Source organism: Sinomicrobium pectinilyticum, from assembly GCF_003725735.1.
Lineage (GTDB): Bacteria > Bacteroidota > Bacteroidia > Flavobacteriales > Flavobacteriaceae > Sinomicrobium > Sinomicrobium pectinilyticum.
Map to the genome: position 1 here is coordinate 1 of NZ_RJTM01000085.1, position 57671 is coordinate 57671.

Annotated in this window: 47 protein-coding genes and 1 tRNA gene (1 of these 48 running past the window's edge); 25 read left to right on the forward strand and 23 right to left on the reverse strand. The window is 44.0% G+C overall.

Translation table 11 applies throughout. The features are described 5' to 3' along the window. Window positions 1-213 precede the first annotated feature (213 nt). Window positions 214-2550, reverse strand: a complete 2337-nt coding sequence (locus ED312_RS11630) for a TonB-dependent receptor (protein WP_123216190.1) — start codon at window positions 2548-2550, stop codon at window positions 214-216. 175 nt (window positions 2551-2725) lie between these two features. On the opposite strand from ED312_RS11630, the gene ED312_RS11635 reads away from it, so the two are divergent. Both ED312_RS11635 and ED312_RS11640 read left to right on the forward strand, forming a co-directional pair. Further along, window positions 2726-3379 (forward strand): metal-dependent transcriptional regulator, encoded by a 654-nt coding sequence (locus ED312_RS11635; RefSeq protein ID WP_123216191.1) that lies wholly within the window; start codon window positions 2726-2728, stop codon window positions 3377-3379. Window positions 3380-3382: 3 nt separating this feature from the next. Further along, window positions 3383-4207 carry a ZIP family metal transporter gene (locus tag ED312_RS11640; protein WP_123216192.1) on the forward strand — a complete coding sequence of 275 codons (825 nt, stop codon included), beginning with the start codon at window positions 3383-3385 and terminating at the stop codon, window positions 4205-4207. Window positions 4208-4460: 253 nt separating this feature from the next. Here the strand turns inward: ED312_RS11640 and feoB are convergent, their stop codons facing one another. From feoB to ED312_RS11660, 3 genes are all read right to left on the reverse strand, one after another. Further along, window positions 4461-6575, reverse strand: coding sequence for a ferrous iron transport protein B (feoB, locus tag ED312_RS11650; RefSeq protein WP_123216194.1), 2115 nt, complete (start codon window positions 6573-6575; stop codon window positions 4461-4463). Next, entirely contained in the window at window positions 6572-6817 is a 246-nt protein-coding gene (locus tag ED312_RS11655) for a FeoA family protein (protein ID WP_123216195.1), read from the reverse strand. Before ED312_RS11655 ends, feoB begins: the two co-directional genes overlap by 4 nt. Window positions 6818-7136: 319 nt before the next feature. Further along, entirely contained in the window at window positions 7137-7487 is a 351-nt protein-coding gene (locus ED312_RS11660) for a winged helix-turn-helix transcriptional regulator (RefSeq protein ID WP_123216196.1), read from the reverse strand. A 134-nt stretch (window positions 7488-7621) separates the two neighbouring features. Here ED312_RS11660 and ED312_RS11665 point away from each other — a divergent pair, with 134 nt between their 5' ends. After that, window positions 7622-8617 (forward strand): MBL fold metallo-hydrolase, encoded by a 996-nt coding sequence (locus tag ED312_RS11665; protein ID WP_170164502.1) that lies wholly within the window; start codon window positions 7622-7624, stop codon window positions 8615-8617. Between the two features lie 43 nt (window positions 8618-8660). On the opposite strand, the gene ED312_RS11670 is transcribed toward ED312_RS11665, so the two are convergent. From ED312_RS11670 to ED312_RS11690, 5 genes are all read right to left on the reverse strand, one after another. After that, window positions 8661-9326: an SCO family protein gene (locus ED312_RS11670; RefSeq protein ID WP_123216198.1), complete on the reverse strand. Its 666-nt coding sequence runs from the start codon at window positions 9324-9326 to the stop codon at window positions 8661-8663. A 140-nt stretch (window positions 9327-9466) separates the two neighbouring features. Then, window positions 9467-10822 (reverse strand): NupC/NupG family nucleoside CNT transporter, encoded by a 1356-nt coding sequence (locus ED312_RS11675; protein WP_123216199.1) that lies wholly within the window; start codon window positions 10820-10822, stop codon window positions 9467-9469. 9 nt (window positions 10823-10831) lie between these two features. After that, window positions 10832-11455: a bifunctional nuclease family protein gene (locus ED312_RS11680; protein WP_123216200.1), complete on the reverse strand. Its 624-nt coding sequence runs from the start codon at window positions 11453-11455 to the stop codon at window positions 10832-10834. Between the two features lie 258 nt (window positions 11456-11713). Then, window positions 11714-12682 carry an electron transfer flavoprotein subunit alpha/FixB family protein gene (locus ED312_RS11685; protein WP_123216201.1) on the reverse strand — a complete coding sequence of 323 codons (969 nt, stop codon included), beginning with the start codon at window positions 12680-12682 and terminating at the stop codon, window positions 11714-11716. Between the two features lie 53 nt (window positions 12683-12735). Further along, entirely contained in the window at window positions 12736-13482 is a 747-nt protein-coding gene (locus ED312_RS11690) for an electron transfer flavoprotein subunit beta/FixA family protein (protein ID WP_123216202.1), read from the reverse strand. Window positions 13483-13827: 345 nt separating this feature from the next. Between ED312_RS11690 and ED312_RS11695 the strand changes: the two genes are divergently transcribed. The 3 genes from ED312_RS11695 (at window position 13828) to ED312_RS11705 (ending at window position 18127) form a co-directional block, all read left to right on the forward strand. Continuing rightward, a complete protein-coding gene (locus ED312_RS11695; protein WP_123216203.1) occupies window positions 13828-14805 on the forward strand; it encodes a pyruvate dehydrogenase complex E1 component subunit beta in 978 nt (325 codons plus the stop codon). A 154-nt stretch (window positions 14806-14959) separates the two neighbouring features. Next, window positions 14960-17452: a DUF5686 family protein gene (locus ED312_RS11700; protein ID WP_123216204.1), complete on the forward strand. Its 2493-nt coding sequence runs from the start codon at window positions 14960-14962 to the stop codon at window positions 17450-17452. Between the two features lie 144 nt (window positions 17453-17596). After that, window positions 17597-18127, forward strand: coding sequence for an inorganic diphosphatase (locus ED312_RS11705; RefSeq protein ID WP_123216205.1), 531 nt, complete (start codon window positions 17597-17599; stop codon window positions 18125-18127). A 63-nt stretch (window positions 18128-18190) separates the two neighbouring features. Here the strand turns inward: ED312_RS11705 and ED312_RS11710 are convergent, their stop codons facing one another. Together ED312_RS11710 and ED312_RS11715 are read right to left on the reverse strand one after the other, a co-directional pair. Next, window positions 18191-19375 (reverse strand): PepSY-associated TM helix domain-containing protein, encoded by a 1185-nt coding sequence (locus ED312_RS11710; protein WP_123216206.1) that lies wholly within the window; start codon window positions 19373-19375, stop codon window positions 18191-18193. Next, complete coding sequence (locus ED312_RS11715; protein ID WP_123216207.1) at window positions 19376-21805, reverse strand: TonB-dependent receptor; 2430 nt, start codon at window positions 21803-21805, stop codon at window positions 19376-19378. A gap of 279 nt (window positions 21806-22084) precedes the next feature. Here ED312_RS11715 and ED312_RS11720 point away from each other — a divergent pair, with 279 nt between their 5' ends. Further along, complete coding sequence (locus ED312_RS11720) at window positions 22085-24436, forward strand: sodium-translocating pyrophosphatase (RefSeq protein ID WP_123216208.1); 2352 nt, start codon at window positions 22085-22087, stop codon at window positions 24434-24436. Between the two features lie 141 nt (window positions 24437-24577). Here ED312_RS11720 and ED312_RS11725 read toward each other — a convergent pair whose 3' ends face one another. Continuing rightward, window positions 24578-25228 (reverse strand): sterol desaturase family protein, encoded by a 651-nt coding sequence (locus ED312_RS11725; RefSeq protein ID WP_123216209.1) that lies wholly within the window; start codon window positions 25226-25228, stop codon window positions 24578-24580. A 96-nt stretch (window positions 25229-25324) separates the two neighbouring features. After that, window positions 25325-25939, reverse strand: a complete 615-nt coding sequence (locus tag ED312_RS11730; protein ID WP_123216210.1) for a deoxynucleoside kinase — start codon at window positions 25937-25939, stop codon at window positions 25325-25327. 565 nt (window positions 25940-26504) lie between these two features. Between ED312_RS11730 and ED312_RS11735 the strand changes: the two genes are divergently transcribed. Then, window positions 26505-27374: a GLPGLI family protein gene (locus tag ED312_RS11735; RefSeq protein ID WP_123216276.1), complete on the forward strand. Its 870-nt coding sequence runs from the start codon at window positions 26505-26507 to the stop codon at window positions 27372-27374. Window positions 27375-27434: 60 nt separating this feature from the next. Then, the gene (locus tag ED312_RS11740) at window positions 27435-30110 is read left to right on the forward strand and encodes a TonB-dependent receptor (RefSeq protein ID WP_123216211.1); all 2676 of its coding nucleotides are present in this window, start codon (window positions 27435-27437) and stop codon (window positions 30108-30110) included. Between the two features lie 17 nt (window positions 30111-30127). On the opposite strand, the gene ED312_RS11745 is transcribed toward ED312_RS11740, so the two are convergent. Further along, window positions 30128-30730: an FMN-dependent NADH-azoreductase gene (locus tag ED312_RS11745; protein ID WP_123216212.1), complete on the reverse strand. Its 603-nt coding sequence runs from the start codon at window positions 30728-30730 to the stop codon at window positions 30128-30130. Between the two features lie 110 nt (window positions 30731-30840). Here ED312_RS11745 and ED312_RS11750 point away from each other — a divergent pair, with 110 nt between their 5' ends. The 3 genes from ED312_RS11750 (at window position 30841) to ED312_RS11760 (ending at window position 32779) form a co-directional block, all read left to right on the forward strand. Beyond that, window positions 30841-31191: a winged helix-turn-helix transcriptional regulator gene (locus tag ED312_RS11750; RefSeq protein WP_123216213.1), complete on the forward strand. Its 351-nt coding sequence runs from the start codon at window positions 30841-30843 to the stop codon at window positions 31189-31191. Between the two features lie 57 nt (window positions 31192-31248). Beyond that, window positions 31249-31815 (forward strand): Crp/Fnr family transcriptional regulator, encoded by a 567-nt coding sequence (locus ED312_RS11755; RefSeq protein WP_123216214.1) that lies wholly within the window; start codon window positions 31249-31251, stop codon window positions 31813-31815. Between the two features lie 79 nt (window positions 31816-31894). Beyond that, window positions 31895-32779 carry an aldo/keto reductase gene (locus ED312_RS11760; protein WP_123216215.1) on the forward strand — a complete coding sequence of 295 codons (885 nt, stop codon included), beginning with the start codon at window positions 31895-31897 and terminating at the stop codon, window positions 32777-32779. Window positions 32780-32989: 210 nt separating this feature from the next. Here the strand turns inward: ED312_RS11760 and ED312_RS11765 are convergent. After that, window positions 32990-33062 (reverse strand) — tRNA-Phe (locus ED312_RS11765). A gap of 101 nt (window positions 33063-33163) precedes the next feature. On the opposite strand from ED312_RS11765, the gene ED312_RS11770 reads away from it, so the two are divergent. The 10 genes from ED312_RS11770 to ED312_RS11815 all read left to right on the forward strand — a co-directional run bounded on the left by ED312_RS11770 (window position 33164) and on the right by ED312_RS11815 (window position 43320). Then, window positions 33164-33895, forward strand: coding sequence for a type III pantothenate kinase (locus ED312_RS11770; protein WP_123216216.1), 732 nt, complete (start codon window positions 33164-33166; stop codon window positions 33893-33895). Beyond that, window positions 33892-35193: a hypothetical protein gene (locus ED312_RS11775; protein WP_123216217.1), complete on the forward strand. Its 1302-nt coding sequence runs from the start codon at window positions 33892-33894 to the stop codon at window positions 35191-35193. The genes ED312_RS11770 and ED312_RS11775 overlap by 4 nt, the downstream gene beginning before the upstream one ends. Window positions 35194-35299: 106 nt before the next feature. Further along, window positions 35300-36592 carry a hypothetical protein gene (locus ED312_RS11780; RefSeq protein WP_240643089.1) on the forward strand — a complete coding sequence of 431 codons (1293 nt, stop codon included), beginning with the start codon at window positions 35300-35302 and terminating at the stop codon, window positions 36590-36592. A gap of 8 nt (window positions 36593-36600) precedes the next feature. Continuing rightward, window positions 36601-37218: an LPS export ABC transporter periplasmic protein LptC gene (gene lptC / locus ED312_RS11785; RefSeq protein ID WP_123216219.1), complete on the forward strand. Its 618-nt coding sequence runs from the start codon at window positions 36601-36603 to the stop codon at window positions 37216-37218. 120 nt (window positions 37219-37338) lie between these two features. Continuing rightward, window positions 37339-37536 carry a hypothetical protein gene (locus tag ED312_RS11790; RefSeq protein ID WP_123216277.1) on the forward strand — a complete coding sequence of 66 codons (198 nt, stop codon included), beginning with the start codon at window positions 37339-37341 and terminating at the stop codon, window positions 37534-37536. A gap of 46 nt (window positions 37537-37582) precedes the next feature. Beyond that, window positions 37583-38857 carry a hemolysin family protein gene (locus tag ED312_RS11795; protein WP_123216220.1) on the forward strand — a complete coding sequence of 425 codons (1275 nt, stop codon included), beginning with the start codon at window positions 37583-37585 and terminating at the stop codon, window positions 38855-38857. 163 nt (window positions 38858-39020) lie between these two features. Continuing rightward, the gene (locus ED312_RS11800; protein ID WP_123216221.1) at window positions 39021-41132 is read left to right on the forward strand and encodes a peptidylprolyl isomerase; all 2112 of its coding nucleotides are present in this window, start codon (window positions 39021-39023) and stop codon (window positions 41130-41132) included. Window positions 41133-41329: 197 nt separating this feature from the next. After that, window positions 41330-41689, forward strand: coding sequence for a BlaI/MecI/CopY family transcriptional regulator (locus tag ED312_RS11805; RefSeq protein ID WP_123216222.1), 360 nt, complete (start codon window positions 41330-41332; stop codon window positions 41687-41689). Beyond that, a complete protein-coding gene (locus tag ED312_RS11810; RefSeq protein WP_123216223.1) occupies window positions 41686-43098 on the forward strand; it encodes a M56 family metallopeptidase in 1413 nt (470 codons plus the stop codon). The genes ED312_RS11805 and ED312_RS11810 overlap by 4 nt, the downstream gene beginning before the upstream one ends. A gap of 69 nt (window positions 43099-43167) precedes the next feature. Continuing rightward, window positions 43168-43320: an SsrA-binding protein gene (locus tag ED312_RS11815; protein WP_123216224.1), complete on the forward strand. Its 153-nt coding sequence runs from the start codon at window positions 43168-43170 to the stop codon at window positions 43318-43320. 32 nt (window positions 43321-43352) lie between these two features. On the opposite strand, the gene ED312_RS11820 is transcribed toward ED312_RS11815, so the two are convergent. Next, window positions 43353-44282, reverse strand: a complete 930-nt coding sequence (locus ED312_RS11820) for a GYDIA family GHMP kinase (protein WP_123216225.1) — start codon at window positions 44280-44282, stop codon at window positions 43353-43355. 68 nt (window positions 44283-44350) lie between these two features. After that, on the reverse strand, window positions 44351-45670 hold the full coding sequence (locus ED312_RS11825) for a hydroxymethylglutaryl-CoA reductase, degradative (protein ID WP_123216278.1): 1320 nt from the start codon (window positions 45668-45670) through the stop codon (window positions 44351-44353). Window positions 45671-45916: 246 nt separating this feature from the next. Here ED312_RS11825 and ED312_RS11830 point away from each other — a divergent pair, with 246 nt between their 5' ends. Next, entirely contained in the window at window positions 45917-48082 is a 2166-nt protein-coding gene (locus tag ED312_RS11830; RefSeq protein WP_123216226.1) for a S9 family peptidase, read from the forward strand. Window positions 48083-48100: 18 nt separating this feature from the next. Further along, a complete protein-coding gene (locus ED312_RS11835; RefSeq protein ID WP_123216227.1) occupies window positions 48101-49465 on the forward strand; it encodes a peptide MFS transporter in 1365 nt (454 codons plus the stop codon). A gap of 3 nt (window positions 49466-49468) precedes the next feature. Here ED312_RS11835 and ED312_RS11840 read toward each other — a convergent pair whose 3' ends face one another. The 5 genes from ED312_RS11840 to surE form a co-directional block, all read right to left on the reverse strand. Continuing rightward, entirely contained in the window at window positions 49469-51508 is a 2040-nt protein-coding gene (locus ED312_RS11840) for a ComEC/Rec2 family competence protein (RefSeq protein WP_170164503.1), read from the reverse strand. A gap of 40 nt (window positions 51509-51548) precedes the next feature. Next, window positions 51549-52043 (reverse strand): C40 family peptidase, encoded by a 495-nt coding sequence (locus ED312_RS11845; RefSeq protein WP_240643090.1) that lies wholly within the window; start codon window positions 52041-52043, stop codon window positions 51549-51551. 134 nt (window positions 52044-52177) lie between these two features. Further along, complete coding sequence (gene lpxB, locus ED312_RS11850) at window positions 52178-53299, reverse strand: lipid-A-disaccharide synthase (protein ID WP_123216230.1); 1122 nt, start codon at window positions 53297-53299, stop codon at window positions 52178-52180. 94 nt (window positions 53300-53393) lie between these two features. Then, a complete protein-coding gene (locus ED312_RS11855) occupies window positions 53394-53675 on the reverse strand; it encodes a hypothetical protein (RefSeq protein ID WP_123216231.1) in 282 nt (93 codons plus the stop codon). After that, the gene (gene surE, locus ED312_RS11860; RefSeq protein ID WP_123216279.1) at window positions 53668-54444 is read right to left on the reverse strand and encodes a 5'/3'-nucleotidase SurE; all 777 of its coding nucleotides are present in this window, start codon (window positions 54442-54444) and stop codon (window positions 53668-53670) included. Before surE ends, ED312_RS11855 begins: the two co-directional genes overlap by 8 nt. A gap of 382 nt (window positions 54445-54826) precedes the next feature. On the opposite strand from surE, the gene ED312_RS11865 reads away from it, so the two are divergent. Beyond that, complete coding sequence (locus ED312_RS11865; protein ID WP_123216232.1) at window positions 54827-56962, forward strand: carboxy terminal-processing peptidase; 2136 nt, start codon at window positions 54827-54829, stop codon at window positions 56960-56962. A gap of 322 nt (window positions 56963-57284) precedes the next feature. Here ED312_RS11865 and rodA read toward each other — a convergent pair whose 3' ends face one another. Then, window positions 57285-57671 carry the end of a rod shape-determining protein RodA gene (rodA, locus tag ED312_RS11870; RefSeq protein WP_123216233.1) on the reverse strand. The gene runs 918 nt beyond the window's last position, so only the last 387 of its 1305 coding nucleotides appear in the window; the start codon falls outside the window, past its right edge — the gene reads right to left on this strand; it ends in the stop codon at window positions 57285-57287.

Here is a 57671-nt window from a genome sequence, read left to right on the forward strand (position 1 = left end):
TTACTGTATTAGCCTTGAAAAAGTTCAAACCCATCAAAAAGGAAAAAGTTTAAACGAGTTCAATATAAAAGATTTTTACATACAGTAAAACACGGACATCGGACCAGGTGTGAAAAACCGGGCAGACACATTCATCATACGGGAAAAGGCTTTTGAATATAATTTGATGTGTCCCCCGGATTTACAGATTTTGCAGGAAGATAAAATTGATTGTTATGGCAATAAACCGGCACCTATTTTGACGGAGACAAAAAATGTCCGTGGCCTGGAAGGACCGTAAATGTAATTGGCATCACGATCCGGTCCGCGGTCAAAATCGCTCTGATAACTGTTAAAGAGATTTTGTATACCGCCGCTGAGTTGAAGCTGGAAATTGTTATCCAGGGTAAAGGTATATCCGGTTTTTAGATTCAGTTCAAAAAAATCCCCGGTCTTTTGCAGCCTGTCATTTTCTATGTACCCTGCAATGTGCGGTACATACATGGAACCGGTATATACCCCGGAAAGGTTGTTCTGCCACCTTTTTACCGGAGCATAGGTTATAACGAAATTACCGTACAGGTTCGGGGATTTAAAAAAGCGGGCTGCTTTATCGGTAATGGCATTTTCATCATCGGACCAGTGTACCGGCTCATCATATGCCGAGTATTGCAGGGTACCTCCGAGTTGCATGATCCACTTTGCATTCGGAGCATATTTGGCTTCCAGGTTCAGGCCGTACACATCGGCACCGGAACTGTTCTTTTTGATATAGATAAACTGGCCGTCTGTGACATCAATGTCCAGTTGGTCCAGCTCATCCGGCGTGGCCTGCTCCAGGATGAAAGGATCGTTCAGACGGGTGAAAAAACCTTCGAGAGTAAGCCCTATATCGCTGTTCAGGGTAGATTTGCTCCAGTCCGCCGAAATAAGAAAACTATGGGAAGTTTCCGGTTTCAGGTCGGGGGCGAAGCGTACGAAAGAAACTTCTCCTGCGGCGAGGGTGGAATGCAGGTCTTCCGTAAAATATTGCTGCGCCCGGAACCCTCTGGCATAACTTGCCCTTAGCTGTAAATTATTGTTCGGGCTGTACAATATATTAGCGCGGGGGTTGAGGTGCACTGTTTCTTCCGTGAGGTTGTGGAAGTCGGCCCGTAGTCCTCCCAGTAATTTTAATTTCGGATTTATCTGCCATTCCTGCTGGGCGTAGAAGCCATATATTCTTACGGTCTGTTCGATAAAGGCATTAAAGCCGGGCTTGGCATCTTCCGTTTGATCATATTTATATTCAAATCCGCCGGTGAATGTGCCTTCACTACCCAAAAAAATATCCATATGCCTGCTGTACTGGGAACCGAAAACCCAGGTCACATCTTTAGAGTGCCCGTAGCCTTTTGTACTTTCTTCCATGGTTTCGCCCTTTCCGCCGTAGAAATTCTTGTTCTTTGATTGCTGGGTGGTGGCGTATACGGAGAACCTGTCTTTAAGGTCGGCACTATACGCTTCATAGGTGAGCCCGCCACTCACTACATCCGATGCTATCTGTTCGGTGATATCCGATTCGAATGGTTGCAGAGAAAGGTTATTACCGCCTCTCCGGAACTCGTTAATGGTATAGAAATCAAGCGATAGCTTACTACGCTCCGAAGTCTTGTAAAAACTATTAAATCCGAAGGTGTGGTTTTGCATGGTGGTGAGTTCGGTAAAGCCGTCGCCATCCACATCATGCGGATCCCTGTCCCTGTATAGCCCGTAGAGGGTGATACCGGATTTATAGTTTTCCGATAATACCGTACCGTTGAGGGTGATGGCCCTGTCCGGGGTCTTTCCTTCAATGAAAGCGAGGTTACTGCCCACCTGAAAACTGTTTTCCATAGGTTCTTTGGTTATTATATTTATGGTACCTGCAATGGCATTGGAACCATAAAGGGCGGATCCTCCGCCACGCACCACTTCAATGCGATCTATGATATTGGCCGGTATCTGATCTAATCCGTAAACCCCGTTGAGCGCGCTGAAAATAGGTTTACTGTTGATGAGGATCTGCGAATAAGCCCCGTTGAGCCCGTTGATCCTTACCTGGGAGTAACCACAGTTCTGGCAATTGGTTTCCATGCGGAGCCCGGGCTGGAAATTAAGCCCTTCGGACAGGGAGATGGATTGGGTAGCCTGCAGTATCCTGTCATTGGTAACACTTACAATTACGGGCGCCTCTTTTCGGTTTTGCCGGTTTCGGGATGCAGACACCACTACCTGGTCCAGTCCGAGTACGTCTTCCTGCAGCTCGAAGTCCAGGGTAAGTACCTGGTGTTCCTTCAGAACTATCTCCTTTTTTATGATCTTATAGCCCAGGGTTTGTACTACTATGGTATATTCTCCTGGAGTGGCCCGGAGTTTATATGTTCCTTTATCGTCCGTTTGGGTGCCCTTTTCCGTTCCCTCCAGAAAGACACTTACATAATCGAGGGGAGTGCCTTTATAAGTTATTTTACCCTTAATGACTTCATCGTGAGTAGCTGCAGGACATTCATTAATACTTAGTAACAGTGATAGAAAGTAAATAAATTTCATAGCGTTTTTTGGTTTAAATACAACTGTGGTGCAAATATAATCTCCAAATCTTATAATGCAACTAAGTTGCAATTAATATTTCATTTTTTGTTTTTATTTGCTTAAATTAAAATTTAGACAAAGCTAAAAATTTATTTTACGAGATAAAAATGTATTTTTGCATAAATAAAATTTTATGACGCTGTCCGAAGAAAATTATCTGAAGGCCCTATATCATCTGGCCAAAGATGCGAAAGAAGCGGTTTCTACCAATGCTATCGCTGAGGTCATGGAAACCAAAGCATCTTCCGTAACCGATATGATCAAACGATTATCGGAAAAAAAGCTGGTTAAATACAAGCGTTATCAGGGGGCGAAACTTACCGAAGAAGGTAAGCTTTATGCGGTCAATGTTATCCGGAAACATCGTCTTTGGGAGGTTTTCCTGGTGGAAAAATTAAATTTTTCCTGGGATGAGGTGCATGAAGTTGCAGAGCAGCTGGAGCATATTAAATCGGATAAACTCATCGAAGAGCTGGATGTTTTTCTGGATTATCCTTCGGTGGACCCGCACGGGGATCCCATACCTGATAAACACGGGAATATACAACCTCTGCCAAAGGTGTTGCTGGCGACGCTTAAAGTCGGAGAAAAAGGGGTTTGTGTGGGCGTTAAAAATTCTTCCAAAGAATTTTTGCAGTACCTGGATAAGCTGGAGATTTCCTTGGGAAATGAACTGACTGTCCTTTCCAAAGAACCTTTTGACAATTCGGTGTCAATAGGGATGGGTAACACGAAGATCAGTGTATCCTCCCTGACTGCCAATAACCTTTATGTGAAAAAAGTATAATATATGTTTGATAAGGTGATTACCTATTTTGAGTCGATAGACCCCGTGATAGGGGCTTTGCTGGCTACTACATTTACCTGGCTGCTTACAGCTGCCGGAGCGGCATTGGTATTTCTTTTTAAAGGGATGAAACGTATTGTACTGGATGGTATGCTTGGGTTTACCGGTGGTGTTATGGTAGCGGCAAGTTTCTGGAGCCTCCTGGCACCTGCCATTGCCATGAGTGAGGGAGAAGGTTTTGCTAAAGTGTTGCCCTCGGCTGTGGGTTTTGCCCTCGGGGCGGCTTTTCTTTTTGGACTGGACCGCTTGCTTCCGCATTTGCATATAAATTTTAAAGAGAGCAAGGCAGAAGGTGTACAGACTGGCTGGCACCGGACTACTTTGCTGGTTTTGGCCATTACCCTGCACAATATCCCGGAAGGGCTAGCCGTAGGGGTGCTTTTCGGTGGAGTGGCAGCGGGAATACCGGAAGCCTCAATAGCAGGGGCCGTGATCTTGGCCCTTGGGATAGGGATACAGAATTTTCCGGAAGGTATAGCAGTTGCAATGCCCCTGCGCCGGCAGGGAATGAGCCGTAAAAAGAGTTTTTGGTACGGACAGCTTTCTGCGGTTGTAGAGCCTGTTGCAGGGGTAGTGGGAGCGCTTGCCGTTTCGTTTTTTACCCCGGTCCTGCCTTACGCACTTTCTTTTGCGGCAGGTGCCATGATATACGTGGTAGTGGAAGAAGTGATCCCGGAAACACAGCAGGACAAGTATACGGACGTTGCCACCCTGGGCTTTATCGGAGGGTTCATTATTATGATGTCCCTGGATGTAGCCCTGGGATAAAGAAATATGGCTTGAGGGTTTTAATGGCACCCGCAATCAGTACTGCCACAGGTCTTTTTACTTTTCCTTTTCGGCAGCAAAAATTTACGTACCAGGAAACCTATGGCGATGGTAACTGCTATATAAACTAATATGGTTTGTATATCCGGCATTATTATATTGTTTTACTTTTATGATTGTTTCCTCTGGCCCGTGACAAAAATTGGTTTACCGGTTTTCCCGGAAAATTCATCGGTTTGTCCCGCATCGAAAACTATTTCAGTACCTGGTATGCAATCAAAGCCGTAACATAGGCAATAGCACTCATGAACACCAGTTGTATCATTGGCCATTTCCAGCTGTTTGTCTCTCTCTTCACTATGGCCAGGGTACTCATACATTGCATGGCAAAGGCATAGAAGAGCAGTAGGGATACCCCGGATGCAAGATTGAACAGCTTGCCTCCTGTTTGCGGGTTGGTCTCTTTGGCCATACGGTTTTTGATAGTACCTTCCTCCTCGCTGCCCACGCTGTATATGGTGGCCAGTGTGCCTACGAACACTTCCCTTGCTGCAAAAGAACTTACCAGGGCAATGCCTATTTTCCAATCATAGCCCAACGGCTGTATAACCGGTTCTATAGCTTTGCCCACAATACCAATATATGAATTTTCCAGTTGATAGGAGGCGATTTCCGTGTCAAGTTCCCCTTCACTGAGGTTTTCTCCCTGATGTCGTTCCGTGATAATTTGTTCGGCATTATCAAATCGTTCCGAAGGGCCGTTAGAAGCCAGGAACCATAAAATAATAGATATGGCGAGAATGATCTTTCCGGCGCCGAAAACAAAACTCTTTGTTTTTTCCACTACTGTGATGGCCACATTTTTAAATAGCGGGATCTTGTAATTGGGCATTTCTACCACAAAGAAAGACCTGGTTCTGGTTTTCAGTAATTTATGTAAGATATAAGCAGATCCTACAGCGGCAATAAAACCGATGAGGTAGAGAGCCATAAGCATAAGTCCCTGGTAATTGAGTCCCATAAAACGTTCGTCCGGAATTACAAGAGCTATAATAATGAGGTAAACGGGCAACCGGGCAGAACAGGTCATAAAAGGTGTTACCAGTATGGTAATAAGCCGTTCTTTCCAGCTTTCGATATTTCGTGTAGCCATAACCGCCGGAATAGCACAGGCTGCCCCGGAGATCAGGGGTACAACGCTTTTTCCGCTTAGCCCGAACCGGCGCATTCCCTTGTCCATTAAAAACACGACCCGGCTCATATAACCGGACTCTTCCAGGATGGAGATGAAAAGGAAAAGAAATGCTATCTGAGGAATAAAAATAACGACCCCGCCGATACCGGGAATGAGTCCTTCCGCGATGAGATTCGTAAATACCCCGGCAGGCAAGACATTTTTAGCCCATTCGCTCAGGGATGCAAAAGACTGGTCGATAAAATCCATCGGATATTCGCTCCATTTGAAGATGGCCTGGAACATTAGCAGGAGTATGGCAAAAAATATGACATATCCCCATACCTTGTGTGTCAGGATTCTGTCCAGGGTAGCCCGGAGGCCTTTGGCCGCATGAATGTCCGTTTTATATCCTTCTTTAAGCGTGCCATTTATAAACTGGTAGCGATGGATGGCTTCCCGTTGTTGTAATCTTTTGAGTTCCGAACGGGATTTGGTATTGAAAGAAGAAGTATCCGGAACCGGAACCGCGTGACGGTTGAGCTCTACAAAATTGGCATCTTGTGTAATCACCAGCCACAGCTTGTACAGTTCGTGCTCGGGAAAAGCGTTCTGGAGGTTTTCAAAATAAGGCTGGTCTATTGCAGAAGCATTGACACAAGGTTCCGTGGAAAGGCTGCGATAGTCCAGTATGAGTTCTTTGATCTTATCAATGCCCGTACCTTTCCTGGAACTCACCAACGCTATCCTGGTATTCAGTTTTTGTTCCAGGGATTCAATATCCAGGGAAATGCCTTTTCTGTCCATCCGGTCGGCCATGTTAATGACCAGGATGGTAGGAAGTTTCAGGTCTTTGATCTGTGTGAACAAAAGAAGGTTCCGTTTCAGGTTTTCCACATCGGTAATAACTACCGCTACATCCGGATAATCCTTACCGTTTTTATTAAGCAGTAATTCTATGACGACATTTTCGTCGAGTGAGGTAGCATTGAGGCTGTACGTACCGGGAAGGTCCAGTATATGAGCTTTCACACCTCTTGAGAGTTTACAGATACCTTCCTTTTTTTCTACTGTAATACCGGGATAGTTACCCACTTTCTGGTTGAGGCCCGTAAGTTGGTTAAAAACCGAAGTTTTTCCGGTATTCGGGTTGCCTATGAGCGCTACCTTTATCTGCTTATTCGTCAATATCATATTTCCGGGGTTTCATTTATTTTTTCTACTTCTATAAGCAGGGCGGTTTCCCGTCTGATGGAAAGAAAAGAACCGTTGATATTCAGGTATAGCGGATCCTTAAAAGGTGCAACCTGTAACAACTCTACCTCATTTCCGGGGAGGCATCCCATTTCGAAAAGTTTAACCGGAATAATATCTATGGGGATATCTTTGATAATACCCTTTTCGCCGCGTTTCAGATGTGCTATGGTTGTTTTCAATTTTTATTTAGAATGAATTTAAGTAGTCAAAAATAATACAAAAAGTTAGCTTAGAAAAATGAGTGTTAACCTATTAAAAGTATAATAGTTGGCAAAAGTAAGGGATTAACAGGGAGATAGGTGTGTTTCGGGAAAAAATCTGTGGGAGAATTTTAACATCTTCTTAGGGTTTGGAGTTGTTTTACCGGTAGATACGGACATTTTAACCCGTTTTCTATTTGCCTGGTATGTCTTTGTTTGCCGGTACGGGGTTCGTTTTCTTTACTTTTCTGCAAAATTATTTTTCCGCGAATGGAAAAGGATTATTTGATTTTAAATATCACAGGCAGTTTATCATCTTCCTCTGTTCCTTTATCATTTGTTTTTCTCCCCATTGCGACAAGTGCTCTATAAAAGGTATGAGCTCTTTCCCCGTTTCGGTAAGGAAATATTCTACTTTGGGCGGAACTTCATGGTATACCTTGCGGTTAATCAGGCCGTCATCTTCCAGTTCGCGTAATGTCTGGGTCAGCATTTTGGTGGTTATATCCCGGATGGCCCTGCGGAGTTCCCCGTACCGCAATACCTGATGACGGTGCAGGTACCACAATATTCTGCCCTTGTATTTGCCTCCGATACGCCGGAAGGCATAATCGACCGGGCAAATGACCTCATTGTTATTTTTTTTCATTTTTTTACTACTGTTAATGTATTGATAATCAGTTTTGGTTTCTTTTTGGTGTGTAAGGTACTAAAAAGTACATACTTGTGAATAGGGAGCTATTGAAATAATTTTGAAACCGGTAATTTATAAAAATGACTATAATGAACAGAAGAAAATGGTTACGGTTAAGTGCTTTGGCGGGTGGTGTTTATACTATTTCCGGGATAATGGCATTCGGAAATACCGGGCAGGAGGGTTATCATTTAAAAAACAGTGGATGCTTACAGCTGCAATTAGGGAAGCTGGAGATCTTTTTGTTTTCTGATGGCCACATTACACTACCTGATCCGCAGCCTGTCTTTGCCCCCGAAGTCGATCCGGACCTGGTGGTACGTGAATTGAAACGGATATACCTGAAAGAAGACCAATTGGAAGGCGCTATCAATGTCATGGTAATAAAAAACGGAAAACAGGTAATACTGGTAGATACCGGAAGTGGTCATCATTTCGGGGAAACCGGCGGATGGTTACTGAAAAATATGGAGGACAAAGGGATCAGGCCATCTGACATTACGGATATACTGATTACCCATGCGCATGTGGATCATATAGGGGGAATTGTAGGTAAAACCGGAGAACTACTATATCCGGCTGCCCGGTATTACATAGCGGAAAAGGAGTATGATTTCTGGGCTTCCGGAGATCCCGATTTTTCAGGGAGTAAGAATACGGAAAATCCGGAAGGCAGCGTCCTTCTGGCTCAGGGAGTGTTCCGGGCTATCGGGAACAAGCTGATAAAATTCAGGTATGGCGATGTGTTGTTTTCCTGCATCCGGACCGAACTGGCCGAAGGGCATACACCTGGACATACGGTTTTTACCGTTTTTTCTGATGGGGCATTCGTAAAACATATTGTAGATATTGTACATACCCCTTTATTAATAACAAGGCCCGAATGGGGTACGCAATGGGATGTGGATTTCCATAAGGGAGTAGAAACACGAAAAAGGGTGCTGGAAGAGTGTTATGCCAACCGTACACTGGTGATGACCACGCACTTGCCCTGGCCGGGATTGGGATATATAGGGAAAAACGGAAAGGATTATCAATGGGTCCCTTTTTCTTATTTTACGCCAGGTGAAATTATTGAGATATGAAAAATGGTGAACCAGGGGCAGAGATTTGGGGGTTCACACGTTTCTATTCCGATTTCAGGACCTTTACATCGTGGAGCAGCTTTTCCATATCTTCTTTATTGGTGCCATCGTAGAAGCCCCGGATACGCCTTTTCTTGTCCACCAGGATAAAATTTTCGGTATGTATCATGTCATAAGGCCCGCCGTCCCCGTCGTCCAGTACTGCGAGATAAGATTTCCTGGCCAGTTCGTAAATCTGTTTTTTATCGCCGGTAACGAGGTTCCATTTTTTATCGTTGACCCCTTTTTCCCGGGCGTATTTTTTTAGTTGAGGAACAGAATCTATTTCCGGGGTAACGGAGTGGGAGAGGAGCATCACATCTTGGTATGGCATGATCTCTTTTTGAATATCCGCCATGTTATCGGTCATGATCGGGCAGATGGAAGGACAGGTGGTGAAGAAAAAATCAGCAATGTATATCTTGTCTTTATAATCTTCCTGGGTAATAGTATCTCCGTTCTGGTTGATAAGTTTAAAGTCGGCTATGGTATGGTATTTTTTGACATACTGTATGGTGCTGTCCACCAGTTCGGTCTTTACCATAGAAGGTTGATATATGGGAAGTATTTCCCGGGGCTTAAGTGCATTGTAAAAGAGGGTGATAATAATAGCCGAAAGAATAAAAAGAGTGATGGCCAGGTACTTGAACTTACTGAAAAACCGCAACATGAAACGTCATCTTTAGAATTAGGATCGGGAGACAAAATTAATAAATTGTCGGGCGCCGTTGGTTGTCACGGGGAAGTAAATCCCCGTTTTAACATTATATTATAGGGTTTTTCCCGTTTTTGCCTCTTTTTCGCAGGGTATTATCCTACGATCATTCCTGCAAGGGTAGCGGATAACAGGGAAGCCAGTGTACCTCCCAGAACCGCTTTCATTCCGAATTCGGACAGGGTTTTGCGTTGTCCCGGGGCAAGAGATCCTATACCGCCTATTTGTATGCCTATAGAAGCAAAATTGGCAAACCCGCAAAGCATATATGTCGCCATAATAATAGATTTGTTATAGGTAAAATGCAGGGACCGGGATGCATCTTTCAGCTGTGCAAGTTGTATATAGCCTACAAATTCACTGGCGGCAAGTTTAACCCCGAGGAGTTGGCCCATAAGCGCCATATCTTCCTGTGCCACACCTATGGCCCACATGAGGGGGGCAAAGACGTACCCGAGGACAAGCTCCAGGGATAGTTCGCTATACGGGGTATGTTGGGCAACCCATTCATTGATATGGCCTATTTCGCCTACTTTGAGCAATCCGTAATTGACCATAGCAATAAAGGCTACGAAAACGAGCAGCATGGCCGCTACGTTGGCAGCCAGTTTAAGGCCTTCGGTGGTCCCGGTAGCCATGGCATCGAGAAAATTGGAACCTATATTTTGCTTGGAGACTTCGACCACCTCACTGACATTTTCCGTTTGCGGGACCAGTATTTTAGATATAACAATAGCCCCGGGAGCTGCCATTACGGATGCCGCCAGCAGGTGACGGGCGAATTCCAGCCGAAGCGCTTCGTCCGAACCTCCGAGAAAACCGATGTATGCAGCGAGTACACCGCCGGCTACCGTGGCCATACCACCTATCATTACCAGTAACATCTCCGAACGGTTCATTTTTTCCAGATATGCTTTTATCATCAGGGGGGATTCGGTCTGCCCCAGAAAAATATTACCTGCCACGGAAAGACTTTCCGCGCCGGATATCTTCAGTAATTTGGTAAGTAGCCAGGCCATACCCTTAACGACTTTCTGTATTATCCCCAGATAGAACAGTACGGAAGTAAGTGCTGAAAAGAAAATAATGGTTGGCAGGATGGTGATGGCAAAATTGAGAAGCGGACTTTCTATTTCATTGGTGACAAAGGAGCTGAACAGGAATTTGGTGCCGGCTTCGGTAAAGGTAAGAATCTTGTTGAAGGCCTTGCCGAGTATGGTGAAAATTTCCCGAATGAGAGGAACTTTTAAGATACCGATAGCCAGAATGAGTTGTGCGAGAAGCCCGAGCCCTACCGTACGCCAGTTTATGGCTTTTTTGTTGTTGCTGAACAGGTAGGCAATAGCGATCAGTACTACCATGCCCAATATTCCCCTTCCCAAGCCGTAAACCGAGAATCCCTGGCTGGGTTCTATGGCGGCATTCAAGGAAACAAGTAAAGATCTATGCATGTGATATGATTATTTTTTTTCCCGCTTGGAAATTTCATCCCGGAGTTTCACGGCTTTTTCATAATCTTCGTTGACCACAGCGGTTTCGAGCATTTTATGCAGCTCCTGTATGGTCAGGGCACTGTAATCCTCCGAGGTGGAAGCAGTAGTGTCTTCCTTACCGGAAACAATGTCTTCCGAGATTACTTCCTCCTCTTTCTGCTCTTTGTCTTTCGGGGAAAAACTGAGGTAAATACCGGCTTTATCGAGAATATTTTTGTAAGTGAAGATAGGCGCATTAAAACGAAGGGCCAGGGCAATGGCGTCGCTGGTACGGGCATCGATAATTTCCTCAATCTTATCTCTTTCACAGATAATACTGGAATAAAATACACCGTCTACCAGTTTATGAATAATTACCTGCTTGACTGCAATATCAAATCGGTCTGCGAAATTCTTAAACAGATCGTGGGTTAAAGGCCTGGGAGGTTTTATTTCTTTTTCCAGGGCAATGGCTATGGACTGGGCCTCAAATGCACCGATAACGATCGGGAGTTTCCGGTCGCCCTCTACTTCATTGAGAATAAGTGCGTAAGCGCCGTTTTGCGTTTGGCTGTACGATATTCCTTTGATATTTAACCTGACTAAACTCATATATATTTACAACTGGGCATCAAACTTATCATCTCAATTTTAGGCAAAGATGAAAAAATTTCATGCGAATTCCTCACTGTCGGGCCCCGAATTTACATTTTAAGGTACCGGGTACCCGTTCTCCATCGGTTTTTCCGGCATGAACGGCGGGCCCGGAAAAGGTCTGAACTGTGTTAACAGGAGAAAACAAAAGGGCTGTCAGAACAGGGGGCATATCCCGAATTCAGACAGCCCTTTATGGGCACAATTTACCAAAAATTATGAGTTTTGCGCTTTAAATTCCTTTAATTTTTCAACGAGTGCGGGAACGACTTCAAAGGCATCACCCACTACTCCGTAATCTGCAGCCTTGAAGAAGGGGGCTTCAGGATCTGAGTTGATAACTACTTTAACCTTAGAGGCGTTAATACCCGCCAGGTGCTGAATGGCGCCCGAAATCCCCACGGCAACGTATAAGTTGGCCGCTACAGGCTTACCGGTCTGTCCCACGTGTTCGCTGTGTGGCCTCCATCCCATGTCCGATACCGGTTTGGAACAAGCGGTAGCCGCCCCGAGTACATCTGCCAGTTCTTCGATCATTCCCCAGTTTTCCGGGCCTTTGAGCCCGCGCCCCCCGGAAACTACGATCTCCGCATCCGCAATGGTCACTTTTCCGGTTGTTTTGTCAACCGATTCGGTCCTGACCGCAAAATCCTTGTCGTCAAGAGAAGGAGCGAAGGCTTCTTCGGAAGCAGAACCTTCGGCTTCTTTCAGTCCGAATGAGTTTTTGGAAAGGCCTATAAGTTTTACATCCGTACTGATTTCGGTAATATTAAAGGCTTTATTGGTAAAGGCAGTTCGTTTTACACGGAAGGGATCTGTGCTTTCGGGAAGAGCTACTACATTGGAAGCGTATCCCGCCTGCAGGTTAACGGCCAGTATAGGAGCGAGGTATTTGTCGTTGGCGCTGGAACTGATGATAACCATTTTGGCGCCTTCTTTTTCCGCTGCCTGTTTAATAACATCGGCATAAGCGCGGGCATTGAAGCGCGACAATTTTTCGTCCGATACTTTCAAAACCTTATCTACACCATAGTTTCCGAGCTCTGATGTGTTATCCACATTAACGGCAACGGCGGTCACCGTATCTCCGGTCTGTCCGGCCAGGGCCCTGGCATAAGAGGCGATCTCAAATGCTGTTTTCTTTAACTTTCCTTCTTCCGATTCCGTATATATTAAAATAGACATATTCTTTCTGTTTTTTGAATGTTCACGATAGGAGTCTTCCCGCAGAACACAGGTTATATTACTTTAGCTTCGTTGTGCAGCATCCGGATAAGTTCGTCCAGGTTGTCCGGGGAAACCAGTTTTACTTCTCCTTTAGGTGCCGGTTTTTCGAATTTGACAACAGATGTCCGGGATTGCAGGTCTTCCGGTTCCAGGACGGTGAGTTTCTTCTGTCTTGCCATCATTATACCCCGCATGTTGGGAATGCGCAGGTCACTTTCTTCCACCAGCCCTTTTTGCCCTCCGATAATAAGGGGAAGGCTGCATTTTACGGTTTCTTTACCACCGTCTATTTCCCGGATGGCACTAGCTTCACTGCCTTCGATTTCCAGGCCTATACAGGTGTTGACAAAATTGGCCCCTGTAAGGGAGGCCAGCATGCCCGGGACCATGCCGCCATTATAATCAATGGATTCCCTTCCGGCTATAACGAGATCATATCCGCCATCCTGAACAACCTTTGCCAGTTGTGTGGCTACGAAAAAGCCGTCGGTAGGCTGGGCATTGACCCGTATGGCTTCGTCCGCACCTATGGCAAGGGCCTTCCTGAGGGTAGGTTCGGTCTCGGGACCGCCGATATTTACTACGGTTACCGCAGCTCCTTGTTTCTCTTTGAACCACATGGCCCTGGTGAGGCCGAATTCATCGTTCGGGTTAATGACAAATTGTACGCCATTGGTGTCGAACCTGGTATCGCCATCGGCAAAATTGATTTTTGAGGTTGTATCCGGAACGTGACTGATACATACTAATATCTTCATGTTTCTGTTTTTTGGATTTTACCCGAAGATAAAGGCAGAAAAAACACTTCGGACTTTGGTCTTCGGACTTCTGTCTTGTTTGATTTTATAATCGTTACGAAGATAGAGATTATTTCCTAAATATACTATGCGCGCATAATATTTTTTTGGAGGTGAGAAGGTGAAATGCCAGAACAGGACATCCGGATCTCACCCTCTCACCTCCTCACTTTCTCCCCACCTAAAACAAGAAAGCCTGCGAGAGTTACAAAATTTATGAAAATGCAGGCTGTAAAATTTTTATTTATTACTATTTTTGCTTCGCTTACAGAGAAGATGCTGTTTTATTCAATATTAATATAGTACATGAGAACAATACAATTTAGAGAAGCCGTAGCCGAAGCCATGAGTGAGGAAATGCGAAGGGATGAAACTATTTACCTCATGGGTGAAGAAGTGGCCGAATACAACGGTGCGTATAAAGCTTCCAAGGGAATGCTCGACGAATTCGGGCCTGACAGGGTTTTGGATACGCCTATTTCCGAACTGGGTTTTGCCGGAGTGGGTGTAGGTTCTGCCATGGGCGGGAACAGGCCAATCATAGAATTTATGACCTTTAACTTCTCTTTGGTAGGTATTGACCAGATTATCAATAACGCCGCCAAAATGCGCCAGATGAGTGGCGGACAGTTTAATATTCCTATAGTTTTCCGGGGGCCTACCGCTTCTGCAGGTCAGCTTGCGGCTACGCACTCACAGGCCTTTGAGAGCTGGTTTGCCAATTGCCCGGGGCTTAAGGTAGTAGTGCCATCCAATCCGTACGACGCTAAAGGATTGTTAAAGTCCGCTATTCGTGACAACGATCCGGTTATCTTTATGGAATCGGAGCAGATGTACGGAGACAAGGGAGAAGTGCCGGAAGACGAATATACCATACCTTTGGGTGTTGCCGATATTAAGAGAGAAGGTACGGACGTGACCATTGTTTCTTTCGGGAAGATCATAAAAGAGGCCTATAAAGCGGCTGACGAACTGGAAAAAGAAGGAATTAGCTGCGAGATTATTGACCTCCGGACCGTACGCCCTATGGACCAGGAAACTATACTGAAATCGGTGAAGAAAACAAACCGCCTGGTGGTACTGGAAGAAGCCTGGCCTTTTGGCAATGTTTCTACGGAGATTACTTACCTGGTGCAGTCACAGGCTTTCGATTTTCTGGATGCTCCTGTCATTAAAATAAATACCGCCGATACTCCGGCCCCTTATTCTCCGGTATTGCTGGCAGAATGGTTGCCGAATTATGAAGATGTTATCAAAGCTGTTAAGAAGGTTTTATATCAATAAAATATATATTTTTGCGTTATATAAACTTCACCGATGCTTTGTTGGTGAAGTTTTTTATTTTAAAGGCATCGCCGGTTCATGCCGTAAGCCAGGTTGAAGGAGGCATTCCGGATAAATATATGTCTTTTGTGTGTTTTAGGATTTAACTTTATATATGAAGAAACTTTTAGCCGGGATACTTTTACTTTTATCGGTAGTGATACACGCCCAGACCAAGGTAAGTGGCATAGTGGTGGACGAGGGCGGGCTTCCCGTTCCCTTTGCTAACGTACTTTTTAAAGATTCTTCGGAAGGGACAATTACCAATGACGACGGAAGGTTTTATCTCGAGTCCGTAAATAATTTTTCTACCCTGGTAGTTTCTTTTGTAGGGTATACGACTAAAGAGATAACGCTCGACAAAAAGGTAAACTACAATATGAAGGTGGAACTCCAGGAAGGAGAACAGCTCAAGGAAGTTGTGGTATACGTCGGGAAACAGCCCAAAAAAAACAATCCGGCTATAGAACTTTTGAAGAAGATCCTGGAACGAAAACGCAGGAACGGAGTACATGGCTTTGACCAGTACAGGTATGACAAGTATGAAAAAGTAGAGTTTGACCTGAATACCATAGACAGCAGCCTGATGAAAGGAAAACTCTTCAAAGGGATGGAGTTTATTTTTGATCAGATGGACACGTCGCGGATTACGGGGAAGACCTATCTTCCCATCTTTATCAATGAAGCCTTTTATGAAGTCTACGGGGATAATAAGCTTAACAGGAAGAAGGAAAAGCTGATCGGTAACAAAAATTCGGGTTTCAGCTCTAACCAAAACATTATTTCTTTCATTCAGGACCTGTATACCGAATACGACATTTACAAGAGTTATCTCAAATTTTTTGACAAGAGCTTTGTGAGCCCTATTTCAAGAGTGGGGATAGACACCTATAATTATGTATTGACGGACAGTACTTATATAGACAATAAATGGTGTTATAACATTATCTACTATCCGCGCCGGAAGAACGAGCTGACCTTTAAGGGCGATTTCTGGGTTAGCGATACTACCTATGCCGTAAAAAAGATAAACCTGCAGGTTACCAAAAGCGCCAATATCAACTGGGTAAAGGAGATTTATATAGAACAGGAGTTTGATGTGCTCAATGATTCCGTTTTTCTTTTGACCAGGGATTATATGATGAGCGATTTCAGCCTGAGAAAGAAAGAGGAATCGCGTGGGATTTACGGCAAGCGGACCACGATTTACGATAATTATGTATTTGACGAAGAGAAACCGAAATCATTTTATAATGAAGAAGTGGACCGTTTTGATGCCCGGATTTACGAGAGGGACAATGCTTTCTGGGAGCAAAACAGGCTGGAAGCCCTGAATAAAAATGAATCGGGGATATATAAAATGCTGGATACCCTGAAAACCGTTCCGAAATTCAAACGTCTATACAGTATCGGGGAAATACTGGCTTCGGGTTATGTGGAGATCGATAAATGGGATATGGATTATGGCCCTATTTTTTCTACTTTCGGATATAACGATGCCGAAGGGATCCGCCTGAGGGGAGGAGGACGCACCTATTTCGGCCCCAATGATATGTGGCGTATAGAAGGTTTCGGGGCTTACGGGTTCAAGGACAAGAAGTTTAAGTACGGCATATCCGCAAAATGGCTGCTCAACAGGGAGAACAGGCTTATCATTTCTGCGGGGAACCGTCGGGATGTAGAGCAGATAGGAGTGAGCCTTACGCCCAACAATGACGTTCTGGGAAGAAGTTATGCTTCCTCCTCCGTATTTACCGTGGGCTCCAACGATAAACTTACCAATATAAACCTTACGACTGCCGATGTGGAAATGGAACCTGCCAAAAACTTCCGGGTAAAGGTCGGGGGATCATTCCGCACCCTGCGTTCCGCTCTGCCGGAAGCTTTTAGTCTGGACTATGTGGACCCGGATTCACCGACAGGAGTTTCTTCACAGGTTAAGCAACTGGAACTGACTACCTCGCTGGAATATACGCCCGGGCGCAGGACCGTAGGATATGGGGTGGAAAGGAGAGATGTGAACGATGAATATGCCAGGTTGTATGTCAATTACGCCAAAGGAGTCAGCGGCTTCCTGGAAAGTGATTTCGATTATGAGAAAATACAGTTCTATTTCCGTAAACCATGGAACGTAGGAGGTTTCGGAAGATTGTATACTACCATAGAAGCGGGAAAGACCTTCGGGGAAATTCCGTTGGGATTGCTGAGTGTCGTACCCGGAAACCAAACTTATTTTTCCATATTCAATACCTTCCCGAACCTGGATTTTTACGATTTTGTTACCGATACTTACGTTTCCATGCACCTGGAGCACAACTTTAATGGGAGGATTTTTGCCAGACTTCCCCTGTTACGGAAACTGAACTTACGTGAAATAGTAGGCCTTCGCGGAGTGTGGGGTGAACTTTCGGACGAAAATATCGCTCTCAGTCAGCCGACCAATATAATGCTGCAAGCCCCATCGGAAAAAATATATTGGGAGTATTCGTTCGGAATAGGTAACATATTCCGGGTATTCCGGATAGATTTTAATTTCCGGGGGAATTATCTCGATATGCCCGATGCACGGAGGTTTAGTGTCACCGGTACCTTCGGTTTTCACTTTTAAATATTGTTAGAATTATATGAACAAAATTTTACTTTTCTGAAAAAAAATAAAAGCATCAGATAAACCTTACATTAATTAAAAAAATTAAATTGTGTTTTACAGGCATCTTCTGTATTTTTGCACCCTTCTTAACACATTGTAATTATGAGCGCAGCGAAATTAAAGTCTTTTGACGTTTTGATAGAGATCCCTAAGGGGAGTAGGAATAAATACGAATACGATTTTAAACTGAAGAAAGTCCGGTACGACAGGATGATATTTTCTTCTATGCATTATCCGGCGGATTACGGGTTTATTCCCGAAACCCTGGCGCTGGACGGCGACCCGCTGGATGTACTCGTATTGGTAACCGAATCCACTTTCCCGGGGTGTGTAATGGAGGTTAAGCCCATCGGTGTTTTTCATATGGCAGACGAGAAAGGACCGGATGAAAAGATCGTTTGTGTACCGGTATCCGATCCTATATGGAATAAACTCAATGACCTGGGGGATATGAACCCGCACCAGAAAAAGGAAATTGAGCATTTTTTCCAGGTATATAAAGATCTGGAGCAAAAAAAGGTCGATGTAGGTGGCTGGGGAGATGTTGATGAGGCCTACGAAATCATAGACGCATGTATAGACCGCTTCGAGTCTCTTCAGAATAAAGAGGCAGGACTGTTCAGTATTGCATAATTTATTTAGAGAATAGCACAAAAAAACAGCGGAGGATGGGGAACATGCTCCGCTGTTCTTGTTTTATAATACTTCCTGTTTTTGAAGCAGGCGTTCGTTTTTTTGTCGTTCCGGTTTTTCTTCTTTCCTTTTGGATTTCCGGCCGGGTTTTGTCTTTTTCTTTCTGCCTCTCCATATCAGAAAACCGGTAATCGGGGAAGAAGCGGCAACAAGGCATACGAGGAAAGCCAGTATTTTGGTTGGATATCCGTAAATACTGCCGATATGGATGGGATAAACAAGACGCCGCACTTTATCTCCCGTGGAAAGATCCTTATATAATGTTGTCTTCAATCGTTTGCCCGAATACATATCAAAATATACCATATCCCGTATATTGGGTATTCCTGCTTCGAGATTTTCTTTCAGAACAAGGATGCTGTTCACTCCTTTTACATCACGGATAAGGCGTATATCTCCATGGTACGGAAAGAGGCTGTCGGTTTCCCGTAACATAGAGGCATAGAAATAATCCTTTCTTTCCGTAGCATTTTTTGCAGATATGTTTTTTACACGGTGTACGGGCTTGGATGCCCCGTCCGCAATGTAATACATCAGGTTTTCATACCAGCGATAAGACCAGATAAGGCCTGTAAGTGCAATAAGGAGAAGGAATACGGAACTGTAGAACCCGAATACGGAATGGATGTCCCAGTTAACCCGTTTAAAAGAAGCATTCCACTTGATTTTTAAGCGTGGTTTCAGGTTTTTGAGTTTTACGGGGCACCACAGTACAATGCCGCTGATAAGTAACACCACGAATATCAGACACGAAGCACCGGTTATGGCCTTCCCGGTATTTCCCATAAGCAGGTAACGGTGAAGTTCCGTAACTATGAAGAAAAACCGTTTTTCATAGAAAGTGTCTTTCAGTATAGCGCCGGAATAGGGGTCGGCGGAAAGTACGAGCCTTTCGCCGTTTTTATCCGTAAGATGGATAAGCATACTTCTCTCCGGCTCGTCAAAGACATAGAGGTTGGTAAATTCGGAGTCGGGGTGCCGGTTACGGGCCTGTTCTATCAGGTGGTCCGCCGGAAATCTTTCGGAAGAAACCTGCGGAACGTTGTAATATGCCGGATCGAAAAAGGGCCCCAGTTCCTTTTCAAACACCAGAACACTTCCGCTGAGTGCCACTATAAAAACCACAAGACCGGAGGCAAGCCCCAGCCATAAGTGGATTGTTTTGATATAGGGTTTCAGGCGTTTCATCTAGAACGAATATCCTACAGTTAAAAGCCAGTTTCTCGGAGCTCCCGGGAACAGGCGGATATAATCATATCCTCCTACCCAGTGCGTCTTGTCTGTAATATTGTTGATATTCAGCTGTAATGTGAATTTATTTATACTATAATAAAGTGCTGCATTGAGAAGGGTATATGCCGGTATGGTCTGTGCGCTGTTTTGTTGCAGTACCCTTTCCGTGACAAAGTTGGTGCCGAAACCTGCACCAAGTCCCTTAAACTGGCCGTGATTGATGTTGTACCTGGTCCATAGATTCCCCTGGTGCTTCGGTGTATTCGGCTTTTGAATTCCGCTACGGTTACCTTGGGCATCTTTTACGATTTCAGCCTCGATAAAGGAATAGGAGGCACTGACACTCCAATTCGGTAATATGCGCCCGTTGAGGTCAACCTCTACGCCACGGGAACGGTCTTTTCCTATTTGTTGCAAAACGTCCGTGCCCGGTTGTGCATAAAGTGTGTTCTTCTGTTCTATCCGGTATAGAGCCAGTGTGGCATCCAGTTTACCGTTGAACCAGGAAGACTTCCCTCCGAATTCTATCATATTGCTTTCCAGCGGATCAAAAGGTCCTCCGAGGTTAGGGTCCATATTGGAAGCTGTCTGCGGCTCGAATCCTTGAACATATGTGCCATAGAGGTTGATATTGTCTGTTACGGAATAAGTAACCCCTATCCTGGGCAGAAATGCTTCCTGGTGTACGCTCTTTTCATCAGGCATGTCGTAATTCTGTTTGTCCGTATAGTAGTCGTAGCGGAGGCCAACCAGTACTTTCAGTTTATCCCAGCTGATCTGATCCTGTATGTAAACACCATGAGAGTTATATAGTTCCGGGCCGTATGACCTTACCGTATAGATATAATTGTTCATGTCTTTCAACTGTTGGGAAGCCACAGGATCTGTCAGGTCAAAATGTGCAACATTGGGGATGGGGTTACTGTTGGAATCAAAAAGAAAATCCTGGGGGTTGTTTTTGTCATAGGCTTTGGCCCCTCCGTCTGTTGTCAGGTACCCGTTAGCCTGTAATTGCGATCCACCACGGGGTATTTCCTGTTGAGCGTAATCATACCCTGCAATAAGGTTGTGATCCAGGGCTCCCGTCCGCACTTTGTAGTTAAAGAACGTGGAGAGATTATCTATAAACCTCTTGCGCTTGCGCTGGAATACCTGCATGGCTATCTGGTCCGGGATGGGTTGCCCCAGACTGTCTACGGCATATTGGTTGGCTCCTCTGTGTTCCAGGAGGTCTTCGTTATACCCGGTGCGGATGTAAGATGCCGAGAAGGACAGGTTGTCCGTAAACTGGTGGTTCAGTGCTATGGTAATAATATAGGTCTCTTCATTGAGATAATCATTAGTAGCACTCAGGGACTGGGAGATGGGGGTGGAATAAAGATCATCCTTAAACGTGGATTGCCCCCGGTCCAGCCGGCTTTTCGAACTGTTGTAGATAAGGTCGAAATTCACCCTTGTTTTATCTGTCGGCAGAAAGGAAATAGAAGGTGCGATAACAAGGTTTTTATCAAATTGCAGATCGCGGAAGCTGTTGGCGTCTTCATATCCTATATTAAGGCGGTACAGTAGTGATTTATCTTTGGTCAGCGGCCCGGTAAAATCTCCGAGAGCCCTGAGGGTATTAAAACTTCCTGTGGAAAAGCTCACGGAATTCCTTACTTCGTCCAGGGGCTTCTTGGTGACCCGGTTGATAACCCCACCCGGAGAAGCATTTCCGAATAGGGCAGAGGAAGGCCCTTTTAATACTTCCACACGTTCCAGGTAATTGGCCAGGGGCTGTTTCCAGAAACCGGTAGAGGTTCGCATACCATTCAGTAATTGCGTATTACTGCCGCCATTGATGCGGTATCCCCTTATAATAATGTCGTCATAAAAAGTATTCTGGTTTACACCGCTGAAATTTTTAACGATATCACCGACACGCATTACACCCTGATCGGCAATGAGCTCTTTGGTGGCATAGGACACCGCCTGGGGAAGGTCTTTCAGCGCTATCTCTGTTTTGGCCCCTACAAAAGATGTGGTATTCTTATAGCTCTTCTCCTTACGTCCTATTACTTCCACGGTCTGCAGGGCGGTTACACTTTCCTGTAGCTGAAAGTTGAGATCCAGGTTCTGACCTTCTTCCAGTGTGATATTATGCTCCTGGGTAGTAAAACCGATTTCGGATACGGTCAGGGTATAGCTTCCGGGCGGGATATTTTTCAACCGGAAATAACCGTTCTCATCGGCGGAAGTGCCACGGTTTAATTCGTTTATGAATACATTGGAGAAAGCTGCGGGCTCGTCTGCCCCGTTAGTTACTTTCCCGGTAATACTTGCCTGCTGTTGTCCATACATGATGCAACTGACGAGCAAGAGACAATACGTGATACAAAATTTCATATAATGGAGGTCTGTTGTTTTACGGGGACGAAATTAATGTTTTATTTATATTTAGTATAAATAAAGTCAAATGTTTTTTTCACCTTTATTTTCCGGTAGAGGAGAGATAGTAGTGCATTTCATGGGCGAAGTAATGAAAATGATAATTTCGCTGCTGTTTTATCTTTTTATTTTTAAACGGGAATATTATGCATTCATAATTCTTTAATATCGGACTTACGGATAACCATTCATTTTTATTACATTTATGGTGATATATTTATAAAAACCTTGAAAAATATGGAGTCCAATACTATTTTTTTGCCGATTATTATGGCAATCCTGGGTCTTGTCTATATGCTTGTAAAGGCAACGTGGGTCAAAAAACAGGATGCGGGAAATGAAAAGATGAAATCCATTTCCAAAAACATCAAAGAAGGCGCACTGGCATTTTTGCAGGCCGAGTATCGCCTTCTTTTCATTTTTGTTATCATTGCGGCTATCGCTCTCGGGGTTATAGCTTTTTTTGTGCCCACGACACACTGGCTTATTATTGTGGCCTTTGTTTTCGGAGCTTTCTTCTCTGCTCTGGCTGGGAACATCGGCATGCGTATAGCCACGGAAAGCAACGTAAGGACTACGCAGGCGGCACGAACCAGTTTGCCGCAGGCCCTTAAAGTCTCTTTTTCGGGAGGTACGGTAATGGGATTGGGTGTGGCCGGACTGGCAGTTCTGGGGCTCAGTCTTTTCTTCCTGGTATTTACCAAGATGTTCCTTGTTGGTGCGGCGAGTTTTTATGACGAAATGACCATTGTATTGGAAGCCCTGGCAGGCTTTTCCCTGGGGGCGGAATCCATAGCCCTGTTTGCACGTGTGGGCGGAGGTATCTATACCAAAGCGGCAGATGTGGGTGCGGACCTTGTAGGGAAGGTAGAAGCGGGTATCCCGGAAGACGATCCGAGAAACCCGGCAACCATAGCAGACAATGTAGGGGATAATGTAGGAGATGTGGCCGGTATGGGTGCGGACCTTTTCGGATCGTATGTGGCTACCGTTCTTGCTTCCATGGTCCTTGGAAATTATATTATCCGGGAAATGGCAGAGGTGAACGGTGGTTTTACCGATGCATTCGGAGGGATGGGGCCTATTTTACTTCCCATAGTGATTGCCGGAGTAGGTATTATCGCATCGATTATAGGGACCCTGGTAGTGCGGATAAGCAGTAATGATGCCAGAGAAGCACAGGTGCAAAAGGCTTTGAATACGGGAAACTGGCTTGCCATTATTTTAACCGTAGTGGCCTGTTACTTTTTGATCCGATGGATGCTTCCGCCGACCATTCATATGAAATTTTTCGGGGAAGGATTTAAGGAAATTGCCAGTAATAATGTCTTTTTTGCTACCATTATAGGACTGGCCGTAGGCGGACTCATCTCATTTTTTACGGAATATTATACCGGCTTGGGTAAAAAACCGGTACTGAATATTGTGCAAAATTCATCAACGGGTGCTGCAACCAATATTATAGCGGGGCTGGCTACGGGAATGAAGTCCACTTTTTCATCCGTACTTTTATTCGCAGCAGCCATATGGGGCTCCTACGCCCTGGCCGGGTTTTACGGAGTGGCCATTGCCGCATCGGCAATGATGGCTACTACTGCCATGCAGCTGGCTATCGATGCTTTCGGACCAATAGCCGATAATGCCGGAGGAATAGCTGAAATGAGTGAACTGCCGGAAGAAGTCAGGGGACGTACGGATATACTGGATTCCGTCGGTAATACCACTGCTGCCGTGGGTAAAGGATTTGCCATTGCTTCCGCAGCCCTTACCGCTCTGGCACTTTTTGCAGCATATGTGACTTTTACCGGGATTGACGGTATAAATATCTTTAAGGCCGATGTTCTTGCCGCATTGTTTATCGGGGGGATGGTGCCCGTTATCTTTTCCGCCCTTGCCATGCAGAGTGTGGGAAAGGCAGCTATGGAAATGGTAAAGGAAGTACGGCGCCAGTTTCGTGATATTCCCGGAATTATGGAGGGCACCGGGGAACCGGATTATGGCAGGTGTGTGGATATATCCACACAGGCCGCTTTGCGCGAAATGATATTGCCCGGGGCCATAGCTATTCTTTCGCCCATACTCATAGGCTTTGTTATGGGAGCCGAGGCTTTGGGGAGTTATATGGCCGGTGTGGCGGTGTCCGGAGTGGTATGGGCCATTTTCCAGAACAATGCAGGAGGTGCCTGGGACAATGCTAAAAAATCTTTCGAGGCCGGGGTGGAAATAGACGGAAAAATGACCTATAAAGGTTCGGATGCACATAAAGCTGCCGTTACCGGAGATACCGTAGGTGACCCCTTTAAAGATACTTCCGGGCCGTCTATGAATATTCTTATTAAACTGACATGTCTCGTCGGATTGGTCATTGCACCCATATTGGGAGGACATACTGCTGATACGGCCTCTCTGCGGGAAGATATCCGCAGGGAAGTGGATAGCAGGATGCCTGCCGGGGAAGACGAAAGTACCCGGGGAGTAATCCTGATGACCGAAACAGCAAACAGTACAACGGTAAAAGAAGAGATCCGGGTAAAAAATGATACTCCGGAAGAGGTAGAAAAAAACGGTAAAGAGATGAAAGAAAGATAAAAAATAGCTGCTATAAAACACAGAGATTATCAAATGAAGTGCATCCCAAAAGTCAGACAAAAAACTTTGGGGTGCACCTCATTTATTTTTTGAACTCTATTGTGTTGATTAATAGTAGTCGTAGGGATTAAAAATATGTTCTTACAACCTGTTTACTTCCGCATTTTCTCCCGGACTTCTGGGCATTGTACGGAAAATATGGTCCCATAAGGGGGAAGATACACCGAAAGCCCTGTCTGGTTCCCTGTAATGATGGATGGAATGGTGGTACCAGAGTACTTTAAGGAAGTTGTTGGGAACCTTAAACGCGTGTACCGAATAATGGACACCGAGGTAAGCGTTATATCCCATGAGGAACCCTGCAAGGAAACCAAAAGCATAATCTCCCATCACCGCCCTGTACAGGACGAAAAAGACAGTGGCAATAATAAGGCTGAGTACGGGAGGCATGGCCAGTCTGGACTTGTCTTTGGGATAGTCATGGTGCACACCGTGCATAGTGTATGCTATTTTTTTTCGCTTTTCCGTGGTAGCCGGCATATGATAAAAATAGCGGTGCATAATATACTCGATGAACGTAAAGAATACGGCCCCTGCTATAAAGAGCAATATCATTTCCGGTACGCGGAATCCCTTTTCTACGATTCCATAGTAAATAAGCACGGCAGCGATCACTGTAAATATAATCAGCGGCATGGAAATATGAGTGTGCGTCAGCTTTTCCAGTATAGGGTTGTTAAACAGTTTTGCAGAACCTTTGTGTTTGGGACGTTTGTGTTTTGTCGATTCCATAGAAATAAGATTGAAAAGTTATTCATCTGTGGGTTATCGGTCTTTATACAAAACAGCAATACCTGTGGAAATCCTGTAAAACCTGATAACCAACTCCTAAAATAACCCGTTGAGTTCGGCATCGATTTTTTGGATGACATCACCGAGATCCTCGGGGTTATCTACAAAATTAAGCTTATCTACATCAATAATCAAAAATTTTCCTTTATCATAAGTATGTGCCCATGCTTCATAACGTTCATTGAGCCTGCTGAGGTAATCGATAGATATGGAGTTTTCATATTCCCGTCCCCTTTTGTGGATCTGACTTACGAGGTTTGGAATGGAACTTCTCAGGTAAATAAGCAGGTCCGGGGCCTGTACCAGGTTTTCCATGAGCTCGAACAACGAGCGGTAATTTTCAAAATCCCGATTGGTCATGAGTCCCATGGCATAGAGGTTTGGCGCAAAAATATAGGCATCCTCATAGATGGTCCTGTCCTGGATGATGGTCTTGCCGCTTTCCCTTATCTGTAATATTTGCCGGAACCGGCTGTTGAGGAAATAAATCTGGAGGTTAAAGCTCCACCGTTCCATCTGGGTATAAAAATCGTCGAGGTATGGATTATCCACCACATCCTCGAACTGTGCCTCCCATCTGAAATGTTTGGCTAACAATTTAGTCAAAGTGGTCTTTCCGGCACCAATGTTCCCGGCTACGGCAATGTGCATAGTATGATAGTAATTGAGTGATAAATGTTTTTCTAATGTAAATATACAAGTTATCCTTGTTCGGGTAAAATATTTTTAGCCGGGCGCGGGCATAAATATATTACCATCTCTCCGGTTTAATCTCGTCCTTAAGCATATATGAAAGCGAATCGGAAAATGTTAAAAAATGGCACCTGGCCCCGTTACGTATATTGGGCTGTATTCAAAAAAAGACATTTCCCGTGTTTTTATAAGGTAACGGAACAAGTTCACGGTTTCGTACCCTGCAGGAAAATAACGTTCGGAATGATGGTAACGGGTTGATCTGCAAAACTTGCGGTTTGGTATAGGGATGCTGGTGATTGATCTATTTTGTTTTCAAAGAGACATCCGGCGCTGTAAATTTACTTAAAAGACAACCCTATGTTTCTCGGGATTAGCTTTTTCCGCCGTTGTGATGGCGTCCGATTTGAAATACCAATATGGAGTAAATAAAGTGCCCGGTGATCATATTGCCGGATCAGCGGAAAATATGCTCAGGGCATTCCATAAGGCCTGTTTGAACAAATAAAAAAAAATGAAAAATATGAGAAAAACAATGATGACCGGTTTGTTGGTTGCCGGTATGCTAGGTTCCGCTTTTGCCCAGGATTTTCGGGGGAAAGCCGTCTATGAGAGCAAAACCTATGTGGATATGGATCTTCAGGGCACAGATATTCCCGAACAGGACAGAAAAAGAATGTTGGAAAGAATGAAACAGGATCTTGAAAAAACTTTTATCCTGGATTTCACCCGTACGACATCCTTGTACCAGGAAGAAGAACAGTTAGGACAACCTATAGCGGAAAGAGGCGGCATGCGTATGGCAGTTTTCACAGGCCCGGGAGGAGAGGGGATTTACTATAAAGACGTAAAGAACTTAACGTACTGTAACCAGGTGGAGGTGTTCGGGAAAATATTCCGTATAAAGGACTCCCTGCCTGACTTGCAATGGAAACTGGACAATGAGACCAGGAAGATCGGCGAATATACCTGCTATAAGGCTACGGCAATAAGAAAAGTATCCCGACCTGGATTTTCAGTGAAACCGGGTAAGGGAAATAAAAGGGAAAAAACGGCAGATTCGGGTAAAGAACCTGTCGGGGCAGAAGACAAGAAGATCGTCATCACAGCATGGTATACTCCTGAAATACCGGTCAACCAGGGGCCGGGAGAATATTGGGGCTTACCGGGGCTTATCCTTGGGGTGGATACCGAAAGGACCTCTATTCTGTGCTCCAAAATAATATTGAACTCTCAGGATAAAGAGGAAATAGAAGCCCCGAAAAAAGGGAAAGAGGTCTCCCGGGCCGAATTTGATGAAATCATGCATAAAAAAATGGAGGAAATGAGAGAAATGCACCGACGTGAAGGCCGAAACCGGGATGGAGGCAGGGTTTTCCGTATCGGCGGATAGATCGGCCCGGACAGAAGGGCTCTTCCGGTATATTTTTCTTCATAAATAGTGAATAAACCTATGAAATACTGCATATATTTTTTGGTGGGATGTTTCTGTTTTTCTTCCATTTGTGCACAATCGGTCACACTCACGGGCACCGTTAAAGACAGTACGGGAGTTTCCCTGGAAATGGCCAATGTGGTAGCTGTCAACCGGGAGACGCAGAATCTCGATGCTTTCGGGGTGACAAATGCTGAAGGCCGGTACAGGTTACAGTTGAATCGTGGAAAGACGTACGATGTTAAAGTGAGCTATCTGGGAATGAAAACGGAAGAGTTCACCATAACCGCACAGGAAGATAGCTTTAAGGAAGTGGTTCTTTTTTCCGAGGCCGATCGTTTGGATGAAGTGGAGGTTACCTACGAAATGCCGGTTACCGTTAAAGGAGATACTATTATATATAATGCGGATGCTTTTAATAAGGGAACGGAGAAAAAGCTCGGGGATATATTGAAAAATCTCCCCGGCGTTGAAATAACCTCCGATGGCGAAATTGAAGTGGAAGGAAAAAAGGTGGGTAGGGTAAAAGTGGAAGGTAAGGATTTCTTTGAAGGTGACTCCAGGCTGGCAGCAGAGAATATTCCCGCCAATGCAGTGGATAAAGTGGAAGTGCTGCGCAATTTTAACGAGGTCTCCCAGATGAAAGGATTGACGAATGACGACGATAATATTGCACTGAATATTAAACTGAAGGAAGGGAAAAAGAACTTCTGGTTTGGTGAGATTACGGCAGGTGCAGGCCTGGATGAACGCTATCTTGCCCATCCCAAGTTGTTTTACTACAGCCCGGAATACAGCCTGAATATTATTGCGGATATTAACAATATCGGGGAGTTGCCGTTTACCATGCGTGATTATTTTAATTTTACGGGAGGATTCCGGACTTTCAATCAAAGGGGAGGGACCAGTTTGAACATGGCATCCAATGATCTTGGCCTCTCGCTTATGCAGAATAACCGGGCGAAGGAAATAGATACCAAATTCGGAGCTTTCAATTTCAGTTATTCCCCTACCGGTTTCTGGGATGTAGGCGGTTTCGCTATTTATTCTTATTCAGGCACGGAAATGCAGACCGATGCATCGCGGACTTTTATAGAATCGGGAGAGACGGAACATACCACCACGGCGACCGATCAGAAAAGCAAGCTGGGACTGGCCAAGCTGAATTCCGTTTACAAGCCTAATGAGGACCTGCAGGTAGATTATGATGTTTTGCTGAAAGTGTCAGACCAGCAGGAGGTCATGGACCGGGTGTCCGTTTCGGATGTTACGGATGATATCCGGGAATACAGAGAACAGACCCCGCTTACCCTTACGCAGAGCGCCAATGTATACTATACCCTGAACAAAAAAAACATTTTTACGGCAGAGATCAGGCATATGTATCAGAACGAAGACCCGTTCTACAATGCAATACGTGATTTACAGCCTTTTCAGGGAGTGTTGCCTTTTGACGACGGACAGAGCGTATATAATATCAATCAGGAACGATTGGTAAGGACAAACAGGATCGACGCCATGGTAGACCACTACCTGATAACCGGGAAAAAAAGCCATCTCAATTTTACGTTAGGAGCTACCCATAGCCACCAGGGTTTTGATTCCGAAATTTTTCAAATCCTGGATAACGGTGCCGAGATGCCGTTGGAAGGGGAAGCTTATACCAATGACGTTACATATAATTTTTCGGATACCTTTCTCGGGGTTCATTACAAACTGGCAGCCGGTATATTCACACTAAATCCCGGTTTCACCCTGCATGGTTACAGGACAGAAAATAAACAATCCGGTTCATCGGTAACCGATAATCTTTTTGCAGTGCTGCCTGATGTCTATATCAATCTTCAGTTTAAAAAATCGGAAAATCTCCGGTTTAACTACGGTATAACCAGGGAATTTACTGATGTCAATAAACTGGCGCAGGGGTATGTTTTTAATAATTACAATGCCATATACAGCGGGAACAGGGAATTGGAAAGTGCCCTGTATCACAGTCTTTCGCTGAATTATTTCAGCTTTAATATGTTTAACTTCACCAATATTTTTGCCGGCTTGTCGTATAATAAACGCATAAACGCTTTAAAGAGCAGTGGAAATATAGAGGGTATTAACCAGGTGAGTACAACAATAAACTCCGGTTTTGAGGATGACGTGTTTACCGCACTGGGGCGGTATGAAAAACGGTGGAATCACTACAAGGCCTCATTGAGGGCAAATCTATCCTATTCCAGGTTTAACAATATCGTAAACGAGGAGAGGCGGGTCTCCGAATCGTTTACGCAGGATTACCAGTTCAGTATGGCTACGAATTTCCGGGACTTCCCCAATCTGGAACTGGGATATGGATTTAACCGGAATAATTATGACAATGGCGGGAATGCTACCACATACTTTACGGACAAACCTTTTATAAAAGTAGATGCTGCCTTTTTAAAAGGGTTTATTTTTGCTGCCGATTACACTTACAACCACTACAGGGATAAGGAAAAAACAGTGAAAAACGAATATTCTTTTCTCAATGCCGATCTTTCGTACCAGAAAAAAGACAGTCCGTGGGAATACAGCGTGGGAATTACTAACGTACTGAACAACGGAGAGCTGAACCAGGATAGCTTTGACGAACTTTATTTTAACAGTTCGAGGTACCTGGTTCAGCCTCGTTATATGATGTTGAAGTTAAAATACAACCTGTAATTAATTATTTCGACGGATTAAATAATTTCCGCGGCTTCCAGTGCTTTTTCCAGTGCGACGGCCCTGGTGGTTTCCATTGCCGTTCCTTCTGCACGGAAGATCTCCACATCGGTCATCCCCATAAAACCGAGAACAGCCTTCAGGTAGCCCGGAATAAAATCATACCCCTGGTTTGCTCCTTCGGTATAAATTCCGCCGGAAGCCAGTGCAATGTAAACTTTTTTGCCTTTTACCAATCCTTGCGGGCCGTTTTCCGTGTAGTGGAAAGTTAATCCCGCTCTGGCAATATGGTCAATCCACGCTTTTAATTGTGAAGGGATGCTGAAGTTATACATAGGGGCTCCCAATACCAGAATGTCCGCTTCAAAAAGTTCCCGGACCGATCTTTCGGATTGTTGTATGGCCCTGATATCGTCAGATGTCCGGTCCTCCTCGGGAGTGAAGAACGCATTTACCGTTTCGGTCTGCATATGCGGAAAAACCTCGCGGACCAGGTCCCTTTCTTTTACCCGTACTTCCGGGTATACTTCTTTAAGTCTTTCTATAATGGCGTTTCCCAGCCGGGTGCTGTAAGAATTCTCGCTCTGTAGGCCCGATTTAATATGCAATATATTTTTCATGTTTGTAATTTTTATTCAAAAGTACGTATCTTTACTTTACAATTTATAGTAGTATACAAAAGGTTAGTACTAACCTTTTGGTAAGTAGATGTAATTTTATATTGAAGATCATGAAAGGAGCCATTTCAAAAGAAGTTTGTCAGAAAAGACTAAAAGGGATTGATGATGCCCTGTATGCCATAGGGGGTAAATGGCGGCTTAAGATCATCATTGCCCTGAGGGAAGGATATACCAGGTTTAATGAAATCCAGCGGACGATAGGGATTTCGGCCAAAATGCTTTCGATAGAATTAAAGGAACTGGAACTTAACGGTTTTTTGAAACGGGAAGTACACACCGGGCCTCCTGTTGTTGTGGAATATAAGCTCACCGAATACAGCGATACCCTCGAAGGTGTTCTGCAGGCATTAAGTGACTGGGGGGAAAACCATCGGGAAAAAATAAGGCGGGAGCGTTCCTGAAAAACCGGGGTTGTGACAGGCATGCGATTGCGGGTTAAAAATATATAACTTTCACCTATGAATGAGTTAGTTGATTTTTTATTGGGGTTCGGTCGCCTGGCTCCTATGGATATTGAACTTATAGAGCGTAAGACAGAAGAAGTGGGCGTTGCAAAAAATACGAGGCTTGCCAAGGCTTCCCAGTTTATCGATGAGCTCTGGTTTGTTAAAGAGGGGGTTACACGAGTTTATTACTATACCGAAAAAGGCGAAGAGATCACTAAATATTTCATCGATGAACTTCATTTTTCCAGCGATGCCAATAGCTTTCTCTATCGTATTCCCACGACTTCTTATGTGGAAACGATAACCGATTGTCTATTAATTAAAATTCCCCGTTCATCTTTTGAGGTGTTTTCTGAAAAGATTCCGGGCTGGAACGAACTCATTTCCAGGATTGTCACTCAGGCCATGCAGGACAAAGTCAACAGGATCAGCCCGATGCTTGCCGAAACCGGGAAAGAGCGTTACCTGAAGTTTATGGAGCGTTATCCCGCATTGCTAAACCGCATCCCCCTTAATCTGCTGGCTTCCTATTTGGGAGTTACCAAATATTCGTTAAGCCGTATCCGGAAAAGCATGTGAATTACCGGATTAGTTGCCAAATGGCAATTTTATTCTCCTTTGGATGCATCATTTTTGTAAAAACAAAAACGCAAAAGAAATGAGTATTCAAAAAACGATTACGATTGGGGCAAAAACCGGACATCCTTTGACAGTTAAACGATTTGGCTACGGCAGCATGCGGTTAACGGGGGAAGAAATGATTTGGGGCGAACCCAAAAACAGGCCGGAGGCATTACAGATATTAAAAACGGCAGTTCGTGAGGATATAAAATTCATCGACACGGCAGATTTTTACGGCGATGATGTCACCAACAGATTAATAGCAGAAGCTTTATATCCTTACCCCGATGATCTGGTCATATGCACAAAAGTTGGTGCCGATAGGGGCGCTGATAAAAGCTGGAGGTTTTATGATACCCCCGAAAATTTAAGAGCGGGTATAGAAAATAATTTAAAGACCTTAAAAACAGAACAATTACCGTTGGTCCATTTAAGGATAATGCCCGGGTCAGATACCCCTTTGGAAGAGTCTCTCGGGGCTATGTTCGAAATGCAGAAGGAAGGTAAAATACTGCATGTAGGATTGAGTAATGTGAGTCCTGATGAATTAAATAAAGGATTAACAATGGGAAATATAGCCAGTGTTGAAAATGCTTTCGGTTATGCTCAGAGGACCACTTTTGAGATGCATGGAATGGAAATCAGGGGGCTGCAGGAAGTAATGGATAGATGCCTGGCAGATAAAATTGTGATGATTCCTTTCTGGTCTTTGCAAAGTTCAGTTTTAAAAGAAGACCGCAGGATCTCGGAGATCGCTGATAAATATAAAGTGACCGCGGCCCAGATAAACCTGGCCTGGACACTACATCTTAATGATTTGATGCTCCCTATTCCGGGAACTTCAAAATTAAATCATTTTAAGGAAAACATACAAGCATTGAATATTCCTTTGACAGATGAAGACATGGAGTTTTTAGGTTGACAAAGCAATATTCTGTTGAAAGGCAAAAGCCTGTCTCCGTACATTTGCAGGCATCGACCCGCATATTACTTTGGGAAAATAAGGCCCTTCTTTTGGGTGGAATTTTTGCATAGTCCCCAACTTTAAGGGGATTGATCCTTCAAACCCGTAGCCACTATCTCAAATAAAAAAATCCGTAAAACCTTTTTTAGGTGTTTACGGATTTTTACGTGGTACCTCCAGGAATCGAACCAGGGACACATGGATTTTCAGTCCATTGCTCTACCAACTGAGCTAAGGTACCCGTTGCTTTATTGCGGGTGCAAATATAGGTGCAAAATTAAATTTTCCAAAACAAAATCGGAAAAAAAACTGTTTTGTAAATTTGCGTCCTTACTTTTGATTATGACTATAGCCATAGATGCCGGAAATACCTTCGTGAAAATTGCTGTTTTTCAATCAGATATTATCCTGTATTCCGAAAGATTCCGGTCGGGTGACTTTTTGGGAAAAATTTCGGGATTGCTGAAGCAATACGGAGAAGTGACCGATATTATTATCGCTTCGGTGGCGGATGTTTTCGAAAAGGACCTGGAGGAACTGCAAAAAATGGTAAAAGTCCATATACTGGGAACCTTGACTGTATTGCCTTTTAAAAACAGATATGCTACTCCCGGTACACTGGGGGCAGACCGGGTAGCCCTTGTTAGTGCCGCATGCCGTGAATATCCCGGACAGAATGTGCTGGTTATAGATTCCGGTACCTGTATTACATATGACTTTTTAAATGCGGAAGGGGAGTATCTCGGCGGGGCTATTTCCCCCGGAATACAAATGCGCTATAAGGCCCTGCATACGTTTACGGCCAGATTACCGTTAATTGATTCTACCCGGCTGGATGATTTCATAGGGAATTCCACGGCGTCGAGTATATCTTCGGGGGTATTGAATGGTGTTGTAAATGAAATAGATGGGGTTATTGATCAATACAAGGAGAGATTTGAACATTTAACAGTTATTTTAACGGGAGGCGACCTCGATTTTTTGTCAAAACAATTAAAAAGTAGCATATTTGCGAATTCAAATTTCCTCCTGAAAGGGCTGAATTATATTTTGGAACTCAATAAGAACCAATGATCAGAAAGATATTTATTGTTTTAGTTGCATGTATTGCCACCTGCGGTTATGCGCAAAGAGGATCTTCGTCACCTTATTCCTTTTATGGTATCGGAGACCAAAGGTTCAAGGGAACAACGGAAAACCAGTCCATGGGGGGCATCAGTATGTATTCCGATAGTATTCACCTCAACCTCAATAACCCCGCGGCATACAGCGACCTCCATCTGACCGTATATACCGGGGGAGGTTCTTATACTAATCTCAACCTGAAAAACGAAACTCAGAAAGAAAATACCTCCAATGCTTATCTGGATTACCTGGCCCTCGGGTTTCCAGTGATCCGGGGTAAACTAGGGGTAGGATTCGGGCTCATGCCCTATACCTCTGTAGGGTACAACCTGGAACAGAGGGGAGAAACTACGCTGAACCAATACAACGGAAAAGGAGGGACGAACCGGGTATTCTTTTCGGGCGGATACAAAATTACCGATAATTTCAGTATCGGAGCGTCGGCCAATTATAGTTTCGGGAAAATAGAGAACGAATACCGCAGGGTTGTACAGGACATAGAGCGTCCGACCCTGGAGAATAATACTTCGGAACTCAGTGGTTTTGATTTTAAACTGGCGTTGAACTATAAAAAAAGACTGAAAAACGATCTTGTAGTTCATTCTTCCCTGACATATTCACCCGAAGCGACACTAACTTCCGATAACAGCCGTACCCTATCTGTGGTTACCATAGATCCTACCAGAGGGACTATTATAGGAGGAGAAGTGCGCGACGTGGACCTGGATGCTTTGGGACTTCGTCAGGTAGATCTTACCATTCCGCAAAAAGCATCAGTTGGTGTGGGAGTGGGGAAAGATTATAAGTGGTTTGCCGGTGCGGAATACGAATGGAAGAAGAATGGTGATTTCAATAATCCGTTTGTTTCGGTGGCCGGTGTAAGTTATGAAGATGCTACGCGGTTTTCCGCAGGAGGCTTCTTTATCCCGGATTATAGTTCTTTTACAAGCTATTGGAAGAGAATCGTTTACAGGCTTGGTGTGCGTTACGAAGAGACCGGGCTTCTGGTGAAAGATATTCCTTTAAACGACTTTGGCATATCTTTTGGTCTAGGTTTACCGTTAGGTGCCCCGATTCCTACCACAAATTCCCTGCAATATGCAGGTTTGTTTTCCAATGTTAACGTAGGTTTTGAGCTCGGCAGAAGAGGGACCACTACCTACGGAAGAATTCAGGAAGACTATTTTAAAGTGAGTATCAGCTTATCGCTGAACGATAAATGGTTTGTAAAAAGAAAGTATGATTAACCACAAATAAATTCTAAAAAAGATGAAAAAGAAGGGTATATTATTTTTATTTGGTTTGGTTGGGGGAGCCGGCTTTGCGTTCGCACAGGCGCAGAATCCGGAGTGTATGACAAATTTGTCTGTATTCGGGGAACACGCTAAAGTGAAGAATTATGATGCGGCCTATGAGCCCTGGAAGATGGTGTTCGACAATTGCCCGGAGATACACCCGGCAACTTATGTTTACGGAGAACGTATTTTAAAAGACAAAATAAGCAATTCTTCGGGAGAAGAACACAACGAATATATCAATACGCTGATGTCCATGTACGATAAGGAATTGAAATATTTTCCGAAACGATACAGTAAGGCGGATGTCCTGGCGAAAAAAGCCTTGTTGATGTATGATGAAAAAACGGGTACAAGCCAGGAGATATACGGACTTCTGGATGATGCTTTTCAGAACGACAGGGCCAACTTCAGTAATCCCAAAGCACTTTACCTGTACTTTTCCCTGATGGTGGATGAGTACAATGCGGGAAATAAAGATTTGCAGGAAGTATTCGACACCTACGATGCCGTAAATGAGCGTATAGACGAGGAAATGGCAAGTTTGTCCAAAATACTCGACGAATATGTAGAAAAAGAAGAGGCCGGGGAAGCATTGAGTGCCAAAGACAAGCAAACATTCAACAATGCCAAGATTAATACGGAATCTTATGGTAAGATAAGCAGCAGTATAGATTCCAAACTAGGGGACCTGGCTGATTGTGATAACCTGATTCCTTTGCTGGAAAAGAATTTCGAAGCCAAAAAGACCGATGCACAATGGCTGAAAAGGTCTGCGGCGAGAATGGATGGTAAAGAATGTTCAGACGATCCTATGTTTATCAAGTTGGTCGAAGCTTTACACCAGGTAGAGCCCTCTTCCAAATCCGCATATTACCTTGGAGTGCTTAACGATAAGAAAAAGAATTCGGCGGAAGCTTTGAAATACTACAATGAAGCAGTAAGTCTGGAAAAGGATTCCTATAAAAAGGCCGATATACTTTTCAAGATCGGGGTGAAATATAAAAATGCCGGACAGAGTACAACTGCTTACAAGTACTTTAAGCAGGTGTTGGACGCGCAGCCTTCTAACGGAAAAGCTTATTTGCAAATAGCATCATTATATGCCAACAGTGCCAACCAATGTGGTAGCACTACCTTTGAAAAAAGAGCGGTGTACTGGAAAGCGGCCCAAATGGCAAGAAAAGCTGCTGAAGTAGATCCTTCCGTAAAATCTCATGCATCTCAGACGGCTGCAAGTTACGAAGGAAGAGCGCCCAGCAAACAGGATATCTTTAGTTCCGGAATGGCCGGAAAGACCATTCAGTTTAACTGCTGGATAGGTGGTAGCGTAACAGTTCCTAACCTGTAAGCCATAAAGTGAAACAAAGGTTTGATCATATTCTTATAAGCATTGTCACAGTTTCTGCTGTGGCAATGTTTTTTTCATGCGATTCCAGTTTTGAGGATATTCGTAAAATAGATGTTTCCGAACATTTCCCCGGCGGAGTTGCTGAAAATTTTCGCCTTATCTATACGGATTCCGCCCTTATCAAAGCCACTCTCACCAGTCCGTTAAGTAAAGATTACTCTAATCAGGAATTTCCCTACCAGGAATTTCCCCAGGGACTTAAAGTGGACTTTTTTGATAAAGAAAAAAATAAGAGCACCGTTATTGCCGACTATGGTATTATATACCAGGCTACGGATATGAGCGATCTTCGCGGTAATGTGGTATTGCTTACACACGACGGAAAGAAACTGGAGACATCACAACTTTATTGGGACCAGAAAAACCAATGGGTTTTTACCCAAGAGAAATTTACTTTCACCAATCCGGAAGACGGCACAATAATGAATGGGGAAGGGATCGAGTTCAGCCAGGACTTTGAGAACGGACGCGGCCAGGTAAGGGCATACAAGGTAGACGGCGTTAAAGATATAGATGTGCAGGAAGAAGAGACCGGAACACAACAACAAACAAATATTCAGGAATAAAATACACAGTAGCGATATGCCGTAAGACCTGTTTTTTCAGGTAAATGGCATACTTTGTGTATCTTTGTGTTAACACTGTGTATTTTTTATACAGAACACAAAGGAAATCAGGAGACCAAAATGAAGTTTTTGAGAATAAGTGAGATAATTTATCTTGTGGTGGCCGTTTTATCTGTCATAGAAACCGTAAGGAGGTGGAATGCAGACAGGAATATGGCCTATGTTTTTGCCATTTTTGGCGTAGTATCCGTTTTCATGTTTTTTTTCCGGAGGCACTACCGCAAAAAATTCGAACAACGTAGAAAAGATAATAGATAGTTATCGGTAAAAGTTCCGGTATCCCGGAGCAGAGTGATTTGTATTTATGGACTATTCCATTGTAATCATTATAGTATCTTTATTGCTTTCCGCTTTTTTCTCGGGGATGGAGATCGCTTATGTGTCTTCCAATAAAATACATATAGAACTGGAGAAAAAGCAGGAAGGCCTGCTTGCCAGGGTACTGACCAGGCTTACCGCCAAACCGTCCAAGTTTATTGCCACTATGCTGGTAGGCAATAATATTGTGCTGGTGATCTACGGATTTTATATGGGGGAGCTTATTGTAAGCAAACTATATCCGGGCTATCTGGATGCCGGCGAATTGCCGTTGCGGATTATTTTCGTGCAGACACTCATTTCCACCATGGTGATACTGGTTACGGGGGAATTTCTCCCCAAAGTGTTCTTTCAGGTATATGCAAACAAGCTGTTAAGGATATTGGCCTTTCCCGCATACGGATTTTACATGCTTTTCTCCTTTGTTTCGGAACTGGTTATCCGGGTGTCCGACTTTATCCTGCGGACTTTTTTCAAGACCAGGGGAGATGAAGTACAGCTTACGTTCAGTAAAGTGGAGCTGGGGGATTACATCTCGGAACAAATGGAGTCTATGGAAGATGAAGATGAGATCGATACGGAAATCCAGATATTCCAGAATGCCCTGGAATTTTCCGATGTAAAGGCCAGGGAAGTTATGGTGCCACGGACAGAGATTGTTGCGGTAGAACTTCACGAATCTCCCAAAAATCTTGTTAAGCTGTTCACGGAAACAGGATATTCCAAAATACTCATTTATCAGGACACCATAGATAATATAATAGGTTATGTACACTCTTTTGAGCTGTTTAAAAAGCCTAAGGGTATTAAAAACGTGATGCTTCCCGTAGAATTTATCCCGGAAACCATGTTGATAAACGATATACTCGGTACGCTCACGAAGAAAAGAAAGAGTATGGCGGTAGTGCTCGATGAATACGGAGGGACATCCGGTATTCTCACTATCGAAGATATAGTGGAAGAACTTTTCGGGGAAATAGAAGATGAGCACGATACCATAGCTTTATATGAAGAGAAGATCGGCGAGAAAGAATTTAAATTTTCCGCACGGCTCGAAGTCGATTATATTAACGAAGAATACAAGCTCAACCTTCCCGAAAGCGAAAATTATGAGACCCTCGGGGGACTTATTGTTAACCATATCGGTGAAATTCCAGAGAAAGGAGAGGAGGTTGTGATTGGGGATTACCGTTTTGCCATACTGGAGGTAGGCAGTACCAAAATAGATCTCGTGCAACTCAAAATTGTGGAAGAGGAATAATTGGTGCCCGGGATGCTGTCCGTAAATCCATAAGAATTGTTACGGATTTTAACCTTTATCACATCTGCTTTCCTGCTAACTTCCAACAAAAAAGAATACCGGGTTTTAATTATTGTAAAAAATTGGTATTTTCGCGAACTGAATTTTATAACTTTAACGACAAATGGCAGTTCTTGAAAAAATAAGAAAGCGCTCACTGATACTTATCCTTGTTATCGGTCTTGCATTATTTTCTTTTGTTATTTCCGACCTTTTCCGAAATGGCGGAGGAATAAACAGCAATACCTCTTCTATAGGAGAAGTGAACGGAGAAGCATTGCCCAGGGCGGATTTTGCAGATGAGGTAGAATATTTTTCACGTCAGTACGGTGAAAGAGCATCCACCGTACAGGTGGTTAACCAGGTATGGGAAAGACAGGTTCGGAGCAAGTTGCTCGATCAGCAATGTGAAGAACTCGGAATATATATAGAAAAAGACCAGATCATCAATGTGGTAAAGGCAAATCCCGCTTTTGCCCAGGATTCTACATTTCTTAACGATGCCGGAGTTTTCGACGAGGAAAAATTCATAGAGTTTATTGCCGATCTCAGGCTGAACAATCCTGCCGCTTACGAACAATGGAAATTACAGGAAGACGCCCTCATCAAGTCCTCGATGGAGCAGACATACTTTAACCTGGTGAAAGCCGGTGTGGGAGCTACTGTTAAAGAAGGGGAGCTGGCATATAAACTGGAGAATGATAAAGTAGACATAAAATATGTGAGAGTGCCTTACAATACTGTGGCAGATAGTCTGGTAAGCATATCCACAGGTGAAGTACAGAAATACATAGACGAGCATCCGGAAGAATATAAGGACGAGGCTTCAAGAGATATACAATACGTGTTCTTTGAAGAAAAACCTTCCGAAGAAGATGAATCAGAGATACGGAACAGCATATCCGCATTGCTCGACAGCCGGGTGGAATATAACAACACTACGGAGAAAAGCGATACGTTACCGGGATTCCGTACAGTAACAAATGTAGAGGATTTTGTAAATGCCAATTCCGATATTCCTTTCGATTCTACTTATGTTGCTAAAAAAGATCTGCCCTCTGCAGTAGCCGATACACTGTTTAACCTTGGGGTCGGACAGGTATACGGGCCATATAAAGACGGAGATTACTACAAACTTTCCAGAATGCTCGACAAAAAGGCAGGAGGAAGTGTAAAGGCCAGCCATATCCTCATACAGTACGAAGGTGGTACGAGAGCAAATCCCGATGTGACCAGGAGTAAAGAAGAAGCGGAAGCAAAGGCTAAAGAAGTACTTGCGGAGGCTCAGGAAAGCGGTGCTGACTTTGCACAACTGGCAAGGGAAAATTCGGACGGACCTACCGCTTCCAGAGGCGGGGATCTTGGATATTTTGTCAAAGGCAGAATGGTGAAGGAGTTTGAGGATTTTGCATTCGCCAATCCCGTGGGGAAAGTCGGGCTGGTAGAAACCGACTTCGGGTATCATGTGATTAAGGTGGAAGACAAGCAGGATGTCGTACAGATAGCTACCATTGCCAGGGAGGTGGAGCCTTCACAAAATACAATAAACAGTCTCTTTACGGAAGCGACCAAGTTTGAAATGGAAGCCCTGGATAAGAATTTTACCGACGTAGCCAAGGAAATGGATTACCGCATTCGCCCGGTGAACAATTTGAAGGCGATGGATGAGTTGTTGCCCGGTATTGGTAACCAGAGAGCTGTAGTACAATGGGCATTTAATCAGGAGACCGATAAGGGAGATATCAAGCGGTTTGACATACCGAGAGGGTATATTATAGCGCAGCTTACCAATAAAAGAAAAGAAGGAGTGGCCAAGGCAAAAGATGTTTCTGCACTTGTGACTCCTATACTGAGAAAGCAAAAGAAGGCCGACCTTATCCGGGAAAAGAGCAATACTTCTTCGCTGGAAGAATTTGCAAAATCCAATAAAGTGACAGTTGCAACGGCTACAGGGCTTAATATGAAGTCGCCCACCATTTCCGGTGCCGGAAGAGAACCCAAAGTAGTCGGAACGGCATTTGCATTGGAAGAAGGGACTACTTCCGGGGTAATAGAAGGGCGCGACGGGGCATATATGGTGACCGTAACCAAAAAATCCGAGGCGCCGGCGCTGGATAACTACAGTACCTATGCCAATACACTGAAAGCTACCAACAGGAATACAGTAAACAACCAGGTTCTGACCGCACTGAAAGAAGCAGCGGAAATAAAAGATAACAGGTCAATGTTCTACTAGAAACATAGTAAATTCATTAAGAAACCCCGACCGGCAGCCCGGTCGGGGTTTCTTGTTTTATATCATATCCTTTCGTCTTCCATGTCATAGTAACGGGTGTTATAGTTATAAACTATTTTTTTAGTTGTTTAACTATAAAAATAGTTTATATTTGCTGTGTACTTACCGGGTATAACGGACAATTAAAAATCGGAACTATGCAAAAACTTACGAACAAAGAAGAAGAAGTGATGAAAATGCTCTGGAAGCTGGAAAAAGCATTTGTTAAAGATATCCTTGCGGAGTTCGGGGAAGAGAAACCGCATTATAATACTTTATCCACCATTATACGAAACCTGGAGGATAAAGGTTATGTCAGCCATACGGCCTATGGTAATACCCACCAGTATTACCCGGTCGTGGAAAAGGAAGAGTACCGGAAGAGGTTTATTCATAACGCTATTACCGATTACTTTAATAATTCATATAAAAACCTGGTGTCCTTCTTTGCGGAAGAAGATAAGATAAGTGTCGAAGAGCTGAAGGAAATTATAAACCGGATAGAAAGCAAGAAATGATGGAAGCATTTCTGATCTATATCGCAAAAAGCGCTGGATTTATAACGCTTTGCTACGTATGTTACCGGTTGCTCCTGCATCGTGAGACATTCTTTCGGTGGAACCGCTGCTTTTTATTGTCCGGAGTGTTGCTGGCCCTTATATTGCCTTTCTGGACTATAACAAGGACCATAGAGACTGTCCGGATGACCCCTCTTCCCGATCAAGGCACAGAGGATATGATTTCCGGTACATTAACCCCGGGAACAGATGTATGGGATATTGTGTTTTGGATCTATATTTCGGGCGTAATAGTCTTCACAGTGAGGCTGATTGTACAACTGCTATCCCTTAGAAAATGCTTGTCCTCCTGCAAGAAAAGAAAAGATGGGAATATAGTGGTCATGGAAGCTGCCAAAAACATAAGCCCTTTCTCCTTTTTTAATTTTCTGGTATATAACCCGGAAATGCACCCCGACAGAAAAGAACTGGAAGCCATATTACTTCATGAAAAGGCACATATAGAACAGTTGCATTCCCTGGATGTTGTACTGGTTCATATATTTCTGGTATTTCAATGGTGTAACCCGGTCATGTGGCTGTACCAAAGGGCAGTTGTAAGAAACCTGGAATACCTGGCAGACCGTTCTGCTGCCGGAACGAACAGGAACAGTAGAAAGAACTATCAGCTACTGTTGCTCCGGCAGACGGAAGCGTATAAAGAGCATATGGCATTGACCAATACATTTTTTAATTCATCAATCAAAAAACGAGTAGTTATGTTACACACAAGTAATTCAGATCAAAAACAATTGTGGAAGTACGGGATCGTAATTCCCGTGCTGACGTTATTCCTGTTTGCCGTCAATACCCGCGAGGTAGTGGCCCAGGAGGAAAATGGCGAAAAGCTAAATATCGATGTAAGAATAGATAAAGATGCGACGGATAGTTATTTAAAAAGAAAATCCCAATCGCTGAACTCTTCTTACGGCATAGAGCTGGAATTTAAAGGGGTTAAGAGAAACGCCCTTGGAGAGATTATAGCGATCTCTTCCAGTTTTAAGAAGGGAGCATCCGCGGGCTCATGGGCGGTTTCCGGAGATAAGCCTATAAAACCTTTTCATTTTTTTGTGGATGGTTCAAGTGAATTTGGATATGCAACTATAGAACGGACCGATGCCCATGGATTAACGGTGCCTGCTTCTGGAGTTTTTGCGGGTATAATAAACGTTGAGAATAGCGGAAATGCTGTTGATGCACCTCCATTATATGTCATAGACGGAAAGATCAAGGATAAGAATTTCGATATAAATTCTGTCTCACCTTCCTCAATAGCCGAAATGAATGTATTAAAAGGAGAAGCTGCCACGAAGAAATACGGAAAAGACGGAGCTAATGGGGTTATAGAAATAACTACGTTAGGGGAATAATTTTTTCATTAGTACGATCATTTTTTATTTAAAACCGCATGAGTGCGGTTTTTTTAATATCTTGTAGATATGAAAAAGCGTTTTTTCAAACTTCTGGCCAAATTGAATAAACTGTTACTGCCCTCTTTCAGTAAGCGGCAACTGGATATCGCCAAAGCCAAAAAATGGCAACTGGCAATTATCGGGTGGCGTGCCTATGTGACGAAAAACGCATTGGACTGAGAGAATGTCCGGCTTTTTCGTATGCGGGAAGACTAACTGGTGGTATTCAGTATCATATCGGCGTAAGGGATAACGGTATCATATCCTTTACTTTTAAAATAAGCCGTAGGGCTGGTCCGGGCTGTGGCTATGACAAAATCCCCCCCCCAGGCCCCGAGGCTCTTTATTACGCCGGGAAAGTCGGGAAAAAGCCTTTCTTTAACCACACGAAGCTGTATCAACGACGCTATGATCTGTTCATGGCGGATTAATAGAGATTCGAACTCTTCCAATTCCTCGCATGTCAACACCCGGTTTGTGATTTCGGAAATTTCCTGTATGGCTTTCTCGTCCTTACTTCTGCTTTTGTATCTTTTAATGCCTTCCCTGCTGTCCTGTTTCTGGTTGAGGTGTACAAAAAACAGATTCTCCCTGAACGGAGGGTTAAAGGTTACGGGGACAATTTCCGGTTTTTTTTGCGCTATACTGTACAGAACAGGTGAATCATGTCTGGCACAGGCTATATCATATCCGCTTCCCTTAAAGGTTTGCGACAGTAGCTCAAAGGGGTCGATACCGGCCCATCTGGCCAGGTTACTGACCAGCGTGGAAGAAGAACCCAATCCCCAGTCCCGGGGAAAGCTGAGTTTTGCGGTTACGGTAAACCCTTCGGTACTGTTTAAAAAATTGGGGTTCATTTCCCTGGCGGCCCGGATCAGTCCCGTCAGCCTTTGAATTGTGCTGTCTTTTCTATTGGTATCATTATCCGCCAGATCAAAATCCGCTTTAATGTCAAAAGTATAGGAAAACCAGGTATGTCCTTTTTCATCCTTGCTTATCCAGGAAAGTTTCCCCGGGTCCCCTTTTCCTATACTGAGAGATTGTCCGTAAGAAGTGGGAACAGCCAGGCATCGTGCCCCGTCCAGAACTACATATTCTCCCGTGAGTAATAACTTGCCGTTGCCGTAAAAATGTTTTTCCACAATATGAGGTAATCTTATGCTGTTGTATACCCCCGGAAAATCCGGGAAGTTTTCATTAGAGTGTTCTGTTATGCTTTTTCCCGTAGTCGGTAAAACGCTTCTGTTACCGAGCGGTGTGTAGCGGTCTTGTCTTTAAAATACCGGACAAAATATTCTTTTTCTTCTTCGGTGGCATGCAGTTGATTGAGTATGTTCAGCAAGTGCATTTTCATATGTCCTTTCTGAATCCCAGTCGTTATGAGCGATCGTATTGCGGCAAAATTCTGTGCCAGTCCCGCTACGGCCACGATCTGCATCAGTTCCGGTGCGGAGGGGTTCCCCAGCATCTCCAGGGATAGTTTAACCAGGGGGTGCAGACTGGTAAGTCCGCCTACCGTACCCAGGGTCAGTGGGATTTCCATTTCAAACCGGAAGGTCCCGTCTTTTACCGAGGCCCGTGTAAGGCTGGTATATTTACCGTCTTTTGCCGCATAAGCATGGACCCCTGCCTCCACGGCACGGAAGTCGTTACCTGTAGCGAGGACTACGGCATCAACACCATTCATTATTCCTTTGTTGTGAGTTACGGCCCGATAGGGCTCTATTCTTGCTATTTCCACAGCCCGGACAAACTTATCTGCAAATTCTTCCGGGGGCATCCTGTCTTCGTTAAGTGCATCCACTTTGCAGGATACCGCTGCTTTGACCCTGCAATCCGGAACATAATTGGAGAGGATACTCATTATAATCTGTATCTTCTTTTCTTCTGCATTGAAAGCCGTATATTCCACAGCACCTTCCTTAAAGGTTTTTGCAAACTGTTCCAGGCAGGAATTGATAAAATTGGCCCCCATTGCATCGAGGGTGTTAAAAGTGCAGTGCAGCTGATAGTAGTTTTCCAGTTCGTCGGTTTTGTCCCGGAGTTCGATATCGATAATACCACCGCCCCTTTTTTTCATGTTCCCGGTAATGGTTTCGGTATCATTGAAAAGTCCGGGTTTGATATGTGTAAAATAGTTCTGTAGCCTCTCGCTATCTCCCTTGTAGATAAAATGTACCTGTCCTATTTTTTCCGTAGCAATGACTTCCGCTTTGAACCCGCCTCTTTTAGACCAGAATTTGGCAGCCTTTCCCGCTGCGGCAACCACCGAACTTTCTTCTATGGCCATGGGGATGGTATAAAGCCTGTCATTGATCAGGAAATTGGGGGCTATACCCAGGGGCAGGTAATAGTTGGTAATGGTGTTCTCTATAAACTCATCATGGAGCTTCTGTAGCTTTTCATCGTCGTTCCAGTATTTTTTGAAAATAGTGACAGCCTTCTCCGGGTTTGCAAAATAGGCTTTGGCTAACCAGTCTATTTTCTGGTTCTTGGTGAGTCTGGAAAATCCTTCAACAGGTTGCTTCATCTTAATATATACAAAGTTATAATGCAGGGAAGCCGGATCCGGACAATAATTCTCCCGGTTGCCGGCCCTGTATGATCTCTCGGGCAAAGATACTAAAGAAATCCGGGTATTCTGTGTGTTAATATTTACTGCCAAAAGACGAAAAACCCTGAAATGTCACAGTTTAACTGAAAAAGTTTATATTTTCGCAAAAAAAATAGTATACTTGGCAGATTTTTTTGTTTGCTGATAATAATCCGAACTTTAATGAAAAAATATTTCATCTTGTCCGTTTTACTTGCAGGATTGACAACTTCGCTTACTGCACAGGACCGTCAAATTACTTTAGAGGAAATCTGGAATGGTGCTTTTAGCACGGAAGGCATGGATGTTCTCCATTCCATGAAAAACGGAAAACAATACTCCATTTTAAATATGGACCGTCAATCCAAGGTGGTATCCGTAGACAAATACGATTATAATACCCTGGAAAAGGTAGAGACCATAGTGTCAACCGCAGATATTGAAGATATCCGTTACTTTACCTCGTATACTTTCAGTGACGACGAATCCAGAGTATTGCTGGCCACAGATGTCGAACCTGTGTACCGCCATTCGAAACTAGGTACCTACTACATGTATGATATACAGCGTAAGAAAACGCAGAAAATTTCAAACAATAAAATTCAGGAGCCCACTTTTTCACCGGACGGTAATAAAGTGGCTTTTGTTTATAAGAACAATATTTACATTAAAGACCTCGTATCGGGAGAAACCGAACAGATCACTTCAGATGGTGAAAAAAATAAAATCATAAACGGTGTGACCGATTGGGTCTATGAAGAAGAATTCGCTTTTGTCAGGGCCTTCGAATGGAATGCTGACGGAACGGATATAGCGTATATCAAGTTCGATGAAAGTGAAGTTCCGGAGTTTTCTATGGATATTTACGGTAATGAACTTTATCCCGTACAACAGGAATTCAAATATCCGAAAGCAGGGGAGAACAATGCCAAGGTATCCCTGTTTGTTTACAACCTGGAAAAAGGAAATACCAAACAGGTCCAACTGGAGAATGCTTATTACATTCCCAGGATAAAATGGACCAGTGATGCGGACATATTGAGCGCCCAGGTACTCAATCGTCATCAGAACGACCTGGAACTGGTGTTTTACAATACAAAAGATGCTTCGACCAAAGTAGTTCTCAATGAGAAGGACGAAGCGTATATAGACATTACCGACAATCTTACTTTTCTGCATGATAACAGTTTTATCTGGACGAGTGAGAAAGACGGATATAATCATATCTACCATTACGGAAAAGACGGAAAACTGATCCGCCAGGTCACCGAAGGACCGTGGGAAGTAACCGATTATTACGGTTATGATGCCAAAACAGGCCGTATTTTCTATCAGTCAGTAGAGAACGGCTCCATAAACAGGGATGTCTATGCGATTAGACTAAATGGCAGAGGCAAGGAACGGCTTTCTTCTCAGGAAGGTACGAACAGTGCTACTTTCAGTGCGGACTTCAGTTATTTTATCAATGCTTATTCCAGCGTGTCCGTCCCACCGCGCTATACACTTAACAATGCCAGGAACGGCAAGGAGATCAAGGAGATTGTGGATAATGATGCGTTGTTACAGAAGCTGGCAAATTACAATCTTCCCGAAAAACAGTTTTCTACGATCCATGTCAATGGCTATGACCTGAATATGTGGATGATAAAGCCTGCCGACTTTGACCCGAACAAAAAATATCCTCTTTTTATGTTTCAGTACAGCGGTCCCGGATCACAACAGGTAGCTAACCGATGGGCAGGGGCCAATGATTACTGGTATCAGATGCTTGCCGAACAGGGGTATATCGTAGCTTGTGTGGATGGACGAGGAACCGGGTTTAAAGGTGCGGATTTCAAAAAAATGACTTATAAGGAACTTGGCAAATATGAAGTGGAGGACCAGATAGAAGCGGCCAGGCAACTCGGTAAAGAGCCTTATATAGATGCAGAAAGAATAGGAATATGGGGATGGAGTTACGGTGGTTTTATGTCCTCTAACTGTATCCTTAAAGGTAATGACGTATTTAAAATGGCTATAGCAGTAGCGCCGGTAACCAACTGGAGGTTTTACGATACCATCTATACCGAGAGATACATGCGTACCCCGCAGGAGAACGCATCGGGCTATGACGACAATTCGCCGATAAACCATGTGGAAAAACTCAAAGGAGCTTATCTCCTGGTTCATGGTACGGCAGATGACAATGTTCATGTACAGAATACCATGCGTATGGTAGAAGCTCTCGTGCAGGCCAACAAGCAGTTCGACTGGGCTATCTATCCGGATAAAAACCACGGTATTTACGGAGGGAATACAAGACTTCATCTCTATACGAAAATGACCAACTTTATTAAAGAAAATCTATAGAAACATAAATATACTTTCATGGCAATAACATCCAAACCAGCACATCAGAGGGAACTGTTCGGGCATCCGGCGGGATTGTACATCTTATTTTTTACAGAAATGTGGGAACGTTTCAGTTACTATGGTATGCGGGCATTGTTCACCCTGTTCCTGGTAGCCGAAACCACTTCCAAAAATCCCGGTTTTGGTTGGACTAACGGAGAGGCACTTTCATTGTACGGATGGTATACCATGTTGGTCTATGTATCGTCTATTCCCGGAGGCTGGCTAGCAGACAGGGTGCTCGGGCAAAAAAAAACCGTGATGCTCGGTGGGGCGTTGCTATGCGTAGGACATGCTATCCTGGCGCTTAATTCCGAAATATCTTTTTATGTGGGCTGCTTCTTCATAATACTGGGAGTAGGCTGCCTCAAGCCCAATATTTCCTCTATGGTAGGGGGGCTGTATAAACCAAAGGACGAACGAAGGGATCTGGGTTTCTATATCTTTTATATGGGGATAAACATAGGGGGCTTTACTGCGCCTATCATTTGCGGATATGTAGGAGAAAAAATAAACTGGCACTACGGATTCGGCCTGGCTGCTATAGGAATGTTCCTGGGGCAGATAGTATATGTATGGGGACAAAAATACCTCAAGGGAGTGGGGGACCTTATATCCGTAAAGAACGAAAAGGACAGGGAAATACTTGAAAAACCGCTTACATCCGTAGAAAAGGACAGGGTAAAGGTATTATTGCTTTCCTTTCTGCTTATCATACTTTTCTGGGCTGCATTTGAGCAGGCCGGAGGATTGATGAACCTGTATGCCCAGCAAAAGACAGACCGGAATTTCTTTGGATTGGGCGTAATTCCTGCTTCCGTTTTTCAGTCGGTCAACTCTTTCTTTATCATAACACTGGCAACCCTGGTAGGGCTGTTCTGGCTGAAATGGAGACGTAAGGGACGGGAATCTTCTTCCCTGTTCAAAATGGCGGTGGGGATAATTGTTATGGCGCTTGGTTTTGGCTTTATGAGCGCCGCAGCAACAGAATACCAGAATACCGGTTCTTCTGCTATGTACTGGCTGATACTGGCGTACCTCTTTCACACCATAGGAGAATTATGCGCATCGCCGGTCTCCCTTTCTTTTATTACCAAACTGGCCCCTTTAAAATATGCTTCTATAATAATGGGACTGTACTGGGCGGCTACCGGTTTTGGTAATTATGCGGCAAGTAAACTGGGTGTCCTGGCCCAGTCTTTGGGAGATTTTGAGGTGTTTACCGGAATTATGATCATATGGACCTTAATCGGCATTGTGGTAATTCTGTTATTGAAACCATTAAAAAGGCTTACTCATGGTGCCGAGGACGGAGAAGGTGCTGTTGTGGCTGAAGTGTAAAAACTAATTCTCACGAAAAATATAAGCTCCCTTTTCATATGTGCTGTGAAAAGGGAGTTTTTCTTTTTTACAGGTTGCCTGCCATTGCCGGATGTAAGATATATAGTTACTGCCATCCGCTATGATCATTTCCGGACGGTAAGCCTGTATAACTCTTTCCAGGTTGATCCCGGGCGAATTTCCCAGGAGTATGTAATGGGGCTTCAGTTCCGGTATAAGGGGGATTTTTTCACTATTAATGTACAATAAACGTTTCCCATATATATTATAAAGGTTTTGTATATTTTCTGTTTTTATACGATCTATTCTTTCCGATACCGCATAGGTACGTATCATACCATCATCGGCTATATTATTTTCCGGAGCAGGAGCATATACGGTCAGTCCTTTTCCGTACTGCCGGGCAATACGCGTATCCCGGCTTTTGTGAAAGATAACCCATTGCTCCCGGGCAGAGGCCTCATAACGGTTATAAAAAACGGACAATTGTATGCAAAGGACGGATAGCAGTAATGCCGCCCCCCTCCGGAAGGTAATTTTCTGAAGACATAAAAAGAGGAATATGAGGAACAGGTAAAATGATACGAGCAATTTGCCGTCGAAGAAAATATCACGAAAAATGAAGCTTTCCTGCCTCGCTATCCAGGTCACCAGGCGGTTCATGGAGATAATAACGAAGGCATAGGCCTCGGCAAGAAATGAGGGAAGACTTTGGAAAAGGGCAAGGGCTATGACAAAAATCCCCCCGCCCAGGATAATGCCAAGGGCCGGGACAATAAGGAGGTTGGAGAGGAAGAATAACCCCGGAAACTGGTGAAAGTAATACAGGCTCAAAGGTAAAACACCTAATTGTGCTGCCAGGGACACCGTGGCCAGTTTCCAGAAGAAGTCCGTCACTTTCCATTTCGGTTTCCACCACGCGTATAATAAAGGCTGTATCCATATAATAGCAAAGACAGCCGCATAACTGAGTTGAAACCCTACATCCAGTAGAAAACCGGGGTTTATAAGAAGAAGGAAAAACATGGAGACCAGCAATACATTATCAATATTTGTGTTCCGCCTGAGCTGCATAGCTAAAGCGACAAACGAGAACATGCATACGGCCCGTACCACGGACGCTGACATTCCGGCAATAAAGGCAAAGGCCCATAACGAAGAAAGAGTGAGTATTAAACTGAAAATATGGCCGTATTTCAACCGCCGGAGAGGATGTAGCAGAAAATGCAGTATAAAAAGGATAATACCTACATGAAGGCCGGATACCGCCAGGATATGTACGGCCCCCGCAGCAGCATAGTGTTCGTATATGTCTTCGGGGATATCCTGTTTCTGTCCCAGCAAAAGGGCCTGGATCATCGCTACGGATTCTGCCGGAAAATGATATTGCTCCAGGGCTTTTACTATATTATCCCGTATCAGTTCCGCATAAGCATACAGGTTTTCCCCCGACCCGGCTACGTGGTATAATTCTTCTGATTTTAAGGATAGGCTGTGGTATATATATTGTTTTCGCAGATAATTTTTGTAGTGGAACTGATGAGGGTTACGGGGTGGCGGGATATCCAGGAAAGCCGTTTTTGTATAATATTCGTTCCCCGTAACCAGTTCTTTTGCCGTACTGTCACGGCTGAGGTAAAGAATGACTTTTCCCGAAGTTTTAAACCCGTTGACTTTCCTGATGCTGGCAATATACCTGTAGGAGTAGGTATTCGGTTTCAATGTTTTCCGGGGAGTAAAAAGGATCTCATCTTCTCCTTTGGTCGTATAGCATGTATAATGATCTGTTCTAAACCCGGGCTTGTCCCAACTCGCTACCAATACACCGATACCAAAGGTAAGACAGAAAGAAATGATGCCGAAATACCGGGCATAGGGGAATCCCGGGCGGGAAGAGTAATAATAGGACAGGCAGAAAAGCGGTAAGAGGACAGCTATTGAAATATATATAATTGTACGGGGAATTGCAGTGTAAAAACCCGCTAATATCCCGGCTATCAGGAAAACCAGCAATTTTAAAATATTCGAATTCCGTAATTGCATGTTTAAAAATACAAAAAACATGCAAGATAATGGGGATGTGTTACAAGACGCGCCTGGCCTCGATAAAAGCGTGGTCCCAGTATCCTTCTTTCAGGGACGAGATAAGGACCCCCCTGGAGGTGGTGGAGTGGATAAAACGGATGTCCTGACCTTTTATGTCCACTACCAGGCCTACATGGTTTATTCTGTTCTTTCTTCCGGTTTTAAAGAAGAGGAGGTCTCCTTTACGGACTTCTTTGAGTTTAATTTTTTCACCTTGTGTAGCCATCATGTAAGAAGCGCGTTGCAATGCTATGTCGTGCTCCTGGAAAGAAGTATATACCAGGCCGGAACAGTCCATGCCCTTCCGGGTAGTACCTCCGTATTTGTATTTGGTACCGTTGTAGGAAATGGCGGTTTCTATAATCTTTTTTGCACGGGCATTACTTTTGGCAGGAGGAGGGGGATCAGTAGATTCACTATCCGGCCATGCTTCTACATTTATAGTCCGGTTGGGTGATGCCCCTTCAATAGTAACAGATCTGGGTGTCTCCAAAACCGTTTTTTTGGATTTACACGCGCAGAGGGATAAAAGCAGACAAATAGTAAAATAAGTTCGCCGCATGAACAGAAACTGGTTTAGGCTAAAATAATAAAAAAAGTGTTTCCTCCGTCAGCCGGGATGTTAAACTAGGTATTTTGAATGGCGGAAATTATAAGACGGGCAGCCTGCCTGCTTGCTCCTCTTCCTCCCAGTTTTTTTTCCAGGTCGTGATAATCACTGAATATCTGTTGGCGTTTTTTGCCGTCCAGGATTTTTGCAAGCTCTTCTCTCAGGCGATGGCGGTTGAGTTCTCCCTGAATAAGTTCCGTAACAACTTCTTTGTCCATGACAAGGTTAACCAGGGAAATGAATTTTAATGTGATGATCCTTTTTGCGATCTGATAAGAAAACCAGTTGCCTTTATAACATACGATTTCCGGGACTTTAAACAAGGCTGTTTCCAATGTCGCCGTGCCACTGGTGACGAGGGCAGCCGTGGCAACGCTCAACAGGTTATATGTTTTGTTGCGGATAAGGCTTGTACCGGAATTTTTAATAAAAGGATGATAAAACTCGGCATCCTGTCCGGGCGCTCCGGCAATGACAAACTGGTAGTCAGGGAACAAGAGAGGCATTTCAAGCATTACGGAAAGCATTTTCCGTATTTCCTGTTTCCGGCTTCCGGGTAACAGGGCAATGATAGGTTTTTCCGGGTCCAGGTTGTGTATTTGCCGAAATTCCGATTCGTTTACCTTGGGATACTGAGCTATGGCATCAATAAGCGGGTGCCCGACGAAATGCACCGGATACTGGTGTTTTTTTTCATAAAAATCCTTTTCGAAAGGAAGGATGACATACATCTGGTCAATGTCCTTTTTAATGGCTTTTATCCTGTTTTCCTTCCAGGCCCATAACTGCGGGGAAATATAGTAATGAGTCGGATATCCTGCTGCTTTCGCCCATTTGGCGATCCGCATGTTAAACCCAGGGTAGTCCACAAAAATAATGACATCGGGAGCAAAAGAGGCAATGTCTTTTTTACAAAAGGCGATGTTTTTAAAAATAGTCCTGATGTTCATCAGAACTTCAGCAAAGCCCATAAAGGCCAGATCTTTGTAATGCCTGACCAAAGTACCGCCCACAGCCTGCATCAGGTCCCCTCCCCAAAAGCGAAAAACCGCGTTCGGGTCCTGTTCCTTCAGTGCTTTCATAAGGTTGGAGGCATGAAGGTCGCCCGAAGCCTCCCCGGCAATGATGTAATATTTCATTTGACTGATCTTTTTTTAATGCTGCGGCGCAGACCGTTTTATATATTTTTATTTCTTTACCCTTTACCGTCCGGCTAATATTGCTTCACTGCCCTCAGGATATTTTATAGATAAGGGTTATTACAGCCGTGAAAATAGTGGCCAGTAATACGCCCTTTGCCCTGTGGTCCCGCCTTATTTTTAAAAAACCGAAGAATGCCGCCAGGTTGAGCAATGCTCCGAGTGCCAGTATACTGCCAAAATGACCTACCTGAAAGGCATCTTTTAATGTCTGCTCGATTCCCGCCTTTGAAAAGAGCAATATATAAAGCAGGGAACCGAATATATTGGCTATGATCCCCACGGCAAAACCTATGGCTATTTCTTTTTTAATCATTCAGTTCCCAGGTGTTTAAGGTTTGTATGGCATGGTGGGCAGTAAGGTCAAACTGCACGGGGACTATGGAAATGTAACCGTTGGCCAATGCCCATTCGTCCGTATCTTCTCCTTTGTCCGAATTGATGAACTTCCCGGTAAGCCAGAAATATTCCCGGCCCTGCGGGTTCGTGCGTTTATCGAATTCTTCGACCCATCTCGCATTGGCCTGGCGACATATTTTTATGCCTTTGATCTCTTCTTTTTTCAGTTTCGGGAAATTGACGTTCAATACCACCCCTTCGGGCAGACCGTTTTTCAGGGTATTTACGGTGATGGTCTTCACGTGTTCCTTGATAGTTTCAAAATCGGCATCCCAGGAATAATCGCACAGTGAAAAGCCTATGGCCGGGATACCTTCAATACCGGCTTCTACTGCCGCACTCATCGTGCCGGAATAAATGACATTTACGGAGGAATTGGAACCGTGGTTGATGCCACTCACACAAATATCAGGTTTCTTTTTCAGTATTTCGTTCACCGCCAGTTTTATACAATCTACAGGGGTGCCCGAACAACTGTATTCTTCTGTGACCTGGTCGTCTATATTGATCCTGTTGTAGAAAAGGGTGGCATCTATGGTAACTGCATGTCCCTTTCCGGATTGCCGGTTGTCGGGGGCCACAACTATAACGTCTCCTATTTCTTTCATAACCTCTATGAGTGCTCTTATGCCGGGTGCGGCTATACCATCATCGTTGGTTACCAATATCAGGGGTCTTTTCTTCATTGAATTTTTGTTAAAATATGTTGCTAAAATAAGCATTTATCTTTTGGCCCATTTTAAACTTACCGTTACTTTTTTAAGGCTCTCGTTCCCGGGATTTTTTTCACTTTCGGCTTCTTCGGGAAAGTAAAACGGGAGGGAACAAAACCGCTATCCGGTCCCGGCGTTATCCGTTTAACAAAAAATTAGTATCATTGTAGCTAACTGGCATGGTTTTTTCAGTAATTTAGAGGTTCCAAAGAAATAACCGGGACGAACGCTATGGGATTTGCCGTTCATTTCTGCGAAAGGGAAACAGGTTTCCCGGGGAGGAAAAGATAATTGTGGAGAGGTCCCCTGTAAGTTCGGTTTGATTTGCGTTCCGGAATTCAAAAAAAGTTGACAGATGAAAAGAAATTTTGTGTATGTACTGGCGGCACTGTTAATATCGGTGGCCTCCTGTAGTTTTACGAATACGAATAAGACATTCGATAACCCGGATAAAGATAAGCTTCTCATACAGCTTATTTCCTATGTATTGGAAAAAGGTCATTACGATCCTAAAGATATGGACGATACCTTTTCCGGAAAGGTCTTCGACCAGTATATTTCAATGCTGGATCCTTCCAAACGCTATTTCCTCAAATCTGATATTGAGGAATTTGAAGTATATCGCGACCAAATTGACGATCAGATACGCGATTCGGAAATTACCTTTTTTGACCTGGTGCAGCAGCGCCTGGTAAAGCGTATGGGAGAAGGACAGGAAATATATAAAGAGATACTCGAAAAACCTTTTGACTTTTCCGAAGATGAAGACATCAACATGGATTATGAGAACCTGCCCTTTGCTTCTTCCAAAGAGGAGCTCAGGGACAGGTGGAAGAAATATCTGAAATTTTCCACACTTTCCGGTTATGTGACTAGGCTGGAAGACGAAGAAAACAAAAAAGAAGAGGATGCCGGGTATAACATGAAGTCCGAAACAGAACTGGAGAAGGAAGCAAGGGAATCGACAAAAAAAATGCAGGATGAATTTTATGACCTGATAGACGACCTGGAGCGCAAAGACTGGTTTGTGATGTATCTCAATGCTATTGTGACGGAATTTGACCCGCATACCTATTATTTCGGCCCGGAGGAAAAAGATCGTTTCGACACCAGTATGTCCGGAAAATTCGAAGGCATCGGGGCAAGGCTGCAAAGAAAGAATGACAGGATCAAGATCGTGGAAGTGATTTCCGGAGGCCCTGCATGGAGAGGTAATAAGATAGAAGTAGGAGATGAGATAGTGCGTGTGGCACAGGGCGATGAAGAACCGGTAGATGTTATCGGTATGCGTCTTGACGATGCTGTAAAACTTATCAAGGGGCCTAAAGGTTCGGAAGTAAGACTTACACTGAAGAAAGTGGACGGTACCACAGAAGTGATCTCTATTATTCGCGATGTTGTGGAACTGGAAGAGTCGTATGCAAAATCCTCTACCGTGGAAAAGGACGGTAAGACATTTGGTATCATTAACCTGCCTAAATTCTATATTGATTTTGATAACTACGACGACCGTAATGCGGCATCGGATGTAGAAAAGGAAATAGAAAGGCTTAAAGAACAGGGAATGGAAGGACTGATCCTGGACCTCCGGGGTAATGGCGGAGGTTCTCTGAAGACTGTTGTGGATATGGCCGGGTTCTTTATAGAGAAAGGCCCCATAGTACAGGTGAAATCTTCCGGCAAGAGAAAAGAAGTTCTCTCCGATACGGATGAGCGTGTGCAATGGGACGGGCCATTGGTAATTCTTGTCAATGAATTATCAGCCTCGGCTTCCGAAATACTGGCAGCAGCAATGCAGGACTATAAAAGGGCGGTAATTATAGGTAGCAAACAGACATATGGAAAGGGTACGGTGCAGAATGTAGTGGACTTAAACCAGTTCCTGGGGCAGAAAAATGATTTTGGAGATGTCGGGGCGCTTAAAATTACCACGCAGAAGTTCTATCGTATCAATGGAGGTTCCACACAGCTGGAAGGTGTAAAAAGCGATATAACCGTACCGGACAGGTATAGCTATATTGATATAGGAGAAAAAGATCAGGAAAACCCGTTGCCATGGGACAAAATAGACCCTGCCGATTACAAGACGTGGGATGGTTATGTGAACTATGAATACGCCCTCAAACAAAGTAAGGAAAGAATGAGCAAGAATGAGCAGCTCGCCCTTATTGACGATAATGCACGATGGGTGAAGAAAAAACAGGATGAAAATAGATATCCGCTGAATTATGAAGCATACAGGAAAGCGATAAATAAAGATGAAGAAGTGGCCAAACGTTTCGATGTCCTTTCTGATTATAAAACCGATCTTACTTTCCGGTCTCTGCCTTACGAGGAAAGCTTGATAGCCAAGGATACGGTTTTACGCGATAAGCGTGAGCGCTGGCATGAAAACCTGGCCAAAGATGTATACGTAGAAGAAGCACTGCATGTTCTCGAAGACCTGCAGGCAGGCCAGGTAAAGAAAAGAGTGGCTAATATCCGTGACTGATATGGAAGAAATAAACCGGATTGATAGCCGGTTAAAATAATATAAAGCCCCGGAACTTCCGGGGTTTTTTATTATTCGACAGTTTAAATTTACCAAACTGAAGGAAGGAGTATATGCTGTTTATCTCAAATATCTTAAAGCCTGCCATCAGAATTGTTGAAAGATATTTTTTACTTTCTAGTATTGGAACAATTTTATGACGGCGGATAAAAAGGATATTATACAGAACCATACGCAGTGGTTATCTCCTGTGCCTGTCCTGTCCGGTTAGTTTTATGTAATCATTCAAATCTTCAAGCTGAACAGTCCCGAAAACTGTTTCCTAACGGAGTTCTGTGAGATCCTCCCATTCGTTGATCTGGTTAGCATCCAGCTTTACAAAGACAAATAGAAGGAGTGTAAAGGCCCAGAGGCCGGAGCCTCCATAACTAAAGAACGGCAGGGGGATACCCACGGTAGGGAGCAACCCTATAACCATACCGATGTTTATCATAAAGTGGAAAAAGAGAATAGCCGCCACACTATAACCGTATATACGGCTGAATTTGGATTTCTGCCGCTCTGCCAGGAACAAAAGGCGCAACAGCAGAAAGGTAAACAGGAGTATCACCGCAGTACTGCCAATAAATCCCCATTCTTCTCCCACGGTACTAAAAATGTAATCAGTATGTTGTTCCGGTACAAAACCGCCTTTGGTACGGGTGCCTTC

Coding starts and splice junctions, on each gene's coding strand:
- ED312_RS11830 (WP_123216226.1), top strand. CDS start 45,917: ATGAAAAAATATTTCATCTTGTCCGTTTTACTTGCAGGATTGACAACT.
- ED312_RS11780 (WP_240643089.1), top strand. CDS start 35,300: ATGACAAATTTGTCTGTATTCGGGGAACACGCTAAAGTGAAGAATTAT.
- ED312_RS11705 (WP_123216205.1), top strand. CDS start 17,597: ATGAGCGCAGCGAAATTAAAGTCTTTTGACGTTTTGATAGAGATCCCT.
- ED312_RS11665 (WP_170164502.1), top strand. CDS start 7,622: ATGAACAGAAGAAAATGGTTACGGTTAAGTGCTTTGGCGGGTGGTGTT.
- ED312_RS11855 (WP_123216231.1), bottom strand. CDS start 53,675: ATGATTAAAAAAGAAATAGCCATAGGTTTTGCCGTGGGGATCATAGCC.
- ED312_RS11710 (WP_123216206.1), bottom strand. CDS start 19,375: ATGAAACGCCTGAAACCCTATATCAAAACAATCCACTTATGGCTGGGG.
- lpxB (WP_123216230.1), bottom strand. CDS start 53,299: ATGAAATATTACATCATTGCCGGGGAGGCTTCGGGCGACCTTCATGCC.
- ED312_RS11685 (WP_123216201.1), bottom strand. CDS start 12,682: ATGTCTATTTTAATATATACGGAATCGGAAGAAGGAAAGTTAAAGAAA.
- ED312_RS11660 (WP_123216196.1), bottom strand. CDS start 7,487: ATGAAAAAAAATAACAATGAGGTCATTTGCCCGGTCGATTATGCCTTC.
- surE (WP_123216279.1), bottom strand. CDS start 54,444: ATGAAGAAAAGACCCCTGATATTGGTAACCAACGATGATGGTATAGCC.
- ED312_RS11790 (WP_123216277.1), top strand. CDS start 37,339: ATGAAGTTTTTGAGAATAAGTGAGATAATTTATCTTGTGGTGGCCGTT.
- ED312_RS11720 (WP_123216208.1), top strand. CDS start 22,085: ATGGAGTCCAATACTATTTTTTTGCCGATTATTATGGCAATCCTGGGT.
- feoB (WP_123216194.1), bottom strand. CDS start 6,575: ATGATATTGACGAATAAGCAGATAAAGGTAGCGCTCATAGGCAACCCG.
- ED312_RS11630 (WP_123216190.1), bottom strand. CDS start 2,550: ATGAAATTTATTTACTTTCTATCACTGTTACTAAGTATTAATGAATGT.
- ED312_RS11815 (WP_123216224.1), top strand. CDS start 43,168: ATGAAAAAGCGTTTTTTCAAACTTCTGGCCAAATTGAATAAACTGTTA.
- ED312_RS11865 (WP_123216232.1), top strand. CDS start 54,827: ATGAAAAGAAATTTTGTGTATGTACTGGCGGCACTGTTAATATCGGTG.
- ED312_RS11675 (WP_123216199.1), bottom strand. CDS start 10,822: ATGCATAGATCTTTACTTGTTTCCTTGAATGCCGCCATAGAACCCAGC.
- ED312_RS11775 (WP_123216217.1), top strand. CDS start 33,892: ATGATCAGAAAGATATTTATTGTTTTAGTTGCATGTATTGCCACCTGC.
- ED312_RS11755 (WP_123216214.1), top strand. CDS start 31,249: ATGAATGAGTTAGTTGATTTTTTATTGGGGTTCGGTCGCCTGGCTCCT.
- ED312_RS11795 (WP_123216220.1), top strand. CDS start 37,583: ATGGACTATTCCATTGTAATCATTATAGTATCTTTATTGCTTTCCGCT.
- ED312_RS11770 (WP_123216216.1), top strand. CDS start 33,164: ATGACTATAGCCATAGATGCCGGAAATACCTTCGTGAAAATTGCTGTT.
- ED312_RS11740 (WP_123216211.1), top strand. CDS start 27,435: ATGAAATACTGCATATATTTTTTGGTGGGATGTTTCTGTTTTTCTTCC.
- ED312_RS11635 (WP_123216191.1), top strand. CDS start 2,726: ATGACGCTGTCCGAAGAAAATTATCTGAAGGCCCTATATCATCTGGCC.
- ED312_RS11835 (WP_123216227.1), top strand. CDS start 48,101: ATGGCAATAACATCCAAACCAGCACATCAGAGGGAACTGTTCGGGCAT.
- ED312_RS11825 (WP_123216278.1), bottom strand. CDS start 45,670: ATGAAGCAACCTGTTGAAGGATTTTCCAGACTCACCAAGAACCAGAAA.
- ED312_RS11750 (WP_123216213.1), top strand. CDS start 30,841: ATGAAAGGAGCCATTTCAAAAGAAGTTTGTCAGAAAAGACTAAAAGGG.
- ED312_RS11690 (WP_123216202.1), bottom strand. CDS start 13,482: ATGAAGATATTAGTATGTATCAGTCACGTTCCGGATACAACCTCAAAA.
- ED312_RS11700 (WP_123216204.1), top strand. CDS start 14,960: ATGAAGAAACTTTTAGCCGGGATACTTTTACTTTTATCGGTAGTGATA.
- ED312_RS11840 (WP_170164503.1), bottom strand. CDS start 51,508: ATGCAATTACGGAATTCGAATATTTTAAAATTGCTGGTTTTCCTGATA.
- ED312_RS11640 (WP_123216192.1), top strand. CDS start 3,383: ATGTTTGATAAGGTGATTACCTATTTTGAGTCGATAGACCCCGTGATA.
- ED312_RS11805 (WP_123216222.1), top strand. CDS start 41,330: ATGCAAAAACTTACGAACAAAGAAGAAGAAGTGATGAAAATGCTCTGG.
- ED312_RS11760 (WP_123216215.1), top strand. CDS start 31,895: ATGAGTATTCAAAAAACGATTACGATTGGGGCAAAAACCGGACATCCT.
- ED312_RS11735 (WP_123216276.1), top strand. CDS start 26,505: ATGAGAAAAACAATGATGACCGGTTTGTTGGTTGCCGGTATGCTAGGT.
- ED312_RS11810 (WP_123216223.1), top strand. CDS start 41,686: ATGATGGAAGCATTTCTGATCTATATCGCAAAAAGCGCTGGATTTATA.
- ED312_RS11715 (WP_123216207.1), bottom strand. CDS start 21,805: ATGAAATTTTGTATCACGTATTGTCTCTTGCTCGTCAGTTGCATCATG.
- ED312_RS11725 (WP_123216209.1), bottom strand. CDS start 25,228: ATGGAATCGACAAAACACAAACGTCCCAAACACAAAGGTTCTGCAAAA.
- ED312_RS11680 (WP_123216200.1), bottom strand. CDS start 11,455: ATGAGTTTAGTCAGGTTAAATATCAAAGGAATATCGTACAGCCAAACG.
- ED312_RS11670 (WP_123216198.1), bottom strand. CDS start 9,326: ATGTTGCGGTTTTTCAGTAAGTTCAAGTACCTGGCCATCACTCTTTTT.
- ED312_RS11730 (WP_123216210.1), bottom strand. CDS start 25,939: ATGCACATTGCCGTAGCCGGGAACATTGGTGCCGGAAAGACCACTTTG.
- ED312_RS11800 (WP_123216221.1), top strand. CDS start 39,021: ATGGCAGTTCTTGAAAAAATAAGAAAGCGCTCACTGATACTTATCCTT.
- ED312_RS11745 (WP_123216212.1), bottom strand. CDS start 30,730: ATGAAAAATATATTGCATATTAAATCGGGCCTACAGAGCGAGAATTCT.
- ED312_RS11695 (WP_123216203.1), top strand. CDS start 13,828: ATGAGAACAATACAATTTAGAGAAGCCGTAGCCGAAGCCATGAGTGAG.